General features: G+C 46.8%; 40 protein-coding genes and 1 pseudogene (1 of these 41 cut by a window edge). 30 read left to right on the forward strand and 11 right to left on the reverse strand.

Annotated features, from left to right (window positions below; genetic code table 11):
- Positions 1-49: 49 nt before the first annotated feature.
- Positions 50-1,228 (reverse strand): FecR family protein, encoded by a 1,179-nt coding sequence (locus ESB13_RS00915; protein ID WP_129001170.1) that lies wholly within the window; start codon positions 1,226-1,228, stop codon positions 50-52.
- 48 nt (positions 1,229-1,276) lie between these two features.
- On the reverse strand, positions 1,277-1,879 hold the full coding sequence (locus ESB13_RS00920; RefSeq protein ID WP_129001171.1) for an RNA polymerase sigma factor: 603 nt from the start codon (positions 1,877-1,879) through the stop codon (positions 1,277-1,279).
- A gap of 140 nt (positions 1,880-2,019) precedes the next feature.
- Between ESB13_RS00920 and ESB13_RS00925 the strand changes: the two genes are divergently transcribed.
- A complete protein-coding gene (locus ESB13_RS00925) occupies positions 2,020-4,377 on the forward strand; it encodes a phosphocholine-specific phospholipase C (protein WP_129001172.1) in 2,358 nt (785 codons plus the stop codon).
- Positions 4,378-4,437: 60 nt separating this feature from the next.
- Entirely contained in the window at positions 4,438-6,588 is a 2,151-nt protein-coding gene (locus ESB13_RS00930) for a S46 family peptidase (protein ID WP_129001173.1), read from the forward strand.
- Positions 6,589-6,876: 288 nt separating this feature from the next.
- Here the strand turns inward: ESB13_RS00930 and ESB13_RS00935 are convergent, their stop codons facing one another.
- Positions 6,877-7,293 carry a response regulator gene (locus ESB13_RS00935; protein ID WP_246022381.1) on the reverse strand — a complete coding sequence of 139 codons (417 nt, stop codon included), beginning with the start codon at positions 7,291-7,293 and terminating at the stop codon, positions 6,877-6,879.
- A 129-nt stretch (positions 7,294-7,422) separates the two neighbouring features.
- Between ESB13_RS00935 and hppD the strand changes: the two genes are divergently transcribed.
- Both hppD and ESB13_RS00945 read left to right on the forward strand, forming a co-directional pair.
- Positions 7,423-8,556 (forward strand): 4-hydroxyphenylpyruvate dioxygenase, encoded by a 1,134-nt coding sequence (hppD, locus tag ESB13_RS00940; protein WP_129001174.1) that lies wholly within the window; start codon positions 7,423-7,425, stop codon positions 8,554-8,556.
- 71 nt (positions 8,557-8,627) lie between these two features.
- Entirely contained in the window at positions 8,628-9,383 is a 756-nt protein-coding gene (locus tag ESB13_RS00945; protein WP_129001175.1) for a L,D-transpeptidase family protein, read from the forward strand.
- A 460-nt stretch (positions 9,384-9,843) separates the two neighbouring features.
- Here ESB13_RS00945 and ESB13_RS00950 read toward each other — a convergent pair whose 3' ends face one another.
- The 3 genes from ESB13_RS00950 to ESB13_RS00960 all read right to left on the reverse strand — a co-directional run bounded on the left by ESB13_RS00950 (position 9,844) and on the right by ESB13_RS00960 (position 14,222).
- Positions 9,844-11,097 carry an aspartate kinase gene (locus ESB13_RS00950; RefSeq protein WP_129001176.1) on the reverse strand — a complete coding sequence of 418 codons (1,254 nt, stop codon included), beginning with the start codon at positions 11,095-11,097 and terminating at the stop codon, positions 9,844-9,846.
- 32 nt (positions 11,098-11,129) lie between these two features.
- Positions 11,130-12,485, reverse strand: coding sequence for a pyridoxal-phosphate dependent enzyme (locus ESB13_RS00955; RefSeq protein WP_129001177.1), 1,356 nt, complete (start codon positions 12,483-12,485; stop codon positions 11,130-11,132).
- Positions 12,486-12,635: 150 nt separating this feature from the next.
- Complete coding sequence (locus ESB13_RS00960) at positions 12,636-14,222, reverse strand: S41 family peptidase (protein WP_129001178.1); 1,587 nt, start codon at positions 14,220-14,222, stop codon at positions 12,636-12,638.
- A 211-nt stretch (positions 14,223-14,433) separates the two neighbouring features.
- Between ESB13_RS00960 and ESB13_RS00965 the strand changes: the two genes are divergently transcribed.
- The 9 genes from ESB13_RS00965 (at position 14,434) to ESB13_RS01005 (ending at position 27,050) form a co-directional block, all read left to right on the forward strand.
- Positions 14,434-15,276, forward strand: a complete 843-nt coding sequence (locus ESB13_RS00965; protein ID WP_129001179.1) for an N-acetylglucosamine kinase — start codon at positions 14,434-14,436, stop codon at positions 15,274-15,276.
- Positions 15,277-15,304: 28 nt separating this feature from the next.
- Positions 15,305-16,132 carry an N-acetylmuramic acid 6-phosphate etherase gene (gene murQ, locus ESB13_RS00970; protein WP_129001180.1) on the forward strand — a complete coding sequence of 276 codons (828 nt, stop codon included), beginning with the start codon at positions 15,305-15,307 and terminating at the stop codon, positions 16,130-16,132.
- Positions 16,133-16,153: 21 nt separating this feature from the next.
- A complete protein-coding gene (locus tag ESB13_RS00975; RefSeq protein WP_220399521.1) occupies positions 16,154-18,064 on the forward strand; it encodes a 7TM diverse intracellular signaling domain-containing protein in 1,911 nt (636 codons plus the stop codon).
- 326 nt (positions 18,065-18,390) lie between these two features.
- Positions 18,391-21,369: a SusC/RagA family TonB-linked outer membrane protein gene (locus tag ESB13_RS00980; protein ID WP_129001181.1), complete on the forward strand. Its 2,979-nt coding sequence runs from the start codon at positions 18,391-18,393 to the stop codon at positions 21,367-21,369.
- A 32-nt stretch (positions 21,370-21,401) separates the two neighbouring features.
- Positions 21,402-22,892 carry a RagB/SusD family nutrient uptake outer membrane protein gene (locus ESB13_RS00985; protein ID WP_129001182.1) on the forward strand — a complete coding sequence of 497 codons (1,491 nt, stop codon included), beginning with the start codon at positions 21,402-21,404 and terminating at the stop codon, positions 22,890-22,892.
- 11 nt (positions 22,893-22,903) lie between these two features.
- Positions 22,904-24,325 (forward strand): glycoside hydrolase family 30 protein, encoded by a 1,422-nt coding sequence (locus ESB13_RS00990; protein ID WP_220399522.1) that lies wholly within the window; start codon positions 22,904-22,906, stop codon positions 24,323-24,325.
- 71 nt (positions 24,326-24,396) lie between these two features.
- Positions 24,397-25,149 (forward strand): 23S rRNA (guanosine(2251)-2'-O)-methyltransferase RlmB, encoded by a 753-nt coding sequence (gene rlmB / locus ESB13_RS00995; RefSeq protein WP_129001183.1) that lies wholly within the window; start codon positions 24,397-24,399, stop codon positions 25,147-25,149.
- On the forward strand, positions 25,146-26,015 hold the full coding sequence (locus ESB13_RS01000) for a hydroxymethylglutaryl-CoA lyase (RefSeq protein ID WP_129001184.1): 870 nt from the start codon (positions 25,146-25,148) through the stop codon (positions 26,013-26,015). The genes rlmB and ESB13_RS01000 overlap by 4 nt, the downstream gene beginning before the upstream one ends.
- 18 nt (positions 26,016-26,033) lie before the next feature.
- The gene (locus tag ESB13_RS01005) at positions 26,034-27,050 is read left to right on the forward strand and encodes a GSCFA domain-containing protein (RefSeq protein ID WP_129001185.1); all 1,017 of its coding nucleotides are present in this window, start codon (positions 26,034-26,036) and stop codon (positions 27,048-27,050) included.
- Here ESB13_RS01005 and ESB13_RS01010 read toward each other — a convergent pair.
- Together ESB13_RS01010 and miaE are read right to left on the reverse strand one after the other, a co-directional pair.
- Positions 26,993-28,075: a tetratricopeptide repeat protein gene (locus tag ESB13_RS01010; RefSeq protein ID WP_129001186.1), complete on the reverse strand. Its 1,083-nt coding sequence runs from the start codon at positions 28,073-28,075 to the stop codon at positions 26,993-26,995. The genes ESB13_RS01005 and ESB13_RS01010 overlap by 58 nt on opposite strands.
- A 32-nt stretch (positions 28,076-28,107) precedes the next feature.
- Positions 28,108-28,707, reverse strand: coding sequence for a tRNA-(ms[2]io[6]A)-hydroxylase (gene miaE / locus ESB13_RS01015; protein ID WP_129001187.1), 600 nt, complete (start codon positions 28,705-28,707; stop codon positions 28,108-28,110).
- A 226-nt stretch (positions 28,708-28,933) separates the two neighbouring features.
- On the opposite strand from miaE, the pseudogene ESB13_RS24255 reads away from it, so the two are divergent.
- From ESB13_RS24255 to ESB13_RS01070, 12 genes and pseudogenes are all read left to right on the forward strand, one after another.
- Positions 28,934-29,131, forward strand: a pseudogene (locus tag ESB13_RS24255) (DUF6934 family protein); the annotation flags it as partial.
- Between the two features lie 66 nt (positions 29,132-29,197).
- Entirely contained in the window at positions 29,198-29,770 is a 573-nt protein-coding gene (locus ESB13_RS01020; protein ID WP_129001188.1) for an RNA polymerase sigma-70 factor, read from the forward strand.
- Positions 29,771-29,858: 88 nt separating this feature from the next.
- Complete coding sequence (locus tag ESB13_RS01025) at positions 29,859-30,314, forward strand: hypothetical protein (RefSeq protein ID WP_129001189.1); 456 nt, start codon at positions 29,859-29,861, stop codon at positions 30,312-30,314.
- Positions 30,315-30,579: 265 nt separating this feature from the next.
- Positions 30,580-32,928 (forward strand): TonB-dependent receptor, encoded by a 2,349-nt coding sequence (locus tag ESB13_RS01030; RefSeq protein ID WP_129001190.1) that lies wholly within the window; start codon positions 30,580-30,582, stop codon positions 32,926-32,928.
- 24 nt (positions 32,929-32,952) lie between these two features.
- Entirely contained in the window at positions 32,953-33,510 is a 558-nt protein-coding gene (locus ESB13_RS01035) for a hypothetical protein (protein ID WP_129001191.1), read from the forward strand.
- A gap of 24 nt (positions 33,511-33,534) precedes the next feature.
- Positions 33,535-34,239: an outer membrane beta-barrel protein gene (locus ESB13_RS01040; protein ID WP_129001192.1), complete on the forward strand. Its 705-nt coding sequence runs from the start codon at positions 33,535-33,537 to the stop codon at positions 34,237-34,239.
- 149 nt (positions 34,240-34,388) lie between these two features.
- Positions 34,389-35,489, forward strand: a complete 1,101-nt coding sequence (locus ESB13_RS01045; protein WP_129001193.1) for a FecR family protein — start codon at positions 34,389-34,391, stop codon at positions 35,487-35,489.
- 201 nt (positions 35,490-35,690) lie between these two features.
- The gene (locus tag ESB13_RS01050; RefSeq protein ID WP_129001194.1) at positions 35,691-39,089 is read left to right on the forward strand and encodes a TonB-dependent receptor; all 3,399 of its coding nucleotides are present in this window, start codon (positions 35,691-35,693) and stop codon (positions 39,087-39,089) included.
- Positions 39,090-39,109: 20 nt separating this feature from the next.
- The gene (locus ESB13_RS01055; protein WP_129001195.1) at positions 39,110-40,636 is read left to right on the forward strand and encodes a RagB/SusD family nutrient uptake outer membrane protein; all 1,527 of its coding nucleotides are present in this window, start codon (positions 39,110-39,112) and stop codon (positions 40,634-40,636) included.
- Between the two features lie 182 nt (positions 40,637-40,818).
- Complete coding sequence (locus tag ESB13_RS01060; RefSeq protein ID WP_129001196.1) at positions 40,819-43,320, forward strand: penicillin acylase family protein; 2,502 nt, start codon at positions 40,819-40,821, stop codon at positions 43,318-43,320.
- 10 nt (positions 43,321-43,330) lie between these two features.
- Positions 43,331-43,669, forward strand: a complete 339-nt coding sequence (locus ESB13_RS01065) for a hypothetical protein (protein ID WP_129001197.1) — start codon at positions 43,331-43,333, stop codon at positions 43,667-43,669.
- A 58-nt stretch (positions 43,670-43,727) separates the two neighbouring features.
- Complete coding sequence (locus tag ESB13_RS01070; protein WP_129001198.1) at positions 43,728-45,896, forward strand: DUF5686 family protein; 2,169 nt, start codon at positions 43,728-43,730, stop codon at positions 45,894-45,896.
- On the opposite strand, the gene ESB13_RS01075 is transcribed toward ESB13_RS01070, so the two are convergent.
- The gene (locus tag ESB13_RS01075) at positions 45,893-46,300 is read right to left on the reverse strand and encodes a DUF6508 domain-containing protein (RefSeq protein WP_129001199.1); all 408 of its coding nucleotides are present in this window, start codon (positions 46,298-46,300) and stop codon (positions 45,893-45,895) included. The genes ESB13_RS01070 and ESB13_RS01075 overlap by 4 nt on opposite strands.
- Positions 46,301-46,580: 280 nt before the next feature.
- Here ESB13_RS01075 and trhO point away from each other — a divergent pair, with 280 nt between their 5' ends.
- Positions 46,581-47,621, forward strand: coding sequence for an oxygen-dependent tRNA uridine(34) hydroxylase TrhO (trhO, locus tag ESB13_RS01080; protein ID WP_129001200.1), 1,041 nt, complete (start codon positions 46,581-46,583; stop codon positions 47,619-47,621).
- 78 nt (positions 47,622-47,699) lie between these two features.
- Here the strand turns inward: trhO and ESB13_RS01085 are convergent, their stop codons facing one another.
- Entirely contained in the window at positions 47,700-49,619 is a 1,920-nt protein-coding gene (locus ESB13_RS01085; RefSeq protein ID WP_129001201.1) for a TonB-dependent receptor plug domain-containing protein, read from the reverse strand.
- 208 nt (positions 49,620-49,827) lie between these two features.
- Here ESB13_RS01085 and ESB13_RS01090 point away from each other — a divergent pair, with 208 nt between their 5' ends.
- From ESB13_RS01090 to ESB13_RS01100, 3 genes are read left to right on the forward strand one after another with little or no spacing between them, the layout of a single operon-like run.
- On the forward strand, positions 49,828-51,795 hold the full coding sequence (locus ESB13_RS01090; RefSeq protein WP_129001202.1) for a glycoside hydrolase family 97 protein: 1,968 nt from the start codon (positions 49,828-49,830) through the stop codon (positions 51,793-51,795).
- A 56-nt stretch (positions 51,796-51,851) separates the two neighbouring features.
- On the forward strand, positions 51,852-52,694 hold the full coding sequence (locus tag ESB13_RS01095; protein WP_129001203.1) for a DUF2911 domain-containing protein: 843 nt from the start codon (positions 51,852-51,854) through the stop codon (positions 52,692-52,694).
- Positions 52,695-52,741: 47 nt separating this feature from the next.
- A complete protein-coding gene (locus ESB13_RS01100; RefSeq protein ID WP_246022383.1) occupies positions 52,742-54,250 on the forward strand; it encodes a malate:quinone oxidoreductase in 1,509 nt (502 codons plus the stop codon).
- 1 nt (position 54,251) lies between these two features.
- Here the strand turns inward: ESB13_RS01100 and ESB13_RS01105 are convergent, their stop codons facing one another.
- Entirely contained in the window at positions 54,252-55,190 is a 939-nt protein-coding gene (locus tag ESB13_RS01105; RefSeq protein WP_129001204.1) for a phosphoribosylaminoimidazolesuccinocarboxamide synthase, read from the reverse strand.
- A 149-nt stretch (positions 55,191-55,339) separates the two neighbouring features.
- Between ESB13_RS01105 and ESB13_RS01110 the strand changes: the two genes are divergently transcribed.
- Positions 55,340-57,671: the 5' portion of a TonB-dependent receptor gene (locus ESB13_RS01110; RefSeq protein WP_129001205.1), read on the forward strand. 605 nt of this gene lie beyond the right edge of the window; 2,332 of the gene's 2,937 nt are visible here — the first part of the coding sequence; the start codon lies at positions 55,340-55,342; its stop codon lies beyond the right edge, outside the window.

Genomic DNA, 57,671 nt, shown 5'->3' on the forward strand with positions numbered 1-57,671 from the left:
GAAATTTGTCTAGCTTTTCATCATATGCAATTGTATTGGTATTGGTGAATTATCTCGTTCCGGGTATTACAACTATTCTTTTTTCTTCCACTTTAAAATGAACTGCGTGTGTTGCTTCAAGTACTTCCAACAGGTCGCCAACATCACTCTTGCGTGAAACAACACCATCAAAATAGACTTCAGGCACAGCCGACTGGTAAACGATAGCTACATCATACCAGCGGGCAACCTGGCGCAGTATCGATGACAGGCTGCCATGATTAAACCTGAACTCGCCGTTTTTCCAGGCCAGTACTTCCTCCAGATCTGGTGTAGATACCTGCAGGTTTGCGGTTCCGTTTGTTAAAGATGCTTGTTCTTTGGGCTTCAGTAATTTTTGTGCTCCGGCAGCTTTTACAAGCACCTTTCCTTCGACAAGGGTAGCTGCAATTTTACCTTCATCTTTATAAGCCATGATATTAAAGGCGGTACCTAATACCTGTACATCGAGGTTACCCGTTTTTACAATAAATGCAGCGCTTTTGGGGGCCACTTCAAAATAGGCTTCCCCATCCAGCTCTACGCTGCGTTCTTTGCCTGAAAAGGATGCCGGGTATTTGAGCGAAGAAGCGCTGTTTAACCAAACATTGGTGCCGTCTGGCAGTAATACGCTGAACTTGCCGCCGCGTGGTACTTTAAGTGTGTTATAGGCTACCGCAGATGTGTTGCTGTTACCTGCCTGGTATTGCAGCCTTCCGCCGGAAAGATTAATGATCTGTATGCCGCCATCATTGGTGAGCTTGCCGTTGCCGGCAGTATCCAATAGAATGGTGCGTCCGTCGGAGAGCGTAAGGGTTGCCTTGTCTGAAGCCGGTTTTATTTTAGCCATAGCTCCCGGTTGTAACGGTACTGGCTTGTGCTGCCGCAAAATAAATACGCCGGCGCCCGCTATCAGAAGTAAGACCGCCGCTGCCCACCAGCGCAACATAGGAATGCGTGGAGCAACCTTGCCGGCATCTTTTGGGTCTTCCCCGCGGCTGATGCAAACCTGTTGCAGTATTGCACGGATCCGTGTATCGGGTATATCGGCCTTTGGCTCCGGACCTTCATAGAGCTCATCGAACATCAACCGGAGATCATTGTCATGATGCCCTGTTTTTATAAGGGCTTCCAGCTCCCTCCAATCCTGCACTTTGCCCTCGTTGGCGAGGAATTGCCGCAGCAAAATATGAAATCTGGTTTCGGTCATATATACTTAGACGTATGAAGAAATTGCAGGTATTAGTGCCGGTAAAAATTATTTTTCCAGCACCTGCAGCAATAACTGTATTACGGGTACTGTTACCAAAGCATCCGGGTAATAACTGCTTAAATAAGTACGGATAGATTGCAGGGCTGCGGACATGTGTACCTTTACCGTATGTTTGGAAATAGACAGTTCGGCTGCAATTTCTTCCTGTGAAAGCCCTTTGATCCGGGCAAGCTCATATACTGCCCGTTGCCGTTCAGGTAACGATTCAATGGCCCTTGCCAGCAGTTGGGTAGATTCATTGTCCCTTACTTTGAAATCTGCATCGTTAACCGGCGCAGCCGCAGCGGATACTTTTTTATAGGCTTCTTCAAAATCCATTTTCCGTACCTGGTCAATCACCAGGTTGCGGGTCATGGCATTGATATAACTGTTCAGGTATTGGATGGGCTGTAACGCTTTTCGTTTCTGCCAAAGGCGTAAAAATACTTCCTGTACAATTTCTTCTGCTGCTTCGGGGTTTTTTAGAAATAATAAGGCTGTGCCGTACACTCTTTTACGGTATTTGTCGAATAGTACCGCAAAGGCATACTCGCTGTCGCGGGAGAGTAATTGCAACAATTCTTTTTCTTCAGGAACATGTTCAGGCATCAGGTAAACAGTCAGTTCTATCTCCTAAAGATAAGCAGTTTGCTGGTTATGCCCTTAAGTGCTTAACGAAAGCTTATTCAATGACGCGGCAGTAATGCCGGCAATCTGTTGTATGTTTAAGTACAATCAACAGACGAGCAATGGATACATCCAGAAGAGACTTTCTCAGGAAGGCGGCGTTGTTATCAGGCGCAGCCGGGCTTTCAGGTATTTTGCCCGAATCTATTCAAAAAGCGCTTGCTATAACGCCCCCAAAAAACAGTACTTATCTCGATGCGGAACATATCGTTTTCCTGATGCAGGAAAACCGCTCCTTCGATCATTGTTTTGGCAGCCTCCGCGGCGTGCGTGGCTTCGATGATCCAAGGGCTATCAGTTTGCCCAGCCAATATCCTGTCTGGCTGCAAACAAATAAAGAAGGGCAGACCTTTGCGCCCTGGCGCCTGAACATGAAAGAATCCAAAGCCACCTGGATGAGCGGCTTGCCACATTCCTGGGAAGACCAGGTAGATGCGCTGAATAATGGCAAGCACGATCAGTGGCTCAATGTCAAGCGGTCCGGCAATAAAGCTTATGCCGCCATGCCACTTACATTAGGTTATTACAACAGGCAGGATATTCCCTTTTACTATGCCATGGCCGACGCGTTTACGGTATGCGACCAGTATTTCTGTTCAGCACTTACCGGTACCACGCCCAACAGGCTCTTTTTCTGGACGGGGAAACTAAGAGAAAACGAAAATGATCAGGCCCGCGTAAGGAATGGGGAAGTAGACTATAATAAGAAACTGAAATGGACAACGTTTCCCGAACGCCTGGAACAGGCAGGTATCTCCTGGAGGATCTATCAGAACGAACTAAGCCTGCCTTCCGGTTTTAAAGGCGAGCAGGATTCCTGGCTCAGCAACTTTACCGATAACCCGTTAGAGTGGTTCCAGCAGTACAAGGTAGAGAAAAAAAACCAGGACCTTTCAGGCATTGAAAAGAACCTGCACGAAAAAGCCTTTACCACAAACAAGAATGATCCCAACTATAGAGAATTAACCAGTATGCAGTATAACGACGGCGATACTGTTCATTCCCTCCAGGTACCCAAAGGCGATATCCTGCACCAGTTCAGGCAGGATGTGACAGATAACAAGCTTCCCACCGTATCCTGGCTTGTGGCGCCTGAAAAGTTTTCAGACCATCCAGGTGCACCATGGTATGGCGCCTGGTATGTATCCGAAGTGCTCGATATTTTAACACAAAACCCCGAGGTATGGAAGAAAACCATCTTCATCGTAAACTATGATGAAAACGATGGCATCTTCGATCATGTGCCGCCATTTACCGCGCCGCAGCCGGGCAATCCTGCTACAGGTTTTGTTTCTAAAGGCATTGATGCCGCTATCGAGTACGTGTCGCTTGATAGTGAGTTGAAATATAATACCTCAAGACATGCCCGTCAAAGTCCGGTAGGGCTGGGGTTCAGGGTGCCTATGATCATAGCTTCACCCTGGAGCCGCGGCGGATGGGTAAACTCCCAGGTTTTTGACCATACCTCCTGCCTGCAGTTCCTGGAGCATTTTCTGGCACATAAGGGGTTTGCGGTAACGGAAGATAATATCAGCAGCTGGCGCAGGGCGGTTTGTGGCGATCTTAGTTCGGTCTTCCGGCCCTATAAAGGCGAAAAGATCCACCTGCCGGAGTTTCTGCCCAAAGAAGAACTGCTGCAAACGATCCACCAGGCGCAGTTTCGCGATATTCCCGGCGGCTTTCATGCCTTTACGCCGGAAGAAATAAATGCGGTGCAGCAATCCGGCATTCGTTCCGGCCTCCTGCCACGGCAGGAAAAAGGTGCCAGGCCATCCTGTGCCTTGCCTTACGAATTGTATGCCGATGCGCAGTATACTGCCGCTTCCGGCACTGTTGCCATTCGCCTGGAGGCTGCCAATACTGTCTTTGGATCGAAGAGCGCAGGCGCTCCCTTCCTGGTATATGCGCCGGGAAACTATAAAACAGACGACGGCAGTTCGTTCGAAACTGCCCGCAACTGGTCTTTTGCCGTAAAAGCCGGTGAAGCCATTACCCCGCAATGGCCCCTGGCTGCCTTTGAACTGGGACGTTATCATTTAAGCGTTTATGGCCCCAATGGCTTCTACCGCGCATACAGGGGCGATGCCGGCGATCCTTCCCTGGAATGCTCCGGCTCCTACGACCTTCATGGCAATAATGCAGGTGATATAATGGTTTTACTGCATAATACCGCCGATATACCCTATACCATACACCTTAAACAGTACGCCTATGCCGGGAAGCGGTTTTCCAGGCAGTTGCAGCCCGGTGAATCACATACGGTACGCATTGCTTCGCATAAAACCGCCGGCTGGTACGACTTTGCCATTGTGGCCGATGGTTTCCCATTCTTCGAAAAACGCTTTGCCGGAAGGGTCGAAACAGGCCGCCCTTCCACCAGTGACCCGCTGATAGGAGGGGAACCCGACGGCCGGCAATAGCGTTTTGGTGCTTCCCGTGCAGAAAATGCTGTACGTTTGCGCCACAAAATGATTAACGATATGAAGAAATTCCTGGTAACGGTTGCCTTGATCCTGGCTATAGGCCGTTCCTATGCCGATGAAGGTATGTGGCTGCCGCACCTCCTGGGCCAGCAGGTGTATAACGACATGGTGAAGAGAGGCCTCAAACTCTCTAAAGAACAACTGTATAGCATCAATAAATCATCCATCAAAGATGCTATCATCATCTTCGGCGGCGGCTGTACCGGTGAAATTGTGAGTAAAGAAGGGCTCATCTTTACCAACCACCACTGCGGTTATGGCGCTATTGCTGCTGCCAGTACCGTTGAACATAACTACCTGCAGAACGGCTTCTACGCCCGTTCCAAAAACGAAGAGATCCCTGCCGCAGGCTTATCGGTTCAGTTCCTGTTAAAGATCGAAGACGTTACCAAAGAAGTGGAAGACCAACTGAAAGGCCTCTCCGGCGATGCACGTCTTCAAAAGCAAACGGAAGTGCTCAATGCAGTGAATGCCCGCCTTGCCGATCCTTCAAAAAGCATAGAGGCACGTACCTATAGCATGTTCAAAGGCAACCAGTTCATTGCCTACATCTATCAGCGTTTTAAAGACGTTCGCCTGGTAGGTAATCCGCCTGAAAGCATTGGCAAATATGGTGGCGATACCGATAACTGGGAATGGCCCCGTCATACCGGCGACTTCTCTATCTTCCGCGTTTACACTGCTCCCGGGGGCGCTCCTGCCGACTATAGCGTGAACAACGTGCCCATGACGCCTAAATATTCCCTCCCTGTTTCTATCAAGGGACTGAATGATGGCGACTACTCCATGATCTATGGTTATCCCGGCGGCACCAACAGGTACGAAACCTCTTATGGTGTTAAACTGTCTACCGATATCAATAACCCCTCACTGGTTGCGCTGCGCGACGTACGCCTGAAAGCCATGTTCGAGGATATGAAAAAAGATCCTGCCATTAAACTGAAGCTGGCATCCAGCTATGCAAGTATCGCCAACTACTGGAAGTTCTTCGACGGCGAAACCAAACAACTGCTGAAGCACGACGTGTTTGGTCAGAAACAAAAAGCCGAAGCTGCTTTTACAGCCTGGGCACAGGGTAAACCTGAGTTTCAGAATGTATTCGCAGACTATGCCAGGATCTATGATAAATGGCGTCCTTACGCCAAACAAAGGCAATACCTGACCGAAGGTATTCTGGGCTCTCCGCTGGCAAATACGGCTTCTGCTTTTGCGCAGTTCGAAATGGCTTTGAACAATCCCAACGTCGACAAACAAAAGGTGACAGATGCTGCTCAAAAAGCAAGAACTGCTTTCCTGGATGCTGAGAACCAAAACAGCGACCGTAAGATCCTGGCGGCAACGCTCATGATGTATTATCATGATATCGATAAGGCACAACATCCCGCCGGCTTCTTCGAAGACCTGCAAACCCGTTATGGAAGTCTTGATGAAGAACAGACCTACAAAAAATACGCGGCTTATGTGTTCGATAATACCTTCCTGCTCGATGACGCGAAATGGAAAGCATTTATAGCCAACCCTACAGCTGCCGCTTTACAGGCCGATCCGGCTTACCAGTACGCTGCTACTTTCGTTAGAAACTACTCTGCAAAATATCAGCCCTTATACGCCAGCTTCATGAACCAGAACAATGAACTGGGCCGCCTTTACCTGAAAGGTGTAATGGAAATGGAAAAAGCTAAAGTCCGTTATCCCGATGCAAACTTCAGCATGCGTGTAAGCTACGGTAATGTAAAATCGTACACGCCGCGCGACGCCCTGTTCTGTGATTACGTTTGTACCATGAACGGCGTGCTGGAGAAATATGTTCCCGGCGATTACGAATTCAACCTGCCTGCCAACCTGCTGGAACTGGCGCGTAAAAAAGACTATGGCCAGTATATCGACAAGAAAAGGAACGACCTGGTAGTATGTTTCATCACTACCAACGATATCACCGGCGGTAACTCCGGTTCTCCTGTGATCAACGGAAAAGGAGAACTCATTGGCCTGGCTTTCGATGGCAACTACGAAGCCCTCAGCCACAAAATGGCTTTCGACAAAGACCTCAACCGCACTATTTGCGTCGACGTTCGTTATGTGTTATGGTGTATCGATAAACTCGGTGGCGCTACCAATATCATCAACGAGTTGAATTTAGTGAAGTAATAAAAGTTGTGTCCGGTAATACCGGGTATAAAGTATGCTTACAGGGCTGATCAGCAATGGTCGGCCCTGTTGCTGCTTCATTGCCTTATCGCGATATGGGCATTGTAACACCTGTTACCTGGCAGGTAGGGTAATTAATACCAACATTGTAATCCTCGCGCCTTGCAGGTGTGGAGATATGGGTATTGTAGCCCTTGTTATCTCGCAGGTATGGTAATGCAGGTGTGAGTAATCCTGGTTGCTGGTATGGTGATGCCTGCTATTGCAGGCAATTGCCAATGGAAAGAATTAATGTTTTTTGGCAGGCGCATGTGCTGAAAAAAAGTCATTCAGCTTGCTGATCAGCTCATGAAACCGGGTTGGTTTCGATATGAAAGCAGTGGCGCCCAGTCCTAGGGCTTTGTTTTTGCTCAACTCGTCAGAGGAGGTGGAGTAAATGGCAACAGGAACCTCCTGCAGCCTTTCCTGTTTGCGTATTTCGCTCAGGCATTGTAAGCCGTTAAGCCGCGGCATATTCAGGTCCAGGAAAATGTAATCGGGTACAGGAGCGGTATTGAGCAGCGCAATGGCTTCGGCGCCGTCGCCGGCAAAAATACAGGTATAGTTATCCAGCATCGTTTTCTCCATCGCGGCGGAAAACAACTCCTGGTCATCTGCATCATCATCAACAATCAAGCACAGGATGGGGTGGACATCTGTAGTCAAGTAAAGCCTTTTAATAAAATTAACAAAATCAGGGCGATTGTCAAAATCGATTCAATTCCTTTATTTTTACCCCGTTGTCGGTACCTTTACCTTCAACAATTGCCATATTTAATATCAAATCTGTAAACAATGGAAACAACGATTGCTGCCAGGAACAGCGCAGTCCAGGATGTCGATTTCCTGCCGCTTGAAGGAACCGATTTTGTGGAATTCTATGTAGGAAACGCTAAACAATCAGCACATTATTACATGAGCGCTTTTGGATTCCAGGCCCTGGCATATGCCGGCCCCGAAACCGGTGTAAAAGATAAGGTCAGCTATGTAGTCCGCCAGAACAAACTCACTTTTGTTTTAACCACAGCATTAAGAGCCAATAACGAAATCGCCGATCATGTGTACAAACATGGCGATGGCGTGAAATTCCTTGCATTAAGGGTACAGGATGCTGCAGACGCCTGGGAACAAACCACCAGGAGAGGCGCCGAAAGTTATAAAACGCCGGAACTGATGCAGGACGACCATGGTAAAGTAATCATGAGCGGCATCCATCTTTATGGCGATACGGTTCACCTGTTCATCGAAAGAAAAGATTATAACGGGGTATTTATGCCGGGTTTTGTAAAATGGGAGAACAATAATTTCAAACCTGCTTCAACAGGCCTGCTGTATGTAGACCATTGCGTTGGTAATGTAGGCTGGAACCAGATGAACAAATGGGTGTCTTTTTACGAGAATGTCATGGGCTTCCGTAACATCCTTTCTTTCGATGACAAGGATATCTCTACCGAATACTCTGCACTTATGAGTAAGGTTATGAGCAGCGGTAACGGCTTTGTTAAATTCCCGATCAACGAACCTGCCGAGGGAAAGAAGAAGTCACAGGTAGAAGAATACCTCGAGTTCTATAACGGCGAAGGCGTGCAGCACGTGGCCATTGCCACACTCAATATCGTGGAAACCGTAACCGCCCTCATGGAGCGTGGTGTTGAATTCCTGAAGGTGCCTGCCACCTATTACGACGATCTGCTCGACAGGGTAGGACCTATCGATGAAGACCTGGAGCCGCTGAAAGAGCTGGGGATTCTGGTCGACCGCGATGACGAAGGTTACCTGCTGCAATTATTCAGCAAACCGGTACAGGACAGGCCAACCCTGTTTTTCGAGATCATCCAGCGCAAAGGCGCAAAAAGCTTTGGAAAAGGCAACTTCAAAGCCCTTTTTGAAGCTATCGAGCGCGAGCAGGCACTTCGCGGTAATCTCTAAACAGGCCATTCTAATAAATTTTTAACGCTTGCCATGCCCCCGGATTATGTTTATTGAATAATTTCGGGGGCATGAAGCGTGTTTGTGTCCTGATGTTGGCCCTCGTTATCGGTTTCTATTCCTATGGCCAAACCTCCTTTTTTGATGTTCAGCGTGCCCAGCCGCGTGTGGCGTATGCCATCCGCCTAAAAGAGGATACGTTGAAAAAACAGTTTGCAGCCGCAGGTTTGCAATGGCCGGCAAAACAGATCTATGTTCGCTCGTTTAAATACGACAGCCAGCTCGAAGTATGGGTACGCAACTCCTCCGCTGAACCCTATAAGCTTTTTAAAACCTACAAAGTATGCGCTATGGCCGGCAGCCTCGGCCCTAAACGTATCGCTGGCGACTACCAGGTGCCGGAAGGGTTTTATTATATCAATGAATTTAATCCCAGGAGTAACTACCATCTTTCCCTGGGTATCAACTATCCCAACGCATCGGACCGCATCCTCAGCGATTCGCTGAGACCCGGCGGCGATATTTATATCCATGGCAGTTGTGTAACAACAGGTTGTATCCCTATCCTGGATCCGCAGATCGAAGAATTGTATATCCTCGCCGCCAATGCAAAAAGCAATGGGCAGGATTTTATCCCGGTTCATATTTTCCCGGTTCGCTTTACCAACCCCAAAAGCATGGAATACCTGTCGAGGGTTACCAAAGACGATCAGGACCTGCAACGTTTTGCGGTAAAACTGAAAGAAGTTTTCGACTATTTCGAGAAAGCAAAGAAATTGCCGCTTATCTCCGTTAATCCCGAAGGAGAATATATAATGATGGACTAGCTTTTACGGCTGGTCTTTAGCATAAAAGAGGTCGCTGCATAGTATCACCCGGCTTGGTTGGTATTATACAGCGATTTTTATTGCTATTTATCTTCCGGTGGGTATAACCGGCCCGGAGGAGGCTTGCCCGGATGGGTGAACCAAGGGCAAAAAAAATCTTTTACGGAGAAAAATGCTGCCGGATGGGCGGGGGAAGTGGCGAGCAAGTGCGATACAAGTGCGATGCAAGTGCGATACAAGTGCGATGCATGAGCGATGTAAGTGCGGTTATAGTATACTTATGGCGGGATTGCCTACCGTAATCTGTGGTATAGTAATATGGAGTGTGAGGTGCCTGTATAGTACCACTGCCTGCGGCTGCTTTATAAAGCCTGCTGATGCAGTGTTTTTGACTACCCGGAACGGCGCTTTGCCGGCACGGGAGTTTCCGGTAAGGCGCAATTCCGGGGATAGGCTGTATTTACCTGAACAGCACCTGTACCGTTTCCTGTGTTTGCTGTATCAGTAACGGCGTTTTCCCGGCAGTCATTTCTGCCGCCTGGCCTGCCTTATAATGCCTGATCGTAAGCAGGGTAAGTCCTTTTTCCACGGAAACATCAAAAGTGGCTCCCGCAGCGGCTGCCAGCTGCTCTATCTTGTCGCTATGATCATCGAGGCATAGCTGCAGGCTTACCGCGCCGGTTTGTAGCAGGTTGGGCGTAATATTGAGTTGCGCAAAGATCTTATAGAGATTACTCATGGGCTGTTCGCCTACAAAAGAGAAATCCTGGCTGTGCAGGTGCATCAGCGCCTGGTTTTCCTTGAGCACTATTATCGGCGGCAGATTTTTCGCGTGTTTATTGCTGATAACGGTTCCCGCCAGTGAAGGATCGAGAAAGCATTTTACATATAATGGAATGCCTTTGTTCTGTAAAGGTTTGATGGTTTTGGGGTGAATCACCTGTGCGCCGTAATAAGCCATTTCTATCACCTCGGTGAATGATATGGATTGTAACAATTGTGCATCGGGAAACTGTTTGGGATCTGCATTCATCACACCTTCAACATCTTTCCAGATGGTAAGGCTTTCTGCATCCAGTATATTGGCGAAAACAGCAGCGGTATAATCGCTGCCTTCACGGCCCAGTGTGGTACTCTCATTTTCGTCTGTGCTGCCAATAAAGCCTTGTGTGATAACAGGCGCTCCCGCATCTTCTGTAGCCTGCAGTATCTTTTCCGTGGTGATAGCCCAGTCGATATTGGCATTGCGGAAATGATTGTCGGTACGGATAAGGTCCCGTACATCCAGCCATTCATTGGCGATACCTGCTTCCTGTAAATAATGACTGATAATGCTTGTGCTGAGTAATTCGCCTATACAAACCACCTGGTCGTAATAATAGTCGAAATTACGCACAGGTTTGTCGTGCAGCAGCCATTCTACCTCGGTGAAAAGGTCGGTCAGCTGCGACAGGCATTCATTGAAATGCGTAACTAGCAAGTACTTGGCAGTGGTAAGATGTTGGTTCTTGATAACGTTGAACAGGTCCAGCGCCTGTTGTTGTGCTCCCGCATAAAAAGCCTCCGCTACTTTCTCCAGCGCGTTGGTGGTTTTGCCCATCGCCGAAATAATGATCACCAGGGGGCTGTCTTTATGCTGATCAACTATATGTGCTACCTGCTTAATCCTGTCTACACTGTTAACGCTGGCTCCGCCGAACTTAAAAACTTTCATCCTTTCCTTTTCTGTTTATGAGTGATGCCCGGTTATTTCGCCAGGCTTTGGATCACGTCGTATTTGGTGACAATATGGTAATCGCCTTTTTCATCTTTGGCAAGTACCGCTCCGTTCTCTTTATGAATTAAATGGCTGAGGCGTTCTACAGGTGTGTCAAATGCCACTACCGGGAAAGCTGCTTCCATTACCGCCTGTACCTGGGCCTGTTTTATTTCAGGGTTGCTGAATAATTTCTGGAACAATCCTCCTTCGCTGATAGCGCCCAGTAAAGCCCCGTCTTTAACAACCGGTATATGCTCTATATCGTATCTTTTCATCAGTTCAACTGCTTCCAATACGGTATTTTCAGGAGCTACGGTTACCAGGCGCTTCGATTGCCTTGCATTCACGATATCCTTAAATGATTTTACATCCAGGAAGCCCCTTTCCATCATCCACTGATCGTTGTAGATCTTCGCAACATACCTGCTGCCGTGGTCATGGAAGATACATACTACCACGTCATCCTTTTTCAGCTTGTGTTTCAACTGCATTAGTCCTTGCAGGCAACTGCCGGCACTGTAACCGCAGAACAAACCTTCTTCTTTTGCAATACGACGGGCCATTACAGCGCCGTCTTTATCCGTTACCTGTTCAAAATGATCGATAACACTCATGTCGTAGTTAAGCGGCACAAAGTCTTCACCAAAACCTTCCGAGATATAAGGATGTACTTCCTTCATATCGATCTCTCCCGTACGGAAATACTTGGTGAGCAGGGAGCCATAAACATCCACTGCCCAGATCTGTATATGCGGATTCTTCTCTTTCAGGAACTGCGCAATACCGGTAACGGTGCCTCCGGTACCTGCCGTGCATACCACATGCGTGACTTTACCTTCGGTTTGCTCCCATATTTCAGGGCCGGTGGTTTCGTAATGCGCCAGCCTGTTGGCCAGATTATCGTATTGGTTGAAATGATAGCTGTTCGGGATTTCACGCGCCAGCCTCCTGGCCACAGAATAATAGCTTTGTGGATCATCAGGCTCTACGTTGGTAGGACATACGATCACCTCGGCGCCTACCGCTTTCAGAATATCAAATTTTTCCTTGGATTGTTTATCCGTAGTAGTGAAAATACATTTGTAGCCTTTTACCACCGCCGCCAGTGCAAGTCCCATTCCGGTATTGCCGCTGGTGCATTCAATGATCGTGCCTCCGGGTTTTATTTTGCCTTCCTGTTCTGCTACTTCCAGCATCTTCAGGGCCATCCGGTCTTTAATGGAGTTCCCCGGATTAAAATAGTCCACTTTGGCGAGTATGGTGCCAGGTACATCCTGGGTTAGCTTGTTTAGCTTAATCAATGGCGTATTGCCAATCGTCTCAAGTATATTATTTAACCACATGGCACAAAGATAATAGAATAGACGGTAGATGACCGAATGCCAGGGGGAGAATAGGAACAGATGTTCGTGTTTTTAATGGCTGCGGCAGGGGGCCGTACCTGTTTTTGATACGGCCCTGCTTACCGGGATAAATAGCCCGATGTTTTTTACCTACTTTTTCAGCGCCTTTTCCAGCATCGGGTCGCGGGCATTCATTACTTCATAGTAACCTTCGGTGCGCCAGATCTGGCGGGCCAGGAGTGCTTTGAGGGTAAGAAGTAGATCGGTTTTGCCGGTACCGTTCACGCTGTTGAGGTTAATGCTGTCTTTGGCTGCGGCAGCGGTAATGGCCGACCATTCCCTGGCGCCTGCGCTGTATTGTTTCGCAAAATCTGACGCATTCTTGAATGCTTTAAAGGAGGCGCGGTTTTCTACATAATAATTGTAAACAAACCGGTTGAGCGTGCCTTTCAGGTACAGCTGGTAAATTTCTTTTTGCAAGGTGGCCGTATCATAAGGTACAAATACGTCGGGTGTAATGCCGCCACCACCATATACCACCCTGCCGGCAGGTGTTTTGAAAGGGGTGCCTGTAGGTTTTGAGGTGTCGGCTTTTACCAGTTCGCCGTTATGTAAACGGTCGATCAGGTCCTCTTCATATTTCTCTTTGCCTTTGTTATACGGCTTTTGAATATTACGGCCCAGTGGCGTGTAATAACGGGCGATGGTTAAACGCAGGCCGGAACCATCGCTCAGTTGGAAGGGCTGTTGTACCAGGCCTTTACCAAAGCTGCGGCGACCAATGATGGTGGCACGGTCCCAGTCTTGCAGGGCGCCGGAAAGGATCTCGCTTGCAGATGCCGATGTTTCATCGATTAACACCGTAAGTTTTCCCGTTTCAAATAAACCGGGGCGTTTACAACGGTATTCCATACGCGGGGCTTTTGCTCCCTGGGTGTATACGATCAGTTTATCGTCGCTCAGGAACTCATCGGCAATGTCTACGGCTTCCGATAATAATCCGCCGCCATTGCCACGAAGATCCAGGATCAGTGATTTCATGCCTTTGGCCTTTAATTGCTCGAGGTTTGACATGAATTCTTCGTAGGTGGTTTCGGAAAACTTATTGATACGGAGAAACCCTGTTTCAGGTGTGATCATATATGCCACATCTACGGATAACAAAGGAATGGTGCCACGGGTGATGGCTACTTTTTTGGCAGCGCCATCCCTGATAAGGGTTACCTGTACCACCGAGCCGCCCGGTCCGCGCAACTGCTTGCGTACATCTTCGGCTTTAACAGCCTTGCCTGTAAGTGGTATGCTGTCGTTTACCTTGATGATCTTGTCGCCTACCTGTAAGCCTGCTTTAAAGGATGGGCCATTCTCTATTACGTTTAATACATTCACCGTATCGTTAAACATCTGGAATTCAACGCCAATACCCTGGAAATTACCCTGAAGCTCTTCATTGGCGGCATCCAGGTTCTTGGCAGGTATGTAGATGGAGTGCGGATCGAGGTGCGCCAGCAGATCGTCGATAACCGCATTGTTGAGGCTATCCTTGTTTAATTCGTCCACATATTTGTTATTGATAAGGTCTGTGATCTCCTGCAAAGAACTTTTCTTCGTATTCTGGAAAAAGCCGATTGCACTCCCTGAGGTTTTCTCTTTTAATTTGAACCCTAAGAACATTCCTATCGTCATTACCACCGCAAATAGTAACGGCAGCCAAACCTGCAACTTTTTACTTCCCATAAAATCGCTTCTTTGTATCTTGTTACATCAAAGCACGAATATCTTATAAATCATTTAAAGTTGGGGAAAAGGTTTGCGTGCAGGGACTTCAGCCGAACCTGAATGCAGGTTTTTGCTGCTGTTTTTGCGAAATTAAGTCGGCAAAACCCGCTAATAAACGCAAAAACCTGCTTATCTTGCAGCTTTAAATGCCAACGTTAAACAAAGAAACATGGCAGTAAAAATTATCGCCGACAGCGGATCCACAAAATGCGAGTGGCGTTTGTTGCCGGAGGGAGGAAGAGCGAAGAAGATCTTTACACAGGGTATGAGTCCTTATTTCCTGACACAGGAACAAATGGTGGCAGTAATGCAAAAGGAGCTTTTACCCAAATGCAAGGGAGTTGAAGTGGACGAACTGTTTTATTACGGTACAGGATTGGCTAACCCCGCTAATGCGAAACTGGTGAAATCGGCCCTGAAAAAGCTGTTCCCTTCGGCCCGCATTGAAGTGAACCACGATCTGCTGGGCGCCGCACGTGCGCTTTGTCAGAAGGAAAAAGGCATCGCCTGCATCCTGGGAACCGGTTCCAACTCCTGCTACTACAACGGCAGCAAGATTGTAAAGAACAGCCCGGGACTTGGATATGTATTGGGAGACGAGGGAAGTGGCGCTTACCTGGGCAAAAAAGTGATCCAGTATTTCTTATATAATACGTTCGACGAAGACCTGATGGCGCGTTTTGTTGCCCGCTTCGAAACAACGCAGATCGAGATCCTGGAAAATGTATATAAAAAACCGCTCCCTAACAGGTACCTGGCTTCATTTGCCATCTTCCTGGCTGAGAATCGCGGCCATTATATGATCGAAAATATTATTGAGGACGGCTTGAATGATTTCTTCTTTACCCATCTGTATAAATACCGGGAAAGCTGGACTTCTCCCATCCATTTTGCGGGAAGTATAGCCTTCGGTTTTAAAGATGTATTGAAAGAGCTCTGTGCTACTTATGAACTGGAGTTAGGTCGTGTCCTCAAAAATCCAATAGATGGATTAGTAACATATCATTCGTGACCCCGGGTTGCGATAAGAGGCATCGAATATGAACAAACTGAAAAGAGTTACCGAAGAACCTTCACCCTACAGGCACCTCGAGAAAATGAGTATCGGGGAATTACTGGCAAACATCAACCAGGAAGACCAGACTGTTCCGCATGCTGTCAGAAAAGCCATCCCCCAGATTGAACAACTCGTTACCGCTGTCAGCGATAAAATGCTCGCAGGCGGCAGAATGTTTTATATCGGCGCAGGCACCAGCGGGCGGCTGGCCATTGTTGATGCCAGTGAATGCCCGCCTACTTATGGTGTGCCGTACGGACTGGTGATTGGTATTATTGCCGGTGGCGATATTGCCATTACCCAGGCGGTTGAATTTGCGGAAGACAGTAAAGAACAGGGCTGGACAGACCTGCTCCAGTATAATGTAAGTGCCAATGATGTGGTAATAGGGCTCGCCGCAAGCGGAACTACTCCCTATGTGATTGGCGCGCTTGAAGAATGCCGTAAAAGAGGTATTACTACCGGTTGTATTGTTTGCAACCCAGGTAGTCCTATCGCCGATCTGTCCGACTTTCCCGTGGAAGTGATCGTAGGCCCCGAGTTCGTTACTGGCAGCACCCGTATGAAAAGCGGCACGGCCCAGAAACTGGTGCTGAATATGATCTCTACATCTGTTATGATCCAGTTGGGCAGGGTAGAAGATAACAGCATGGTGAACATGCAGCTTAGCAATGAAAAACTGATTGAAAGAGGCGCCAGGATGGTACAATCTCAATTACAGTACCTCGATTATGAGAGCGCCAGGTCGCTGCTGCTGCAATATGGCAGCGTTAAAAAAGCAGTTGACTCCAGGTTGTACTCTCTGCGCTGATAATAGCTTATTATTGCGTCCATGAAACGATTGGGTGCGCATATGGGAACAGCTGTTCTTAAGCTGGCAGTATTTGCTGCAACTTTGCTTTTAGCCGCACGGCTTCAGGCACAACAGGCAGTTGCCATTACGCCCCAACTGGAGGAACATATTTTTACATTTAAGGAAATTGAGGTCCTGCACGATGAAACGGGGATGCTGCAATGGCAGCAGATAACGGCGCCGGCAACATCTGCACGCTTTAAGCCTAATCGGGCCAGCACTCCCCAGAATACTAAACTCAATGAATACTATTGGTATCGCATTCGCATAAAGCGCGATAGTGCAGTCAATAAATCATTTCTGCTTGAATTCTTTGACCAGACGATCGATGAAATCACCGCCTATATGCCAACAGCTGCAGGCGGTTACGATAGCATTGCGCTGGGCGATCATCAGCCCTTCGGTAAAAGGCTTTTCAGACATAAGAACTTCGAATTACCTGTAACCAACAGCCATAACGGCGAAGCTGTTTATTATTTCCGTATCAGGTCGAGCCAGCTGGCCGATATTATTGTGGTATTACGCTCGGTGAACCGTTTTGTAGGATATGCGCTGGATGAATATTTTAGCTTTGGCATTTTCTATGGCATGATCCTCATTTTCAGTTTTTATAACCTGATCATGTTTATCGCTGTAAGGCAAAGACAGTATCTCTATTATGTATTGTATATATTGAGCGTAGGCCTTTATGAAATGTCTACCGATGGTATTGCCTTCCAATACCTGTGGCCGCATGCCATTCACTGGAATGAATATGCTTTTGCAGTGCCGTTGTTATGCATCAGTGTTTTTACCTTGCTCTTCACACGAAAGCTGCTGCATGTACGCACAAAGTTTCCGCTGCTCAGCACTTGTATCGAGATAGTGATCGTTGCGCGCATTTCGTTTTTCGTCATTTGCTGGTTCTTTCATCCGCAGTGGCTGAATTATAAGTTTATCGAATTTATTCCCCTGGCGCTGGCCTATTTTACAGGTGTATACATGCTGGCAAAAGGGTATCGCCCCGCCCGCTTCTTTGTATTGGGATATAGTTTCCTGCTGATAGGTTTTCTTTTAAAGTTCTTTATCATGCTGGGATATAGCTGGCTCAACTTTGGTGCTGTCAGCTATTATAGTCTGGGGTTTTGTTTTATCACGGAAATGTTCTTCCTGTCATTTGCTATCGGCGATAAGGTGCGGCTGCTGAAAAAGAAAAGAGAGCGCGCCCGGCAGGAAATGATCCGGCAGATGACGGTGAACGCACGCTTGAAGGATAACCTGAACCGCAAGCTCGAACAACAGGTAAGAGAAAGAACCAAAGAGCTGCTGGAGAAAACAGCGCTTATTGAACAGCAGAATAAGGAGCTCGCCGAGGTAAATGACCTGCTGCTGGAACAGGCGGAAGAAATTTCCCGTATGAATGCGCTGTTGGAACAGGACAATACACAGTTACGCTCCAATGTTGAAAAAGTTACCCAGGCACGTGCGTTATCTGCCCCGGTGAACTTTGAAGAATTCAGCAGTATTTACCCGGATGCCGAAAGCTGTTTCCGTTTCCTCGCTGGCTTAAAATGGAAAGAGGGCTATGCCTGCCGTAAGTGCGGGAATACGCAGCATTTTCCAGGTCATCAGCCTTTTAGCCGGCGTTGCTCCAAATGCGGCTACGAAGAATCTGTACTTGCCAATACCATCTTCCAGAATAGCAGGATCCCTATTAATAAGGCTTTTTACATGGTGTTCCTTATTTACTCCGCAAAAGGTAAGATCTCCTCTCACAAATTATCAGGGATCCTCGGAATCCGCCAAAGCACCTGCTGGACCTACCTGAATAAGGTACGTGCGCTGATGGAAGAGCGTAAAAAAGAACTCCGCCAGGCCGACGAGCACGGGTGGAGCAAACTGGTGTGCTAAATTTTTTTCCCGATAACCAACCGTATCAAAAACAAAAAATACCTAACGGCTGTTATCTTTCTGTTCACTGTATATCAGGCGTTTAGCCTTGTCGTTCTCCCGGTATTAAAGCGTATCAATAAATGCGTAAGTTATTAGTTTTCAGTATTTTATGTGAAATTTTATTTGTTTTCACCCTGAAAACCATGTTAACTTCGTATCCGAAACTTTAACAAATCTCACAGTTAAAACCGAGCGTAAAGATTGCTTGCCCCCTTCGCTGATTTTCCCTGCTTCTTTCCTTGATTTAGAACTGTGACTCAAGTACACGACAAAGCTTTCCAATTATGAAACAGAAAATTTCGCTGTTGACATCCTTCTTGCTGGCAGTTTGCTTCATGGCATTTGCGCAAACGCCTGCTTCAGTAAAAGGTGTCGTAAAAGATTCAACCGGAAATCCAATTTCCGGCGTTACCGTTCGCGTAGTAGGAACCGGTCAGGGTATAGTGACCAATACCCAGGGAGAGTACCAGCTGCGACCCGCTTCGGCGCAAGCCACCCTGGAATTCTCTTTTGTAGGTTATGAAACGCAACTGATCCCAATGAATGGGCGTACACAAATAGACCTCGTAATGCTCCAGTCCACTAGTTCTCTGGGTGAGGCTGTAGTGGTCATAGGTTATGGCGCTCAACGCAAAAAAGATCTTACCGGTTCCGTATCGGTAATATCGGCGGCAGATATTGCCAACAGGCCTATTGTAAATGCCGGTGAGGCATTGCAGGGTAAGGCTGCCGGTGTGCAGGTGACGTCCGTTTCAGGTAAACCGGGCGCCGTGCTTTCCATCCGTGTACGCGGCTCTTCCTCCATCAGCGCCGGTAATGAACCGCTTTATGTGGTGGATGGTATTCCTATGACAGATATTGCCGCTTTCTCTCCTAATGATATAGAATCGGTTTCTGTGCTGAAAGATGCGGCTTCCACCGCTATCTATGGTACAAGGGCCGCAAACGGGGTTGTGGTGATCACTACCAAAAAAGGTAAAAAAGGGCAGTCCAGGATTGATTTTACTTCCTACTTCGGCACCAGCACTCCTACCCGTAAACTGCACATGCTTAATGCCAAACAATACCAGGAATATGCCAATGAAACGCTGGGGGCCGGTACTGTTACCGATGCCATGGTGCAGGCAAACGATATCAACTGGCAGGACGAAGTCTTTAGAACAGGTACACAGCAGAACTATCAACTGGCATTGTCCGGCGGCAACGATAAAACACAGCATTATATTTCACTGGGATATACCAACCAGAAGGGTATGGTGAAGCCTGCTACCTACGAGCGCTTCAATGCCAGGGTGAACCTGAGTTCAAAAATTAAAGACTGGCTCACTGTTTCTACTTCCACATTAATGTCGCGCGAGCATATCAACGATGTTACCGATAACGCCGGTGTGGCCAGGGGAGGTGTTGTTTTATCTGCCCTTACCACACCGCCAACTGTACCCATGTACGATGCACAGGGCCGAATTGGACAGAACCCGCAAACAGGATGGGAAAACCCTTTGGGCGCTATCATTGGCAGGGATAACAAATTTCTTAACGACAGGATCGTCTCTAATGTAGGATTCGATTTCAACCTGTTAAAAGGGCTGGTCGTACAATCGCGCTTTGGGCTCGACTATAAGAATAATGACAACAAAGGTTCTACCGATCCTATTTACACACAGGCTGGCCGTAATGCCAGGGGCTCGCTAAGCGAACGTCTTTCCAAAGAACTGGTATGGCTGAGCGAACAAACCATCACCTTTACCCAAAACTGGAATAAACATAATTTCAGCGCGCTGGGTGGCTGGTCTGTTCAGGACTCACACTACGAAGAAACCTATCTTACCGCTTCTGTCATCGATTCACAATATCGCTTCAGCGACTGGAGCCGCCGTTATGCCCTGGCGCAAAATAAAACCACTGCGCCTGCCAGAACCATTAAGGAATGGGGGCTGATGTCGTATTTCGCAAGGTTCTCTTACGATTATGCCGGCAAATACCTGTTCCAGGCGAATATGCGTGTTGACCAGTCTTCTAAGTTCGCACCCGGTAACAGAACGGCTGCTTTCCCTTCTTTCTCTGCCGGATGGCGCATTTCGGACGAAGCCTTCATGAAGAATGTACGTGCTGTGAACGATCTGAAACTGCGTGCCAGCTGGGGCAAGAACGGTAACCAGGAAGGTATCGACAGCTACGACTATCTGTCATTGAACAAGATTGATCCTACCACAGGCGCCGTTGATATTAATACTATTGCACCGCAAACGCTTACCTGGGAAAAAACAACGCAAACCAATATCGGTATCGACGCAACCTTCCTCAACAGGCGCCTCACCTTTACCGCCGATTTCTATGTAAAAAATACGAAGGATGTACTGGTTAAAGTACCGGTAAGCGGCCAGATCGTATCCAGCCTGTTACTGAACAGTGGCTCTATGCGGAACATAGGCCAGGAGTTTATGCTTTCAAGCCGCAACATTGTTAAGAAGGATCTTACGTGGACAACAGATTTCAATATCGCGTTTAATCAGAATAAAGTATTGAAGATTGCCGATGGTATTGGTGAACTCACTGCCTTTGGTGAGATCTATGAAAAAGGAAATGCGATTGTACTGAAAGAAGGGTATGGCCTCGGACAGTTTATTGGTTATGTGGCTGCAGGTGTTGATCCTGCTACGGGTTTACAGTTGTATCAGGCCGGCGATGGTTCCAAGGTAACGGAGCCGAAGCCTTCAGACAGGCGATTGATAGGAAGCGCACAGCCTAAGTTTGTATACGGTATGACCAACGCCGTTTCTTATAAGAACTTTGATCTGTCCGTATTCATACAAGGTTCACAGGGAAATAAAATATACAATGGCGTGCGGGTGGAAACAGAAGGGATGAAAGATTCCCGGAACCAGAGTACAGCTATCTTAAGCAGGTGGAGGAAGCCGGGTGATGTTACCAATATGCCCGGTGTGCTTGCCGGAAGTGATAACAATGCACTCATCTCTACACGCTTCCTGGAAAACGGTTCTTATCTCCGTTTCAGAACCATTACATTGTCGTACAGGTTAGGGGAAAGCTTGATTGAAAGGATTGGCTTCAGAAGTGCATCGATATATGTATCGGCGCAAAACCTGTTCACCATTACCAAATACACCGGCTTTGATCCGGAAGTGAATTCATATGGCTCTTCCAATAATACACAGGATAACAGGAATGTTTCCTTAGGTATCGATTATGGTGCTTATCCTCAGGCTAAAATATTCCTGGTGGGTTTAAATATAGGTCTGTAAGAAAAACATGCTGAAACGCTAAATGAATTGCAATGAAAACAAATTATATTTTATATACGATCATGCTGGCGGTTGTTTTGGCTGCCGGCTCCGCCTGTTCTAAAGTGCTCGATAAAGAGCCGGTTACATGGCTGGTGCGTGAAAACGAAGATTCTACCATCACGGCAGCAGCAGCTGAAAACCTGGTGGCAGGTATTTACCTGTACTATAAAAGGGAAGCGCTTGAGTTCTCTGTTTTCGACCGGATCACTAATGGCGATGTATTGTCCGATAATAATTATGCGGGCGGCGATAACACTGCCAATATCACCCTTGATAACTTCCGGTTCAATTCGCTGAATGGCAACCTCAACCGCGACTGGCAAAGGGCTTATGAGCTGATAGGCAGAACGAATATTGCCCTGGCCCAGATCGTAGCCTGTAACGATCCGGCATTGACGGCCGCACGTAAGAGCCAGATGCTGGCTGAGCTGCGTTTCTTCAGGGCTTTCACTTATTTCGACCTGGTAAGGCTTTTTGGAAGAGTGCCGCTTATCCTGCAAAGGCCCGATGAGTCTACTTCCGAAACCCTGCTGAAGTCTACTATCGTTCCGCGTTCTTCAGTTGACTCGGTATATAATGCTATCCGTGCCGATCTTTGGTTTGCAAAAGCCAATGCCCGTGAGGTTGCTGCAGCACCCAACAAATACCTGGTATCAAAAGGTGCGGTGAATGCAACCCTGGCCAAAGTTCATGCAGCAATGCCTTCACCCAACTGGGATTCTGTAAGGTATTACTGTGATCAGACCATTCCATCATACAGCCTGGTGTCTGATTACAATTTCCTGTGGGACAACAATCATAAGAACAGTAGTGAAGCCATATGGGAGATCAACTTCTCAGGATATAATTCAGGTGATGGCGTTGGTAACTGGATTCCCTCCATTTTTGTAGGTGGCAGCATTGGCAACTATGAAGGTGGGGGATGGAAAAAATTCAGTACGCCTTCTAACGACCTGGTAGCGCTGTTTAATACAGAAAGCGATAACATCCGTCGCAACGCGTCTATTAAATTTCTGGATATCACAGGACAGTTTTCCGATGTCAACTGGCCTTCCAATAATTATCCTTTTATTGTCAAGTTCAATGATCCGCGCGATGGTACGAACGATTTTTATATGATACGCCTGCCTGACATTATGCTGCTGAAAGCAGAAGCATTGGTGAAAGCTAATGATGTTACGGGTGCTATGCTTATTGTTGCTGCTATCCGTGCCCGTGTGAGCCTGGGACCTAAAACGGCTGCCAATGCTGCTGCGGCCGAAACGGTGATTGCCAACGAAAGAAGGCTGGAGCTTGCGTTTGAAGGGCATCGCTGGTTCGATCTTGTTCGTACCGGTAAAGCAGTAGAAGTAATGAATGCACAAAAGGGATTGAACGGAACACCGCTGAATTATAATGTGCAGCCATATCGTACCATTATGCCTGTTCCGCAGCAACAGATCGATTTAAACCCTGCATTGGATCAAAATCCTGAGTATTAATAGCTTGTAATATGAAAAATACGTTGGTAACTAGTGGCCTTTTGTTGTTGTTGATGGGTGTATTCTACGGATGCAAATCGCATTCCGGTGGCAGCAAAGAAAATGGTGATGGGAAAACGGTGACCTGGCTTACGCATCCTGCAGGAAATATTCTTTTTAAAGAACAGGTGGCAGTGGCGCCGGTTGCTACAGACGGGCTGCCCGTAATTGAGCTGAATGAGGCAGAACAGTTCCAGGAAATGGATGGTTTCGGGTGTACGCTTACGGGTGGCAGCGCTTTGGCGTTAAGCCGCATGCAGCCCGCTGCCAGGGCAGCGTTGCTGAAGGAGTTGTTCGATACCTCAGGTGCCAATATAGGCATCAGTTATCTGCGTATTAGTGTGGGCGCATCGGACCTCGATGAAAAGCCTTTTAGCTATAACGATCTGCCCGCAGGACAAACCGATACGGCATTGGCCCGTTTTAGTCTCGACCCCGACAGGCGCTATCTGCTGCCTATGTTGAAAGAAATACTGGCGGTGAATCCGCATATCAAAATAATGGGCTCCCCCTGGTCGCCCCCCGCCTGGATGAAAACGACAGGCGATACCAGGGGCGGCAGCCTGTTGCCGCAATATGCCGGTGTTTATGCAAAATATTTAACGAGGTATATTCATGAGATGCAGCAGGAAGGGGTAACGCTGGACGCACTTACCGTTCAGAACGAACCCCTGCACCCGGGTAATAACCCGAGTATGCTGATGCTGGCCCCCGATCAGGCTGATTTTGTAAAAAATCACCTGGGGCCCGCATTCAGCAAAGCAGGACTGCGTACCAGGATCATTATCTACGATCATAATGCCGACAGACCCGACTATCCTATTTCCATTCTTAATGACCCCGAAGCAAAAAAATATATCGATGGCTCGGCTTTTCATTTGTATGGCGGTACCATCGATGCGTTGTCTAAAGTACATGAAGCGCATCCGGATAAGAACCTTTATTTCACGGAACAATGGCTGGGCGCGCCCGGCAATATGCAGGAAGATCTTGCTTTTCATATCCGGCAGCTTACCATCGGCGCTTCGCGTAACTGGTGTAAAAATGTGCTCGAATGGAATCTGGCCTCCGACCCGCAATACAAACCGCATACCGATAGGGGAGGATGCGACCGTTGCCTGGGAGCGGTAACGATCGATGGTGATAATGTTGTGCGTAATCCCGCCTACTATATTATGGCGCATGGTGCCAAATGGGTACGACCGGGTTCCAGACGCATTGGTTCTAACCTGCTGCCGGATTTGCCTAACGTGGCTTTCGTGACTCCTGCCGGCAAAAGGGTGCTGATCGCGTTTAACAGTAGTAGCAGGCCACAGTCTTTCTATGCCAAAATGGGCGATTTCAAATATGCCTTGTCGCTGCCTGCGGGTGCGGCGGCTACCTATCTTTGGTAGACCTGCCCGCAACAGGGCTAATTGCAGCTTTGGCAGAAGATGCGGGGGATTGATTACCTTCGCAGCCTATTATGTTCCATTCTAAGAAAAATATTATTACAGGCCGTAACCCCGTTGTTGAAGCGCTGCGTTCCGGTCAGACGATAGACAAGGTCCTGATGTTCAAAAATGCTTCAGGAGATGTGATTAACGAGATCAGGCAGCTTGCCAAGGATAACAATGTTCCGGTTCAATATGTTCCCAATGAAAAGCTGAATAGTCTTACCAATATCCAGCACCAGGGTGTTATTGCCTTTAAGGCTGCTGTATTTTATCACGATCTGCAGCAGGTGATCGACTGGGTAGTGGAAAAAGGGGAGACGCCGCTTTTTGTAATGCTCGATGGCGTTACCGATGTGCGTAACATTGGCGCCATTGCGCGCAGTGCCGTTTGTTGTGGCGCCCAGGCTTTGATCATTCCCGATAAAGGGGTTGGCGCACTCAACGAAGAGGCAATGAAAAGCAGTGCCGGTGCATTGGAACTGGTGCAGGTTTGCCGTGTAAACAGCCTGCTGAAAGCGGTTGATACGCTTCATCTGAATGGTATACAGGTGTTTACCAGTGAAATGAAAGCTGAAAAGCAATTGTTCGAACTGGATCTTACCATTCCCGGTTGTATTATCATGGGCAATGAAGAAAAGGGCGTACAGCCTTTTATGTCCAAAGCCGCCGATGCTCATTTTACCATACCTATGAAAGGAGACTTCGATTCATTTAATGTTTCTGTTGCTGCCGGTATCATTCTGTATGAGGCCGTGAGGCAACGTATCAAAACAACACCATGAACCACTCAGAACCTGTGATCATAACAGAATGCCCCCGCGACGCCATGCAGGGATGGCCACATTTCATTCCTACGGAAAAGAAACTGGCTTATCTCGCTCAGTTACTGAAAGTAGGTTTTGATATCATCGACTGCGGCAGTTTTGTTTCTCCCAAGGCCATACCCCAGATGTCCGATACCAGGCAGGTGCTGGATGCGCTGGATATGAGCGGTACCACATCAAAGCTGCTCACAATCGTTGCCAACCTGAGAGGGGCGGAAGAAGCAGTAACTTATGATAAGGTTTCGCTGCTGGGTTTTCCTTTTTCTATCTCGCCCACGTTTCAGCAACGGAATACAAACAGTTCCATAGAAGAAAGTGTTGCCAGGGTAGACGCCATCCAGGACTTATGTGTTCGCCATAATAAAACATTGGTAGTATACCTGAGTATGGGATTTGGTAATCCTTATGGCGATGTATATAACGAGGAGATCCTGCTGTATTGGGCCGATCAGATGGCTGCCAGACAGATAACTGTGATCTCTCTTGCCGATACAGTGGGGCTGGCTACTCCGGAGCAGATAAACACTGCTTTGCGAACAGTTATTCCGCGTTACCCGGCAGTAAGTTTTGGGGCGCATTTGCATAGTACGCCGGCCAATTGGCAGGAGAAACTGGAAGCCGCTGTAACAGCCGGCTGCCATAGGTTTGACGGAGCGCTTAAAGGTATTGGCGGTTGTCCTATGGCCCAGGATGAATTGGTGGGTAATATGGCCACCGAGCAAATGATCGATTACTTTCATTTTAAAGGAATACAATTGCCTTTGAATACACAGGCATTGTCCGATAGCCTCCAAATGGCGGCAGGTGTTTTTGTAAATCAATAATTATATCGCAAGTTTTATATGGATTTCCAGGTGCCTATTCGTATTAAACCATTAGATCCGCTGATCACACACCAGGATAAACTCCTGTTGATTGGTTCTTGTTTTACCGAGCATATTGGTCGTAACCTGGAAGAGGCAAAGTTTAATGTGCTGCAGAATCCCAGCGGTATTCTGTTCGATCCTATAGGTGTGTGCAATAGCCTTGTGGCTTATATGGAAAATAAGCAATACGCTGCCGGTGACTTATTTGAATTGAATGAGGCCTGGCATAGCTGGATGCACCATAGCCGCTTTTCACATCCTTCTGCAGGACAGGCGTTGGCAGCTATCAATGAATCGCAGCAGCAGGCGCACGATTTCCTGAAGCAGGCCGACTGGTTGCTTATTACACTGGGGTCTTCTTTTGTTTATAAGCTAAAAGAAAATGGGCAGCCCGTGGTGAACTGTCATAAGGCGCCGGCCCAGGAGTTTACAAAACACTTGTCAACAATAGAAGAGATCGTTACCATGCTTGATGGTACTATCTACCGGTTGTTCCAGTTTAATCCTAAGTTGAAAATTATTTTTACTATCAGTCCGGTGCGCCATATCCGTGATGGCGTAACAGAGAATAACCGCAGTAAGGCAAGGCTGATAGAGGCAGTTCATCATCTGGTGAATAAACTCGACAGGTTATATTATTTCCCCGCCTATGAGCTGGTAATAGATGTACTGCGCGATTACCGTTTTTATGATATTGACATGGTGCACCCCAACTACCAGGCCACGCAGTTTGTATTGGAGCACTTTAAAGCCTCCTGCACCGATGAAACTGCAAGGCTGATAATAGAAGAAGTGAAACGGATTGCGCTGGCAAGAAGGCATCGCCCTTTTAATCCGGCTTCACAGCAGCACAGGCAGTTTCTGCACAGTACCATGAACAAAGCACGCGAATTGATGGAACTATATCCTTGGATTGATTTTACTGAAGAGATGGCTTATTTTGAATCGGAATGGAGTGATTCAACAGGTTCTGGGTTTTCTTCCAAACAGTAGCGTTGCCGTAGTGTTTGAAAAGCAGCACGGCTAACGCCAAGCTGTACCGCTTCCTTGATGTCGTTACATAATAATAAACGCAGATCGTTTCTTTCTGTAGCCCCAGCTGGCAATGTGTCAAGTAGTATTGAACTAACTATAGCGCGTTCTTTTAATGCATTGGTATAAAGCGGCTCAATTTTGAGCGCTTCAGTAAAAGACTTTATCGCTTCCGGGAATTGCTGAAGGCCCTGATACGCTATCCCGGAGTAATAATACAGCTCTTCCATATCCGGCTTGGCTGTCTTGCATTCCCTGATATGGGTTAAAGCTTCTTTATAGTTGCCCGCATGCAGGAGCGTACGGATGGATTCTACCAGCCGGTAAAACACGCTTTCCCCTTCTTCTTCATAAAAAGGCTGCGAGTTCAGGTAACGGATTTCTTTTTTAAGACGCCCTGTTGAATGCCATTCCTGCCAGAATCCCTGCATATAACCGTTTGCTACATTGCCGCGGCGTTGTATAGAGCCATTGAGATAATACTCTTCACGGATTCCGTCTTCCGTATTACGGCTGAAATAACGTGACGACTTTAACGTGCCGTTTCGGTAATAATCGGTGACATAACCCGATATATAACCTTCCTGTATTTCTCCCCGCGTTTTTAACGCGCCGTTCAGGTAATATTCTCTGAATGGGCCGGAATAAGGGACCGCTGAGGTGTCGCTGTAATAAAGCAGCCCGTTTTTGTCTGCCATTGTATAAACCGTTGGAATGGCCCGTACTGAATCGGATAGTTCGAGATATGCCTTGGTGATAATATAAATGATGGTATCGCCGGCATCCATTCCCATGGTGCTAACAGAATCGGGGTGGGTTATCAGGCGTTGCTCCGCAATATCCTCTTTGTAAAGCACATTGTCTTCTGCCGATAAATGTTGTATGAAAATAGAATCAACATAATAGATCTTTTTATGTGCCGATTGAGCTGCAGCTTGCTGAAAAAGGCCCAGCATGATCACAAATAAAATGCCTGTGCGTACCATATGGCTTGTCCGTTTCGTAATAGAATATTGTGCTAATGTATCCTGTCTCCTCTTATTTCGAGGCTTTCCATGATGCCCGCTTCATAGTCGAGCCATTGTTGCCAGCGTGCTCTCACGGCTTCTTTAGGTGCATATGTTTCTGCCAGCTCAATGAACAAGGCATAGTGTCCGGCTTCGCTTTCCATGAAACGCCGGTAAAACTGGCGCATATATTCATCGGACAAGCCTTCACTGAGCCTTTTGAACCGCTCGCAGCTTCTGGCTTCAATCAGTGCAAAGCTTAACAGCTGATCGGTAAGCCTGCCTTCTTCTCCACCTCCTTTTTGCTCAAAGTCTTTTAGCTTGTTTACGTATACATCTTTGCGCTGGTTGCCCAGCGTTAATCCTCTTTTATAGATTTCCTGCAATACCAGGCGGAAATGCCCCCATTCTTCGGTAACGATAGGAGAGAGCTCTTTTACCAGCACTTCTCTGGTAGGGTAACGCTGGATTAACGTGATGCAGCTTGTTGCAGCCTTTTGCTCACAATAGGCATGATCTGTTAATATTTCCTGCAATTCCATTTCCGCCAGGTTTACCCATCTTGGGTCGGTGGGTAGTTGTAATCCCAGGATGTTTTTGAGCGCTTCCATATATTTCAAAAGTAAAGAAACTATTGTGAAGCGCCGCCCGTCGCGGCTCTAACTATTGGCCCCTTTTTGCTTTCCCGGTCAATAAGGCGTTTTTCGTTGCGCTGGATTTAGAACTGCTAATGCCTGGAGTTTAAACTGCCTGCTATGAAATATGAAAAATACAGCGCCGTAATGTCTTCGCCGGATTTTCCGGAATTTGAATTTGTGAGCTCCCGGACCCAAAGGTAAAATACTGAAATTGATACAGTTTCAATACCTTGAGGAGCTTGGTAGCTATCATCTTGGATTTGGGAATTTACGCCGGGATGGAGATTACGATGATTTATCTGTTGATGATAATCAGGACAGGAATAAGATTGTGACGACTCGAGAATTATATTTTAGTTTCATTCTTTTCAGGAATAATTTGAAAAATATTTCTTAATATTTTTTTTCTTTTCTAATTTGGTAGAGGGAATGAAACGATTGTTGCCGCTTCCCAGCCATATACATGTTATCTGAAAAACTAACAAAAGCATCTATTGCTGTAGCCGAAAATGACGACCAGACTGCATTTCAGGAGTTGTTCCGTCATTTCTTTCCGGGTATGCTTTCTTTTGCCGCATCTTATATGAAGAATAGGATGATGGCGGAAGAAGTTGTGGAAGATGTTTTCGTGAAGCTATGGGAAAACAGGAAGATGCTACCGGCTATACGGAATCTGAATTACTACCTATATGTTGCCACAAAGCACGCAGCTTTAAATGCGTTGAAGAAAGATAAGTCGCAGGATGTTATTGCCCCTATTGACGACCTGGAAGAGGAAACGCTGCGTTTCAACAGGACTCCTGAAGATGTTATGATCTCGGAGCAGACATTAAAAGAGATAGAGGCTATTGTCAACAGCCTTCCCGGACGGTGTCGTTTAATATTCCGGCTAGTTAAGGAGGAGGGGCTCCGTTACCGGGAGGTAGCCGAGTTGTTGAATATTTCTGAGAAGACAGTTGAAAATCAGATGACAATAGCGATCCGGAAGCTTACAGCCCGGACAGTACATCTTATCAGCTTGCGCAATGCGCGTTGATGCTGCCATAATACTGCTTGTCGCCTGCATGATATTTATTAATATTTTAATCTTGTTACGGGTTGGTTGGATGGTTTGAAAAGGCTTTATGCCCGGTGTGCAGCGAATATTAAAATTTACGTTAAAGGAAATAGTTTCGTTAGTTATATTTTGTAACGTTGTTGCATTGCTTATCTTTGTATCTGTAGGTCCATTTCATATCTTTTACATGCTTAAGAAAAATGTTCGCTTCATAGCGCTTATGCTGTTGCTGGTCTTTTTACAAAAGGCCGGTGCGGGTTTATGGGTGCATGAGCTGATGCATGTAAAGACGATTAAGGATAGTTCATCTTCAAAGGAGGCTGGCAAGTCATCGGAAAGCGAGGCTTGCAGTTGTATAGATGATTTTTTTGTTCCGATGGAAATGGGGCCTGCTTCGTTATTGTTTTTTGTTCCTTCTGCTTTTATTGTACTAAAGCGGGTTCAGGTAAATTTCCCCCCTCTTATATTGCCGTTTTTTTATACGCTCAGAGGTCCTCCCGTGTCTCTTCCTTCCTTTCTTTAAGATAAATTTTAGATTAATGTGCATGCCGGGGGCTTTGTGAGAGAAGTATCCCATCTACTGTTCTTTGTTGGCAGTAGGTACTGTTACCGCTATGTCCTAAAGCTATCAATTTCGCTGATTTAAACTTATTATGCAATGTCTGCTGCTTTTGTGCAGGTAGAAATGAGGCTGCGCGTATAAGGGCTTCTTTGTGAGGCGGTCTGCGATGATCAGTTACCGGGGAGGAGCTGTGTGCAAGTAAGGGCGCATGCTATAAAGAAGTTTTGTGAAGAACCGATATCATTACATTCCCGGATGTGCGTCATGGATCTTAGGAATTCTGCTGCTCACGGTGTCTTTTTGTGCTAATTCCCAGCGCTGTAATATCTCCATCCGGGGTTTTGTACGCGATACAAGCGTAAATAAGCCAGTGGAAAAGGCTACTATTAGAGTGGATAATATGCCTTTAACTGTTACTGATAGCCGGGGGGCGTTCAGTATTGGTGGTATATGTGCGGGCAAACATATCATAGTGATAAGTGAGGTCTCGCACAGCAATACCCTTTGTGAATTGTATGTTTCAACAGATACCACGATTGTGTTATTGTTATCTGAAAAAAGCAACGTGCTTGGCGCTGTGAGTGTTACCGGTTTTAATACCAGGAAGCCGGCGCTTACTACGCTAGCTAGCACCGTTATGAAGGGACAGGATCTTTTTAACACAAGGGGGGCTACACTTGGTGAGAGTTTAAAAGGCATTACCGGGTTGAATACCCTGCAAACGGGGCCTTCCGTTTCGAAGCCTGTTATTCACGGTTTGCATAGCAACAGGGTATTGATCTTAAACAACGGTGTGCGGCAGGAGGGGCAACAGTGGGGATCGGAGCATGCGCCGGAGATAGATCCTTTTATTGCTTCAGAAGTAAGCATTGTAAAAGGTGCTTCCAGTGTTCGTTATGGATCTGATGCTATAGCCGGTGTTGTTTTGCTTGAGCCGGAAGCATTGAATCCTGCCAGGCAATTGCAGGGACAGGTAAATGCAGTGGCTGCTACCAATGGCCGGATGGGGGTGATGAGCGGCATGCTGGAAGGAAAGTTGGATAAACGCCTCGACGGGTTAAACTGGCGGGTTCAGGGAACACTAAAGCGTGCAGGTAATTTCAGAACTCCCGGTTATTACCTGAAAAACACGGGCATCTCAGAAGCCGATTTTTCGGCGGCGGTAAGTTATAAGAAAAGCAATTATGGTATAGATCTCTACTACAGTGAATTCCATAACAAGCTGGGTGTTTTCGATGGATCTCATGTAGGTAATGTTTCTGATTTATATGCTGCTTTTGAAAGACCCAGGCCTATTACCGCTTCCTATTTTTCCTACAAGATAGACCGGTCTTACCAGGATGTTTCTCACCGGTTACTGAAGGCGGGCGGCTGGTACCGGTTTAACAATGGTTCCCGACTGGAAGTTGTTTTTGCAAGGCAAGGGAACCGCAGGGATGAGTATGATATAGACCTGCCTTATAGTACGGATCCTGATATATTAAAGATGCCGCAGATCAGTTTTAAGATCAAGACGCATACGCTCGATGTTAATTATGATTGGGCCAGCGGAAAGTATTTCTCCGGCAGTATAGGCGTAAGCGGGGGTACACAGGGTAATGTGTTTAACGGTATCCGCTACCTGGTTCCCAATTTCAGGAATTATTCGGGTGGCGTGTATGCCATAGAGAAATACACTTATAATAAGTTGACGCTGGAAGCGGGTGCCCGGTATGATTACAGGTGGCTTAGGGTCTACCGTTTAAATAATAATACGCTTCAGACATATTATACCACACATGACTACAGGAATGTTACCGGAACAGCGGGAGCCGGTTATAAGTTTACGGATCATTTTTCCATCAATGCCAATGTTGGGAGTGCATGGCGTGCCCCGAGCGTGAATGAATTGTATATCGATGGGATTCATTTAAGTGCAGCTTCCTATGAAAAGGGTGATTCGCTGTTGAAAAGTGAGCGCTCTTATAATTTTACATTTGGAATAAAATATGAGCGTTCGAGGTTCAGGGCAGAAGCTGTAGCATATTATAATGTTATCAATGATTTTATTTATGCGAAGCCGGCATTGAAACCGGTCACACTTATCAGCGGAACCTATCCGCTCTTCAGTTATACACAGGATGATGTGACGCTTAAAGGTGTTGATGTCGATCTTTCCTATAAGCCGGTCAGGCAGGTTGAGCTTGTTTCCAAAACTTCTATCGTAAGGGCCTGGAACCGGACGATTCATGATTATCTCGTGTTCATGCCTGCGGATCGTTTTGATAATAAGATACAATACAATATAGGCAGTTTGGGGCGGGTGCGGGATTGTTACCTGAGTTTACAGAATATAAGTGTAAGAAGGCAGGACCGGGTGCCGCCGAACAGCGACTACGTGGCTCCTCCTCCGGGTTATTCGTTATTTAATATCAGTACGGGCTTTACTATACATATATCCGGCAATTCATTGAACATTAACCTGGGGGTGGATAATGTTGCCAATGTTGCCTATCGCGACTATCTCAACCGTTTCCGGTATTACGCAAACGATCTGGGAATGAATGTTATGCTAAGGGCAAAGTATGTCTTTTAATTTTTATAAAATTTAAAACAGATTATGAAAAAGCTATCGTTGTTTTTATCAGCATTCCTAATAACGGTGATGCTATTTAATGGGTGTAAGAAAGATGAAACGGCTGTTGCACCTCCCGTGCCGGGGAATGAATTTCTGACAACAGTGCAGTTGGTTGTGGTAAATGCAGCCGACCCTACAGATAGAGATACTGTAGCTGTTAAGCAACTTCCTGATCAGCCTATCGATTATACCAACGCTTCGTTGCATCTGAAGGCCAATTCAACTTACAACGTTTCGGTACGGTTCCTGGATGAAACGCAAACACCTGCCGGGAATGTAACGGACGATATTTACGCCCGGCGTAATTATCACCTCATCTGCTTTACAACGGATGCCAGTCTTGCATTAACAGTTACACGGACAGACCTGGATACCAATACGCCTGCTTTGCCGGTTGGTTTGCAGGACCGTTTTTCTACTGGCAGCGCTGGTTCCGGTAAGATGAATGTTCGATTAAGGCATCAGCCTAATGCTAAAAATGGTGACTGTGATCCAGGGTCTTCCGATGCTGATGTGAATTTTTCTGTAACGATTCAATAATTCTCCAGGAGTAAAAAAAGAAAGATGAAAAAAATAATAGCTTTTGTTTTATTCGTTGCGGCAGCAAATTCCATGAACGCACAAAAAATGACAGTTGCATTAAACGGCGGGATCGCCGGTCCTATGGGGGCTTTTTCCAGGTCGGATTACTATAACGAAAAGTCCGGGTTTGCGAAAGCAGGGTATCATTTTAATTTGTCGGCGACTTATAAGTTAAACAAGTCTTTAGGTATTAATATGTTGCTGGGATATTCACAGTTTGGTCACAAAGGATTGCGGAGCCTGGCGGAAGGTTATAAAGAGGATTCCGGTACTGACAGTACGACGGTGTACAGCAGGGGAACCAATCATTCATTCAGTGTGTTGATCGGGCCTGCTTATTTTCTTCCGGTCAGCAAAAAGCTGACGTTAAGTGCGAGGGTATTAGGCGGATATGTTCGTACTTCTTTGTCCGGGTTCCAGGTTTTTTATGAAGATTACACAGATAACGCCATGACCCAGAAGAAAGCCTCTGCCGGTGCTTTCGGTGGGCAGGCTGGTTTGGGGTTGGCCTATCAGCTTAGTAACAGGGTCTCGATAAGGGCCAATGCGGATCAGTTTTTATCCAGCCCGGCATTCAAGATCTCCTATGAACATTACATCGTTAATTCTGGCAGAAGGCTATCGGATTACCATCAGACGCTTAGTGGCATTAATGCTACGGTAGGTGTTGGGATAACTTTGTTTTAGTTTAGATGTCGTGTTTAGTTTTCGGCGAGGGTGAATTCAGCAGGATTCACCCTTCCGTATTTGGAGAAAAGAATATTTTAATTTTTTTCCTGTCTTTGGGGGTATGGTGCTAAAAAAGTTGCCTTTATACCTATATAGGTATTTATAACATGATACAAAGCAGATTAGTAGAATTAATTGCCAGGAAAAAGGCCGGGGAAATCTCTCCCCCTGAATCTGTGGAGTTGAATGCTTTGCTAAAGGATGACGAAGAGGCGCAGTTGATGCTGCACAAAGCCGATCTGATATGGAATGCGTTGCTGGAGCCGGGTGGAACTGAGGTTGACTATGTTGACGAGCGGTGGGATAAGCTGAGTCGTCGTTTGCAGGAGAATAGTACAAAAGAGATAAAGATGCAACCTGTTTCCAGTAGGAGGTTGCTGCGTTATTCTATTGCCGCTTCTGTTGCGGCTGCTGTTTTAACCGGCGCCGTTATTCTATTTAATGCCGGACGTTCGGGGATGAAGCCGAAACAGAATATTGTGTCTACCAAAAACGGTTCGAGAACTAAAATTGAATTACCTGACGGGTCGGCGGTATGGCTTAATACGGGCAGTAAGCTTATTTACAGTGATGCTTTTGGGGAGGACCTGCGTGAAGTGCATTTGTCGGGAGAGGCATTCTTTGACGTTGCCAAAGATGCGGCGCACCCGTTTATTATACATGCGAATGAAATAGATATAAAGGTGCTGGGTACGGCTTTTAATGTACGTGCTTACCCCGATGATAAAAGAACGGAAGCGACGCTTATACGCGGGTTAATCGAGGTCTCGTTTAAGGACCGGCCTGCTGACAGGTTATATCTTAAGCCTAATGAGAAGATCTCTGTAATGAACGGAGAGATACGAAGCCAGGTACGGGACGATTTACCAGGGGCTGCTATTGCTTCTTCTCCGGGTAAAAGTGCTGACGAGCCTGTTATTTCTTTTTCCCGTGTAACTTATCAGTCGCCACGCGATAGCACAATATTGGAGACCGCCTGGATAAAGAACAGGTTTGTTTTCAGGAATAAATCGTTTGAAGAATTAATAAAGGATATGGAGCGCTGGTACAACGTATGCATTGAATGTAAAAATCCTGAGCTGTTGCTGCAACACTTTACAGGTTCTTTTTATCATGAGTCTGTGGCGGAAGCCTTGGATATATTAAAGCTTTCCTATCCTTTCCATTATACTATTGATAAGAATCAGAATTCAGTTGTGATTCAATAATACTTGCCCAATACGCCATATGATTGTAAAAAAACCAATAAACGATTGCCTATGAGTACTTGCACATAAATACAAAATCACGCAAACAAAAACGGGAAATGCGCTAACATCTCCCGTGCAAAAACAGTTTATAAAAGGCCACGCTCTTTTTGGAAGGAGGGATGTGACCTCTATTGTCTAAACCGAATTCAAAACTAAATTATGAAAAAAATGGAACTGGAATATGCTTTTCCACGGAAAAGCATATTGTGGAAAACAATTGTGCTTATGAAATTAACCTTGATTTTAACACTTGTTTTTTGCCTTCATGCCTCTGCCAGCGTTCTCTCTCAGCAAACCATTAGCATTAAGGTGAAAAAGAAACCGCTCACCAAAGTATTGCTGGAAATAGAACAAAAGACCGACTACCGTTTCCTTTTTAACAACGAGTCGATGCCCTCCGATAAAATGGTGGACCTGGATGTAAAGGATGAGCAGATCTCGAAAGTAATGGACCAGGTATTGGCCAATACTCCGCTCACTTACAAGATCATTGATGAACATGTGATCGTAATTATGATGGCCGCCGCCAGGAAAGATAAGGTCCGGGGAAGAGTGGTTGACGCAAAAGGACAGCCTGTTCAGGGGGTGTCGGTTGTTGAAAAAGGCACTGCCAATGGCGCACTTACCGATGCCGAAGGATGGGTCACCTTGAATGTTAATGATCCCGCTACCGCGGTACTGGAATTCAAAGCCCTTAATTACGAGTTGACGGAATATACGCTCTCTGGTAAATCGGAATTTTCAATCGTGCTTAAAGATGCCGTCGCCGGGTTGGATGAGATTGTCGTGATCGGTTATGGCTCTCAGAAAAGAAGTAGCGTAACGGCAGCTGTATCCTCTGTTAAGGCCGACGTTATTGCAACCACTTCTGCCGGCCGTATCGACCAGGCCTTGCAGGGCAGGACGCCCGGCGTTTCTGTACTGCCGGTTTCAGGCTCGCCCGGAAGCCCCATTAAAATAAATATCAGGGGCGTTGGCACAAACGGATCAGGCGATCCCCTGTATATTATTGATGGCGTAAGGGCGGGTGGTATCGAATACCTCGATCCCTCCGAAATAGCAACCGTAGACGTGCTGAAAGATGCCTCTGCGGCTATCTATGGTATGGATGGCGCCAATGGTGTAATTATCATTACCACAAAAACCGGTAAAAAGAACTCATCGGAGATCAGCTACAATATGCAATATGCCCGCCAGTCGGTAGGTAAGAAAATGAAGATGATGAATGCGCAACAATACCAGGAATACCTTACCGCTGCAGGCACCCCGGGAGGCCCTACGCCCCAGGCCGCAGCTGCCGTGGGTGAAGGTACCCGCTGGATGGATGAAGTGTTTAAAGAAGCGCCGCTGATGCGCCATACACTGGTGTTTAGCGGTGGAACTGATAAAAGTTCGTACCTGATCGATGGTACTTATTTTACACAGAATGGTATCATAGGTGGTGATAAGGCAAGGTTCGACAGGTACACCGTAAGAATAAATACGGAAAACAAAGTGAAGCCCTGGCTCACTATCGGCGAAAGGTTCTCTTATGCCAATTTCAAAAGACAGGGCATTTCGGAAGATGATGAGTTTGGTTCGGTATTAAGCAGCGCTATAGTAATGGATCCGCTGACACCGGTGGTGTTCCCCGGCGCTTTGTCTGCCAAGGCGCAGGATGCACTTAACGCAGGTTACACTTTGGTAAAGGATGAGAATGGAAGCTACTATGGTATATCCGATTATGTGTTCGGTGAATACGGCAACCCTTTGGCCATGCTGCGTTCTACCCATAGCAGCACTATTCAGAATAAAGTGGTGGGTAGCTTGTATCTGAACCTGGAACCGGTAAAAGATCTGGTACTTACTTCTCGCTACGGTATTGATGCCGCCTTCCAGAAACAACACGGCTGGTCGCCTACCTTCTGGTATTCTTCCGAAAAACTCAACACGCTTGCCGGGGGTAATGATAAACAGGACAACTGGTTTAACTGGCAATGGGAAAACTTTGCCACCTATACCCGCAGGTTCTCCGGTCATAATATGAGTTTCCTCGCAGGTACTTCTATGCGTAAAGTAGGCTGGAACTATGTCGGTGGTTCTTATTCAGGCTTGTTCCGCGAAAACGACCCTTTCTCCTATGGCGATAATGTGCCGGATGTACAGGATAGGATTGGCAGCAGCGCCACCATTACAACCCAGGCTTCTTTTTACGGAAGGGTGACCTATGACTATAATGGTACCTACCTGCTGCAGGCGCTCGTAAGAAGAGATGGCTCTTCCGACTTTGCCGCCGGACATAAATGGGCCACTTTCCCTTTCTTCTCCGCTGGTTGGGTAATGTCTAATGAAAAATTCTTCGGCGGCCTGATGGGAGTAGTGAACTACGCAAAACTACGCGCCAGCTGGGGTAAAAACGGTAGCAGTCTTAACGTTGGACCTGGTAAATGGCAGAACTCCGTTTCTCCTGCCCCTCCCGGCTATCCCAATGCCGGAGGTACCTACCTCATCGGCGCTGCCCCTACTAACCTGCCAAATCCTGATCTTACCTGGGAGATCAGTCAGCAGGCCGATTTCGGCATCGACCTGGCCTTCCTGAATAGCAAACTGAATGTAACTGTCGATTATTATAACAAGAAAACAAAGAACCTTATTACACCCGGGGCGGGTATCACACCGCTTTTTGCCGGAAATACCCTTAGCCTCGTGAACAGTGGTGATGTATTGAACAGGGGATGGGAGTTTGATGTTTCTTTCAAAGGCGGACGTAACAATGGCTTCCGTTACGAAATAGGAGGTAACCTGTCTACCATTCACAACGAAGTACTTTCTATCAACAGGTTCGTGAATCAGATCAATGGAGCCGGCGTTGGTACCGGTTGGACCGCCTCCATCTTCCAGCCTGGTTACCCTGTCTGGTATTTTATCGGCTATAAAACAGACGGTATTTTCCAGAATCAGCAACAAATCAATGAATATATCTCCAAATCAGGGATCACAGGGTATACACCCAAGCCCGGTGATCCTATTGTGTTGGACTGGAATGGCGACAAACAGATCAGCCCCGCCGATCAAACTTATATGGGAAGTCCTCATCCCAAGTTCGTGTATGGCTTCCGCGTGAACATGTCCTATAAAGGATTTGATATCATTGCCTTCTTACAGGGACAATATGGTAATGATATCCTGATGGGCTTTAACCGTACCGACCGCCCAACAGCCAATAAACCCGCCTTCTTTTACGACAGGCGCTGGACCGGCGACGGAAGTACCAACTCCTGGTTTGCACCCAATACCAACAGCATTTACGTGTACAACAGTGACAGGATGATCTTTAAAGGCTCTTATGCCCGCCTGCGTCAGCTGCAGTTAGGATATACTTTACCCAAAACCGTTGCTGACAAAGCGCACCTGCATAACGTAAGGATCTATATTTCTCTCGACGACTTCTTCACTTTCACCCATTATCCCGGGCTTGATCCTGAAGCAGGCAGTAATGATAATAATAGCCTTGGTATTGACAGAGGGGTGTATCCTATTCCCAGAAAAGCCATGGTAGGCCTTTCCTTAAGTTTTTAATCACATTAAAACACGACGCAATGAATCAACTACTAAGAAATATAATGGCTGCGGCGGGAATAACATTCCTTATAGGTGCAGCAGGCTGCAGTAAATTCCTGGATCAGCCGGTGAATGGCATTCTGCCGGAAGATGAGTTTTATAAAACCGATAACGATGCCGTACAGGCTACTACCGCCGTATATGACATGATGCAAACCGATTATAACACCGTTTGGGGTAGCTTGTATATGGTAAAGCTCATGTTGTCCGATGAAAGTAATGCCGGTGGCAGTGGCCCGGGCGATCAGCCGGGTTACCAGGATCTTGACCTGTTCCGTCACGATAGCCAGAACGATAAAGTGTATTGGACCTGGCGTATGTGTTACTACACTATCTACAGGGCCAATAAGGTGATTGCCAAAGTAACGCCCGATAACGACCTTCGCAAAAGATTGATAGCAGAAGCTAAAGCTTTACGCGCTTACAATTATCTCGACCTGGTAACATTATGGGGCGACGTTCCCATGGTGCTGGGTGATATCGCTCCCGCCGATTATACAAAAACGCCTCGTGCAGCAAAGGCCGATGTATATGCCCAGATAGTAAAAGACTTGCAGGAGGCCATTCCATTATTGCCTGTGAAAAGCGCTTATTCAGCCGGCGACCGTTTCCGGGCTTCGAAAGGTATGGCCCAGGCGACGCTGGGGAAAGCTTATCTCTACCAGCAAAAATGGGCCGATGCCGTTACCCAGTTCGAACTGGTGATCAACTCTCATGAATACGGCCTCGAGTCTTCTGTTGCCAAAGTATTCTCCAGGAGCGGTGAGTTTGGATTGGAGTCTATCTTCGAGCTCTCTTACGATAGCGGCCAGAGTTACGACTGGGGAAACTTCCCATGGGATAAAAGACCCGAAAGTAATATTCATATCCAGCTGATGGGCCCCAGATCAGATTATTATACCAAAGCACCGGGCGACTCTTTAGTGGCAGGTTGGGGATTTAACCGTCCTAAAAAGAAACTCTTTGATGTTTATATAGCAGCAAATGATGTCGACAGGAGAAAAAGCACCATTATGTCGGAGACAGAACTGAAAGCGGCAGGCGGCAACTGGAGCGCACCCAATGACTACGAGTATGAAGGTTACTTTCAGCGCAAGTATGGCTCCTTTAGTACACAAACCAATTCATCGGGAAGTGCTATTGCCGAATTGAACTACGGCACCAACTGGCGCCTTATCAGGTATGCCGACGTTTTGCTGATGGCGGCAGAGGCACAGTACAGAGCGGGTGGCGAAGGACAGAGCCGTACCTATCTGAATCTTGTAAGAAACAGGTCTAACCTGGTTTCCATTCAGCCCGCAGGAACAGCCCTGTTCAATGCTATTGTCACAGAACGGCAGATGGAACTGGCTTTTGAAGGCTTCCGCTTTATTGATCTTGTTCGCTGGGGACTGGCTGAACAGGAGTTGGGAAGTCTGGGCTTTAAAAAAGGCAAAAATGAACTATTGCCTATTCCGGATCAGGATGTGAAAACAGCAGGATTGCCGCAGAATAGTATGTATTAAGCGTTTACTGACCATTAAATTCCTCCCCCTGGCAGGGCTAATCCGTTTATTGCTACATGGATGGCCCGCGCCAGGGTTTTATCTTTTTAAACCTGTCCTTCGTTTTGGTTTGTATAACCGGGAAAACATAATTATATTGCCGCTTGTATTTATCCTTGATTGTAAATGTTTAACGGGCTCCCATGAGAGTAATACCCTCTATCCTTTGCGCTGCAATAACGACAGGGCTGGTACTGGTACTGAATGTACAGTTACCTGTTGGTGGAACTAAAACGCCACGGTTGGGGGCGTTTTTGTCGCCGCAAAAAGGATTCTGGCAAAATGCAGAAGATACTTCCATAAAATACCAGCTGCAATTGGCTTCCGATAAGTTACAAGGGAAAGTGGAAGTGTACTTCGACGATCGCCTTGTCCCTCACGTTTATGCCAGTCAGGAAAACGATGCCTATTTTGTTCAGGGATACCTGCATGCTAAGTTCAGGTTATGGCAAATGGAATTCCAGACCTATGCTGCTGCCGGAAGATTAAGTGAGATCATGGGAGAAGAATCCGGTGGCACCAATTTCGTTAAAATAGATAAGATGTTCCGCAGGCTCGGAATGGTATATGCAGCAGAAAGAAGCCTGGAACAAATGGAAGCAGACAGCACCACAAAAAGTCAGTGCGATGCTTATACCGCAGGTGTAAATACCTATATCAGCTCTTTGTCGGAAGAAGACTACCCGGTTGAATACAAACTGCTCGACTATAAGCCCGAACTATGGACCAACCTCAAAACCGCGCTCTTCCTGAAATTCATGTCGTACGACCTTGCCGGCTTTGAAGAAGACTTCGAACATACCAATGCTCGTTCTGTTTTTACAAAGCAGGAGTTTGAAGCGTTGTATCCTTATGGTGGAGCGCTTACCGATCCTATTATCCCTAAAGGGGCAGTATACTATGATCCTGAAGATCGTATGCCAATACCGGCGCTGGCCGATTCCTTGTATTTTTTATACAAACCCGCAGCAGTAGCTGCTGTGCCCGATACCACAAAGCCGGCAGCTGTGCCCGATACTACTGTGAAGCCCGATAAAGCCAATGGTAGTAACAACTGGGCTTTGAGCGGCAGTAAAACACTTAGCGGAAGACCTATCCTTTGTAACGACCCGCATTTGGGATTGGGATTACCTTCTTTATGGTACGAAATGCAGATCTCTACGCCAAGATATAACGCCTATGGCGTTTCTTTTCCCGGCGCTCCTGCTATCATTATCGGTTTTAACGACCAATGTGCTTTTGGATTTACCAATTCATCACGTGATGTAAGAGACTACTACGAGATCCGCTTTAAAGATAAATCGATGAAAGAATACTGGTATAACGGCGGCTGGCAACGTACCACTTTCAGAGACGAAGTGATTAAGGTGAAAGGTGGTAGCGATCGTGTTGAACATATTGCGATGACGGTATGGGGCCCTGTTATGTACGACGCCAGCTATCCCGATCCCCTGGGAACAGGTAAAGCCTACGCCTGTAAATGGAAAGCGCATGAACCCAGCAACGAACTGCGTACTTTTACATTACTTGACGGCGCAAAAGGATATATCGATTATCTGGATGCCTTGTCTACTTATAAAACTCCCGGTCAAAACATGCTCTTTGCTGCCAAATCAGGCGATATCGCCATTCGCCAGCAAGGCGAATTCCCCGCAAAATGGAGACGCCAGGGCGATTTTGTAATGCCGGGCGACGACAGCACTTTTGCCTGGAGAAGAGATATTGATGCAGAAGAGAACCTTACCTTCTTTAACCCTTCGCGCGGCTTCCTTAGCAGTGCCAACCAATACGCTTACGATACCATTTATCCATACTATCTCGGCGGATCCTACGAGGTGTTCAGGGGCATGATCATCAACCGCTACCTGCAAAGCATGGAACAGGCTACTGTTGCCGATATGGAACGTATGCAAACAGATAATTATAATGTGTTTGCAGAGCTGGCGCGCCCAGTATTACTAAACTATCTCAACGAGTCGATGCTGAATGCCGACGAAAAGAAATATGTCGATATTGTTCGCGCATGGAACCTGCGTAACGATGCCAGGGAAAAAGGCCCTACCGTGTTTAAAATATGGTGGGATAGCCTTGCCGTTTGCATCTATGGCGATGAATTGGCGCAGTCCCGTAAACCTATGCCATGGCCCGAAAAAGTAACATTGCTCGAAGGAATGCTCCAGGGACCGGCTTACCAGTTTGCCGATGATATCACAACCCCCGATGTAAAAGAATCTGTTGCCGAAATGGTAATGAAAGCTTACAAGCAGGTGGTGCCGGTATTAAAAGAAACAGAAAGCAGGCAAAAGCTGGAATGGGGTACCTATCTCGATGCGGGTGTGCGCCACCTGTTGAAACTACCCGCGTTAAGCCGTTTGCACCTGAACAGCGGGGGAGGAGAAGGTATTATCAATGCCATGAAACAACACCATGGCCCCAGCTGGCGCATGATAGTAGAACTTACAGATAGAACGAACGCCTATGGTGTCTATCCCGGAGGACAGCAGGGGAACCCTGGTAGCAAATATTATGATAGCTTTGTCGATACCTGGAACACAGGTAGATATTATAAACTCCAGATCCTGGACAAGGAAACCATTAAAAAATATAAAGGACTGTCAGGCATAATGACATTCAGTAAATCTTAAACAGCACTCCATGAAATTTGCAGTGGCAACTGTTCTAACAGCATTATTAGGCTTTACAGCTCCCTTGTTTTTACCTTGGTGGTGTTTTGCTGTTACTTCACTCGTGATTGCCTACACTATTCACCAGAAGCCATTATGGGCTTTTGTCTCCGGATTTACAGGCCTTTTCCTGGTATGGGGTGTTTACGCCTGGTTTATCGACAGGCAAAATGGGCATATTCTGTCCCAGAAAATAGGCCCTATCCTGAAACTGGGTTCTTCCTCGCTGCTCCTGGTCATTGTTACCGGCCTGGTGGCAGGACTTGTTTCCGGAATGGGAGCCCTGACAGGAAGTTTTGCAAGGAAATAGGCTTTTAGGCTATATTGTTCCCCATATTGGCAGGTAATTTGGTTGTCATTAAGCTAATATGAAAGGTATTTTCCTGTTTTGCCTGCTTATTCTTCCATTGCCCTTATTGTTCGCCCAGGAGGTGGACAGCATCATTCATAACGCCATACAGAAAAGAGCGGTCTACGAAAACGAACTCAACCACTATACCTGCGATATCGCTGTTAACGGGCAGCTGATGCTCAGAAGCTATCCTGAAAAATTGCTCGGACGCTCTCTGGAACTTAGCACAAGTGCAGGCCAGCTACGCTTCTACGCTGCCATGACAAAAGCAACTTATGCCAGAGACAATGATCGTTTTAAAACCCAGATCCTCTCATCCGATGTCGACGGCAGCAGCAGCGCATGGGGATTTAGTTACCCGCAGACTTTTTCGTTTTACCAGGAAGTAGTACGCATTGGCGATAATCTTAATGCGAGAGGTTTTGTTTCTCCCATTGCAGGTAATGCAAAAGACTATTATCATTACACGCTCGATAGTACCTATACCGAAAACGGCCATCTCATCTACGGCATTACAGTAACACCCCGCAGAAAATACGATCCGGCATTCAGCGGGCAGCTCTTTCTGATGGAAGATGGCCGTATTCATCATGTGAAATTTCAACTGCTGAAGCAGCAGCAGATGCAGATCCTTGATACCTTGATCGTAGAGCAGTCTTACCAGCCTTTTAATGGCAAATGGGCCATTAGTCAAACCCGGCTGCTACCGTCAACGGAATTATTGGGCTTTAACGCCTATGGCAGCTTTATTCAGTTACATACTAACTACAACTTTAATCCTAAAATAAGAGAAGGTTATTTTAATAACGTAGTGATGATCTTTGATACCACTATCAATAGGCAGTCTCTTCCTTATTGGGATACTACCCGTTCGCTGCTGTTACGTAATAATGCCCTGGTACAATACCATACCGCCGATACGCTTGAAGAAAAGCGCGCAAGGTCGGGTTATCTCGATTCTATAGACAGGGCCCGTAATAAACCCAATTGGTTTAAATTAACTTTTATGGGACAAACTTTCAGTAGGGCCGCCCATAAACGATATATCTCTGTCCCGCCCGCTATTGATTTGCTAAACTATAATACAGTAGAGGGACTCGTAGCCAATTTTGCTCCGGAAATGCGCAAATACTGGAATTCGGGACGTTATATCAGTGTGCTGGCCAACCTGCGTTACGGTTTTAGTAACCAGCATTTTAATGCGCATGTTACAGGTGTATACCGCTTTTACAGGAGCCTGAATAGCCTTAGGTTGTCTGTTGGACAACGGGTATTCCAGTTTAACAACGACCAGCCTATCACGCCAAGGGTGAATACCATCAATACCGTCTTGTATCGTAGTAATTTTATGAAGTTGTATGAAGCAAAATTCCTGGAACTGGGATACGACTACGATCCTGCGGCAGATTTTGTGTTGCGTTCATCCATTTCTTATCAGAACCGGTCGCCATTGGAAAACACCGCTTTTGGCTCTTGGGGGCATCCCAAAGGCAAGGAGTTTACACCTAACTATCCCGTTGAAATAACAGATGCCAACATTGTGAAACATTCGGCTTTGTCTGCTTCTCTTACCCTTCGCTGGCAGCCCGGATCACGTTATATTCAATTGCCCGACAGGAAAGCCAATATAGGCAGCGAGTATCCTGTCTTTGATCTTTCTTATACCCAGGGCTTACACGGTATTGCAGGAAGTGACGTAGATTATAGCAAATGGTCACTCTCGATGATGCACCAGGTAGACCTGAAGATGAAAGGCAAACTGCAGTATAAACTGCACACAGGTGGTTTCCTGAATAAAAACAAAGTGTTTATACCCGACTATCAGCATTTTGCCGGTAACGATGGATTGTTTAATTCCAACTATCTCGGAACGCTGCTCATGAGTTCTTTCTATAAGTACAGCACCACGGCATCCATATATGGAGGAGCGTATGTGGAATACCATTTGAATGGTTTCCTGAGTAATAAGATCCCGGTTTTCAGAAAGTATAATTGGTTTTTTATAGTGGGAAGTAATAGTCTTGTGCTGGAAGGAGGAAACCACTATGTCGATGTGTTCTTCTCTATAGAAAATATCTTTAAAGTAGCCAGGATAGACTTCGTTCAATCGTTCAGAAGTAAAAGCTTTAATCGTTCCGGCATTAAACTGAATATTCCACTGGTATCGGGTAAGGTAGACCCTTAAAAGCGTAACTGCAAGAAAACCGACTCCAGTCTGGATAATAAGTAAAACAAGGTTTTATCATGCATTTTTGCATAGAAATACCCCTCTACACTCCTGTCGGTCCAAATGATGAAAGTGATGGTTTTTAAAATGCTATCCAGCGGCATTTTTTCGATGTCCTGCTGTAATGAATGGTATTGTATCGGGTTTTGTTGAAGGGCGTCGTAATCGGTATCTGCCAGCAGGTGTTCACAAAAAATATTGATAAAAGATTGCGCTTGTTTCTTTTTAAATGCACCTGGTATTTTTCTTAATGCAGCTTTAAAGGGCAGCCGGTTTTCGTCTGCTTCAGGCGTGAGGCTGTTCTTGTATGTCAACAGCTTCGCAATGCCACTTATCTGGTATGGTGTAAAATGTTGGTTCAAACGGGCGAGGTTTGTTGTAAAAACAGCAACGAATTTACAGGTAGCAGCGCCGCTATCAGGAAAGGGGTACCTATTTTATGCCGATTTTATGTTTATTTTAATCTAATCTTAAACATCTGCCTGCAACATTTTATGGATTAGGCAAATATGCCATCCTCTATGGCCAAAGCAGGATATTTTGTACTTTTGCGCTGAAATTTTGCTCACAACGCAAGTGAGTCCATACTTAATCATGGAATATTGGGCGTTTTTAGCCTGATGTCTGAAATTGAAAATAATAATGGCCGTACTACACAACCGCATTTCCCAGGAGGAATTGAAACAGCGCCTGTATGCTGAAACAGAGGCGCGAACTACTATCAGCTTTTACCAGTATTTCACTATCGCCAATCCGCAGGAATTCAGGGATTCGCTTTACAAACAGCTTTTTGCTTTAAAGGTGTTTGGGCGTATTTATATAGCGAAGGAGGGAATCAATGCACAGATCAGCGTTCCACAGTCCGGTTTTGAAGAACTACGGGCCTGTCTCTATGCTATCCCTGCGCTGAATGGTCTGCGCCTTAACATCGCCGTTGACGATGACGGCAAATCTTTCTGGGTACTGAAAATTAAGGTCCGGGATAAGATTGTTGCCGATGGTATCAACGACCCTTCGTTCAGCATGGAGCAGCGTGGCAAATATCTCGATGCCAGTGGAGTGAATGAGTTGATAGACGATAAAAATACCGTATTCGTAGATATGCGAAATCATTACGAATACGAGGTAGGCCATTTCGTTAACGCAATAGAAGTTCCCTCCGATACCTTCAGAGACCAGTTGCCCATGGCCGTGGATATGCTGCGCGGACAGGAAGATAAGAATATCGTCATGTACTGTACAGGTGGTATCCGGTGCGAAAAGGCCAGCGCCTATATGTTACACCATGGATTCAAAAATGTATTTCACCTGGAGGGAGGTATTATAAATTATGCCAAACAGGTGAAAGACAATGGAATGGATAGCAAGTTCATAGGAAAGAATTTTGTGTTCGATGACCGTTTGGGTGAGCGTATCACCAATGATGTAATAGCCAGTTGTCACCAATGCGGAAAGCCTTGCGATGCACATACAAACTGTAAGAATGATGGCTGCCATCTGCTGTTTATTCAATGCGAAGAATGCGCTGAGAAGTATGCCGGTTGTTGCAGTGAGGAGTGTAAGGAAACGATTCATATGCCTGTAGCGCGCCAGAAAGAGCTGCGTAAGGGCGTAGAGAACGGACAGAATATATTTAATAAGTCGAAAGCAAGACTCCGGCCGAGCCCCAGGTTAAAGTCTTAAAAACAATATCGCCTGGCAAACGGAATGGCACCGTTGCCAGGCGATATTGTTTTAGCTGTATAATGTAAAAGCCCTTTGTTATAATCTGAAACTCAAACCGCCCATCAGCCAGCGCCCGGGCATTTGCGCACCCAGCAGATCAGCGTACGATTTATCGAATACATTATCTGCCTGTGCAAATACATTCAGTTTGTTGGCTATGATGAAATAACCTGCCTTGGCATTTAATACAAAATATTCTTTGCTGACAACGCCTTTTAACCCGGCTGCCGCCTGCGCATCTCTTACTTTGTAAATGCCGTTGAGGCTGATGTTGAACCGGCCCACATTATAACGTATCATACCATTCGTAAGATACTTGGCGTGCGATGAAGTATAGAATGAAGTGAATCCATCACTGGTAACGGAATTCAGCCACACGAAACCTGCTGTAACGGATAAATGGCGTTTGCTGTTGAAAGAATGCTGCCATATGATATCGGCTTCAACTCCCGTAGTGTTTACTTTGGAGATATTCCTGGCTAATGCATAGGTGCCGGTACGAGAGAGATTGTCTTTCCGGGGCATGTCGGCATAAGAGGTTGTCGTCCAGTCCACCAGGTCGGTATGTCTGCGCTGAAAGAAGGTGGTTGCTATCTTTAGTTGCTTGCTGGCAAAGAAATCAAGTCCGGCTTCATAGCTGAATGATCTTTCAGCGCTCAGATTAGGGTTGCCGATACGGCCGCTGGTTACCAGCGATTTGTTATAGTTGTTGTAGCGTTCTGTGAAATCGGCATTTCTGATGGTTTTGCCGGCACTGGCCCTTACCAGTAGCTTGCCATAACGGTACGATGTATTGATTTGCGGAACCAGTTCGTAACCACTGCGTTCATTCCAGTCCAATCGTAAGGCGGGACTTATCGTAAATGCTTCGCTGGCTTCCAGGTTCAGAGCTGCAAAGGCAGCAGCCTGTTGTACGGTATGGTTACCCCGGTCGTTGGAGCGGATGCCTTTCCGCTGGTACTGCGCGCCACCTGTAAAAATGACTGCATCGTTAAAACGATGTTCATAGGTGGCTAATGCCTGCCATAAAGTAGAACGGTTGTTGTTGGCGGTGGATATTTTATTGTAAGCATAATGATCGTCTACCATTTTCTGACCGGCCTGCAATGAAAAATTATTGTTGTTTTTATGATAGTTCACGCTTAACTGGTTCCAAAGGGTGTTTACCTTCTCTGTTGCGGTATCCGATGCAAAACTGGTATAGAAATTCTGTGCGGCAAACCGGCGGCTATCGTAACTGCTGCGATAAGCTACCCGCCAGTTATCATTGATTTTGTATCCTGCAGAAGCAGAAAAGCTATGCAGGTGAAAAAAGCCATTGATGCCACGTTGTTCCTGCCCATCGGCATTGTTGCTCATGGCGCCGGCGCTGAAGGTCCATTTGTCGCCGCTGTAATAACCGCCGGCATTGGCGTTCAGCAACCCATAAGCGCCGCTGGTAACGCCGGCCTGTATCTGCTGCCCCTTGGTCTGTTGCCTGGCAAAGGCCTTGGTAATGATATGTATAACACCACCTACCGCATCCGATCCGTAAATGGCGGATGACGCACCCTTCAATACTTCTATTCTTTCTATTTCAGAAGGAATAATAGGCATATAACTGTTGAAATGGCCTGTATTTGGATCATTCACCCTCAGTCCGTCTATGATTACTAATACCTGCTGAAAAGTGCCACCCCTTACCACAAAATCACTTTGCGCACCCATAGGGCCGCGCGCCTGTACCTCCATGCCGGGTAAATAACGTAACATCTCATCCAGTGAATGCACCGGGTATTTGCTGATTTCTTCTCCCTTGATAACAAATAAATTCCTTCCTGTTTTGGAGCTGGCTACCGGGTTCAGCGTCGCAGTAATGGTAACTGGATCCAGGTCTTTTTCCGTAGTGACTTCCTGGGCTTGTAATGCAACCGGCAGATAACTGCCGGCTATGAAAGCAATATGTTTTAGCTTCATATGTCAATAGTCAATTTTGAGCGTTGTGCGCGCAAAATTGCAGACTTATTACTATACTATTTTACTTTTTTGGGAAATGAATGCATTTCTGCCAATGTTAATTTATGCCGACAAACAGCTAAAATAGATGATCCTCAGCCTGCTTATTGCGTTTATCTTTACTACTTATGCTATTTCCTTTTAATAAATAAACCAATCAACGATTGATATGAAATGCATATCCTTGAAAAAATATGGCGCCTTGTTTGCCGCTTTCACGCTGGCAGCGCCGGCACTTGCAAAAGACTATGAATTAAAGTCCCCGGATAAAAAAATCACCGTTAATGTTGCTGTAGGTAAAAGTCTCGAATGGTCGGTTCGTTACGGTAATGAAACGATTCTGTTGCCTTCTGTAATTGCGCTTCAGTTGCATAATAATAAATTGGGACAGAATGCTCTGGTGAACAAAGAAGACAGGCAATCGGTGAATCATACTATTATCGCCGATGTTCCTGTGAAATCTAAATATATTGCAGATCGCTACAACGAATTGAAGCTTTTCATGAAAGGCAATTATGCTGTTGTTTTCAGGGCGTATGATAATGGAGTGGCTTATCGTTTTGAAATGGCGCTGGGCGATTCGGTGGCTGTAGTAAATGAAATTTCTGAATTTAACTTTCCGCAGAATAATAGGGTAATGTGGTCTGGCGAAACGAATAAGGAATTTCAATCTCATTTTGAATCTTTATTCAAAGACTCTGTTATAAATGCGTTTAATACTACCGAGCATGCTGCCTTGCCGCTTTACATGGCAACGCCGGCAGGTTCCAGTTTACTGCTAAGCGAATCGGATGTTTATGATTATCCCAATCTTTTCGTTTTTGGAACCGGAGGCAACGCATTCACCGCAGGTTTTCCTAAAGTAATCCTGGATAGAAAACATACAGGCGACCGTACGGCACGAATTACCCGCCTGGCGGATTATATCGCTAAAACAAGTGGCTCCCGTAGCCTGCCCTGGCGTTATCTGGTAATAGGAAATAATGATAAAACGATATTCGAATCTAATCTCACCTTCCAGTTGGCTTCCCCCAATGTTTTAGCAAATACCGCATGGATCAAACCGGGTAAGGTGGCGTGGGACTGGTGGAATGCAAACAACATCTATGGCGTGGATTTTAAAGCAGGATTGAATACGGAAACGTATAAGTATTATATCGACTTCGCTTCTACGTATGGCCTGGAATATATTGTATTGGACGAAGGCTGGTCTCGTACCACAACAGACATTATGACGCCTGCCAAAGAGATCGATATAAAGGAACTGGTTGCCTATGCTGCTTCTAAAAACGTAGGTGTTATTCTGTGGGCGCTTTGGGAACCGCTTGATAAAGACCTCGACGCCATCCTCGACCGTTATGTGCAATGGGGGGTAAAAGGTATTAAAGTAGACTTTATGGCCCGTGCCGATCAGTATATGGTGAACTACTATGAACGTGTGGCCGCAGCCGCAGCTAAACGGCAACTACTGGTCGACTTGCATGGTGCTTATAAGCCGGTAGGACTGAACCGTAAATATCCTAACGTCCTTTCCTATGAAGGCGTAAGAGGATTGGAAAACTGTAAATGGAGCGAGGATATTACTCCGGGGCACGATGTTACACTCCCCTTTACGCGTATGGTGGCAGGCCCCATGGATTTTACACCCGGCGCTATGATCAATGCCACTAAAAAGAATTTTCATATAACGTTTACGGAACCCATGAGCCAGGGTACACGTGCCCATCAGGTAGCCATGTATGTCATGTATGAAAGCCCGCTGCAAATGCTGGCCGACAATCCTTCCAATTATAGGAAAGATCCTGAGTGCACCCGTTTTATAGCGCAGATTCCTACTGTTTGGGATACCACTATTGCCTTACACGGCAAAGTAGGGGAGTACGTAGCTGTCGCCCGTAAAAATGGTGACAAATGGTATGTATCGGCTATGACCAACTGGGAGGCGAGAGAACTGGATATCCCGCTGGATTTCCTGCCGGAGGGCTCCTGGAAAGCACAGGTGCTTGCCGATGGTATCAATGCAGCAGAGCATGCTGCAGACTACAGGATAACAACACTACAGGTATCACGGAATTCCAGGCTGAAAGCAAACATGAGCAATGGCGGTGGCTGGTGTGCTGTCATCGGTAAAGAATAAATAAGGATGGTGTAACATAGTTCCCACCTATTTTTGCTGCAAAAATCAACACAACCATGAAAAGAATGTACGCTCTGGCTATTGGCGTTATGATGGCATGCGCCGCTAACGTTGCCGTAGCACAGGTAAAGATCCCTGCTCCAAGTCCCGCTCAAACAGTAAAACAGGCTTTTGGCCTGGGCGATATTACCGTAGAATATTCCCGCCCTGCGCTGAAAGGAAGGAAATTGCTGACCGACCTGGCGCCTGCAGGTAAAGTATGGCGCACCGGTGCCAATGCTACCACTAAAATCACTTTTACGGAAGATGTGAAACTGGAAGGAAAAACGGTTGCTGCAGGTACATACGGACTGTACAGCGTGCCCAATGCCGGTAGCTGGGATATCATGCTTTACAAAGACCTGAAACTGGCTGGAAACGTAGCTGATTACAAAACAGAAGACGAAGTGCTGCGTCTTAAAGTAAAAACCGTGAAGGGCCAGTTTACGGAGTCTTTTACCATCGCCTTCGACAATGTACTGCCAACATCTGCTACCATGCTCCTTTCCTGGGGCACGATAGCTGTACCGGTAAAAATTACCTGCGACATCGATAGCCGTATCATGGCCAGCATCGAAAAGTCTGTAGCTTCCGAAAAACCCGCCTATTTCCCCGCAGCTACTTACTACTACGAGAATGGTAAAGACCTTTCCAAAGCGCTTCTGTGGGTGAACAAAGCATTAGAGCAAAATCCCCAGGCTTTCTATATGATGCTGCTGAAAGCACGTATCGAACTCAAAATGGGCGACAAGAAAGCAGCACTGCAAAGCGCTCAGAAAACTGTGGCGCTTTCCGAAGCCGCAAAGAACGACGACTACGTGAGAATGGCTAAAGCCCTTATTACAGAGGCAAAAAAATAGAATTTATACTATCCGTCTTCGTTTTAGGTGTAATTTTGCGCCCAGGAATGGAATCAAGCATGGGCAAAAGCAAAATTACTCCTGGAACGGAGCCGGACGTAGTATTGATTGGCGCGGGTATCATGAGCGCCACCTTGGGTGTACTCTTGAAAGAACTGCAACCCAATTTGTCTATAGAAGTTTATGAAAGGCTCGAGGTTGCTGCCGCAGAAAGTTCCGATGCCTGGAACAATGCCGGCACAGGCCATACAGCCTATTGTGAACTCAACTACACGCCTGAAAAGGATGGTGTTATAGAAACTTCTAAAGCCGTCAAAATCGCTGAATCATTTGAGGTGACCAAGCAATTCTGGGCTTACCTGGTACAGCAAAAACACATTAGTCTCTCTGAACCCTTTGTATCCAGCATTCCGCATATCAGCTTCGTTTGGGGACAAAAAAATGTGGAATACCTGAAAAAGCGCTACGAAGCGCTGCAATCCTGCCATTTGTTCGATGGTATGGAATACTCCGAAAATCCCGCCCAACTGGCTGCTTGGATGCCTTTGGTGATGGAAGGCCGCGATCCCGGCCAGCCCGTAGCTGCTACCCGCATGAAAGCAGGTACCGATGTCAACTTCGGAGCCCTCACCCGCAGCCTCTTTAACCAGCTTACTTCCCTGCCCGATGTGCACATGCACTTTAATCACGATGTGCGTAACCTGAAACGCGCTAAGTCCGGCGGATGGGAACTGAAAATAAAAGATAAAATAGGGGGAGACACCAAAACGGTTAAAGCAAAGTTTGTTTTCATAGGTGCCGGAGGCGGATCGTTACCACTGCTCGAAAAAGCAGATATCCCTGAAGGAAGAGGTTTCGGCGGATTCCCCGTTAGCGGTCAATGGCTGAAATGCACCAACCCTGCCATCATAGAACAGCATCAGGCTAAGGTTTACGGAAAAGCTTCTGTAGGCGCACCGCCTATGTCGGTACCACACCTCGATACACGCATGATCGATGGTAAAAAAGCTTTGCTTTTCGGACCCTACGCAGGCTTCTCTACCAAATTCCTGAAAAATGGCTCCTTCTGGGATCTGCCGCTTTCTATTAAAACCGGTAACGTGGCCGTGATGATCTCCGCAGGCCTGCGTAATATCCCGCTCACCAAATACCTCATAGAACAGGTAATGCAGTCCTCGGAAGACAGGCTCAAAGCGCTGAAAGAATACTATCCCGAAGCAACAATGGCCGATTGGAAACTAGAAATCGCAGGCCAGCGCGTTCAGGTGATCAAAAAAGATACAAAGAACGGTGGAGGGGTATTGGAATTTGGTACCGAAGTGGTATCGGCTGCCGATGGCAGCATTGCCGCATTACTGGGCGCATCACCCGGGGCTTCTACCGCAGTATCTATCATGCTCGACCTGCTGCAGCGTTGTTTTAAAGATAAGATCAATACACCTGAATGGCAGCATAAACTGAAACAAATGATCCCCTCTTACGGACAATCACTTGCTTCAGATAAACAATTGGCACAACAGGTCAATGCCTGGAGCAGCGAGGTGCTGGGTGTATAAACTACACCCAACTGCCTGCAATCTCCTCTAATGCTTTTACTGTAGCTTCAAATACCTGCTCGTCACTCACATCCTGTGGCTGAAAAGCAGTACCTGTTACCTGCTCGTATAACTCTATATAACGCTGGCTGATGGTTTGTATCCATTCATCGCTCATCTCGGGAACGGTTTGCCCTTCTTTTCCCATGAAATTATTCGCGATCAGCCACTCCCTTACAAACTCCTTGCTCAGCTGTTTTTGCCTTTCGCCTGTTGCCTGGCGTTCCTCAAAACCTTCAGCATAAAAATAACGGGAAGAATCAGGCGTATGTATCTCGTCCATCAGTACGATCTCGCCGTTTAACTTGCCAAACTCATACTTGGTATCAACCAGTATCAGCCCACGCTTGGCAGCTATCTCCTTGCCACGCTCAAACAACGCCAGCGTATAACGTGAAAGCACTTCCCACTCTTCGGCAGTGGCAAGCCCTTGCGCTACGATCTCCTCTTTCGATATATCTTCATCGTGCCCCTCAGCTGCTTTCGTTGAAGGTGTGATGATCGGGGTAGGGAAGAAGTCATTTTCCTTTAATCCCTCAGGCATCTCAACACCACACAACACCCGCTTTCCGCTGCTGTAGGTCCTCCAGGCATGACCCGTAAGGTTGCCACGTACTACCATCTCAATCTTGAATGGTTCACACTTCTTCCCAATAGCTGTATTGGGGGCCGGGGTGCTCACTAGCCAGTTCGGACAGATATCCTTTGTTGCCTGCAGCATATAAGCCGCTACCTGGTTTAATACTTGACCTTTATAAGGAATGGGCCGGGGAAGTATAACGTCAAAAGCCGAGATGCGATCGCTGGCTACCATTACCAGCCAGTCATTCTGGATCGTATAAACATCTCTGACCTTGCCCTTGTAAAATGCGGTTTGCTGTGGGAATTGAAAATTTGCCATGCGCAAAATTAATCCTCCTGGTTAAATTACCATTACCATGCCCGCAACTTTCGAGATTTAATTCGCACACATGTGAACAATATCTATTTTCGCCGCTTATTCCCGATAAATAGGTAATTTACTAAATTAAACGCCCAAGTTACTGCTATATGAGAATACATATACGTACTTTCTTCGTATCCCTATTCATGCTTGCTTATACCGCTGGCCCGCTTTTCGCCCAGCAACGTACCACCGTTTCAGGCACTGTGAATAACAGTAAGTCAGGTGAACCCATCCCAGCCGTATCCATTGCCGTGATCGGCGCCGAAGAAGTTTCTTACACCGATGCCAGGGGATTCTTCCGCTTCCAGGTATCCCATGTATTGCCAATGACATTGGTGTTCAGCTCCGTTGGATTTGCCTCAAAGGAAGTAATGGTGTCATCCATAACACAGCCGCTTTCCGTAAGCCTTGAACCGGGCTATGTACTCGGTGAAGAAATTGTAGTGGCGGCTACACGAACTTCCGAAAGGCTTCTTGAATCTCCCGTATCTGTCGAAAGGATCAGCACAGCCAACATCCTTAACGCACCGGCGCCATCTTATTACGATGGCCTCGCCAACCTGAAAGGTGTCGACGTTATCACCTCCAGCCTCATGTTTAAAAGCATCAGTACACGCGGCTTTAACGGCAGCGGTAACCTCCGCCTTAACCAACTGGTCGATGGTATGGATAACCAGGCCCCAGGCCTTAACTTCCCGGTAGGCAGCGTTATCGGCCTTACCGAACTCGACGTAGATAATATGGAACTCCTGCCCGGCGCCTCTTCAGCCCTCTACGGCCCCGGCGGTATGAGCGGCACGCTGCTCATCAATAGCAAGAACCCTTTCAAATACCAGGGCGTCAGCGCGCAGGTGAAAACAGGTATGATGCACCTGGGCAACCCCGCTAAAAAACCTACAGCCTATCACGATATCAGCTTCCGCTGGGCGCAGAAAGTGTCCGATAAACTGGCATTTAAAATAGGGGGACAGTATATCAGGGCCGACGATTGGCAGGCCAATGACAGAAGTAACCTGCAGCGTAATAATATCCTGAGCAATCCCAAACCAGGCGACAGGCAAACCGATAATAACTACGATGGCGTAAACGTCTTCGGCGATGAAGCCAGCACTACCATGCAGGCTTTTGCCCAGGCGGCAAAAGCTCAGGCGCAAACCAGGCCCACTGGCCCCGCCACCATTGCCACCATCGACGCCATGGTGGCTGCTGGCGCTACACCCCAGCAAATAGCGGCAACCTTTGCCAATAATGCCGAAATGAGCCAGTACGTCCCGTTTCTCATCCCTTTAAGTTCCGCACCCAATAATCCCTATGCAGGCACCTTCGGCTCTCAGAGCGTAAGCCGTACAGGATACGATGAAAAAGACCTGGTCGACTATAACGCCTATAACCTCAAACTCTCTGCCGCACTGCATTATAAATTGACGCCAGGTATTGAAGCCGCTCTCTCCGGCTATTGGGGAATGGGAACAACTGTTTACACTGGCGCCGACAGGTTTTCCTTGAAAAATCTTCAGATGGGACAGTATAAACTGGAACTGAAAGCCAACAACTGGTTCTTCAGAGCTTATACCACCCAGGAAAACTCCGGCGATTCCTATACCGCCAATACCGCAGCAGTGGCAGTAAACAACGCATGGAAAAACAACGCCACCTGGTTCCAGCAGTACACCGGCGTATATGGCGCAGGACGTTTGGGTATCCTGCCTACTGCTTTCGGTACTGCTTTGCCCGATGCCCAGGCGCATGCCGCTGCAAGAGGCACCGCAGAGCAAGGTCGCTACCTGCCCGGAACGCCTGAATTCAGAAAAGCATTCGATAGTGTGATCAATATTCCTATCAGTAAAAACGGAGCCCGTTTCTCCGATCGTTCTGCATTGTACCAGGCCGAAGCGCAATACAATCTTTCCGAACAGGTCAGGTTTATGGAAGTACTGGTAGGCGCCAGCTTCAAACAATATGCACTCAATTCCAAAGGCACCATCTTTGCCGATACCGCAGGTATCATTCATATCAAAGAATATGGCGCTTATTTGCAATTGCAGAAACAATTACTGAACGATGTCCTGAAACTGTCCGGCTCCGTGCGTTACGATAAGAACGAAAATTTTAAAGCCAGGTTTACCCCACGCTTTACTGCCCTGGTGAAAGTGGCACGCGATAATAATATCAGGCTTTCTTACCAAACGGCTTACCGTTTCCCTTCCACACAGGATCAATACATCAACCTCAATACACCCGCAGCCCGTTTAATTGGCGGATTACCACAGTTCAACACTTTCTTCCGCTTCAATACGAGTCCGGCATATACCATCGAAAGTATCATTGCCTACAGGGCATCTATCGCAGCAGGTGCCACAAACCCCGCTCTGCTGAAAGTAGGACAGTTTGAACCTGTTCGCCCCGAAAGCATGCAGTCTTTTGAATTGGGCTACC

It is taken from the genome of Filimonas effusa (genome assembly GCF_004118675.1).
Taxonomy (GTDB): domain Bacteria; phylum Bacteroidota; class Bacteroidia; order Chitinophagales; family Chitinophagaceae; genus Filimonas; species Filimonas effusa.

What these genes read in the sequence shown, in the direction of transcription:
- ESB13_RS00985 (WP_129001182.1), top strand. Translation starts at nt 21,402, where the DNA reads ATGAAAACAAATTATATTTTATATACGATCATGCTGGCGGTTGTTTTG.
- murQ (WP_129001180.1), top strand. Translation starts at nt 15,305, where the DNA reads ATGAACAAACTGAAAAGAGTTACCGAAGAACCTTCACCCTACAGGCAC.
- ESB13_RS01085 (WP_129001201.1), bottom strand. Translation starts at nt 49,619, where the DNA reads ATGAAGCTAAAACATATTGCTTTCATAGCCGGCAGTTATCTGCCGGTT.
- ESB13_RS01105 (WP_129001204.1), bottom strand. Translation starts at nt 55,190, where the DNA reads ATGGCAAATTTTCAATTCCCACAGCAAACCGCATTTTACAAGGGCAAG.
- ESB13_RS01060 (WP_129001196.1), top strand. Translation starts at nt 40,819, where the DNA reads ATGAGAGTAATACCCTCTATCCTTTGCGCTGCAATAACGACAGGGCTG.
- ESB13_RS01095 (WP_129001203.1), top strand. Translation starts at nt 51,852, where the DNA reads ATGAAAAGAATGTACGCTCTGGCTATTGGCGTTATGATGGCATGCGCC.
- ESB13_RS00930 (WP_129001173.1), top strand. Translation starts at nt 4,438, where the DNA reads ATGAAGAAATTCCTGGTAACGGTTGCCTTGATCCTGGCTATAGGCCGT.
- ESB13_RS01000 (WP_129001184.1), top strand. Translation starts at nt 25,146, where the DNA reads ATGAACCACTCAGAACCTGTGATCATAACAGAATGCCCCCGCGACGCC.
- ESB13_RS00920 (WP_129001171.1), bottom strand. Translation starts at nt 1,879, where the DNA reads ATGCCTGAACATGTTCCTGAAGAAAAAGAATTGTTGCAATTACTCTCC.
- ESB13_RS00980 (WP_129001181.1), top strand. Translation starts at nt 18,391, where the DNA reads ATGAAACAGAAAATTTCGCTGTTGACATCCTTCTTGCTGGCAGTTTGC.
- ESB13_RS00915 (WP_129001170.1), bottom strand. Translation starts at nt 1,228, where the DNA reads ATGACCGAAACCAGATTTCATATTTTGCTGCGGCAATTCCTCGCCAAC.
- ESB13_RS00960 (WP_129001178.1), bottom strand. Translation starts at nt 14,222, where the DNA reads ATGGGAAGTAAAAAGTTGCAGGTTTGGCTGCCGTTACTATTTGCGGTG.
- ESB13_RS01020 (WP_129001188.1), top strand. Translation starts at nt 29,198, where the DNA reads ATGTTATCTGAAAAACTAACAAAAGCATCTATTGCTGTAGCCGAAAAT.
- hppD (WP_129001174.1), top strand. Translation starts at nt 7,423, where the DNA reads ATGGAAACAACGATTGCTGCCAGGAACAGCGCAGTCCAGGATGTCGAT.
- ESB13_RS01050 (WP_129001194.1), top strand. Translation starts at nt 35,691, where the DNA reads ATGAAAAAAATGGAACTGGAATATGCTTTTCCACGGAAAAGCATATTG.
- ESB13_RS01010 (WP_129001186.1), bottom strand. Translation starts at nt 28,075, where the DNA reads ATGGTACGCACAGGCATTTTATTTGTGATCATGCTGGGCCTTTTTCAG.
- ESB13_RS00945 (WP_129001175.1), top strand. Translation starts at nt 8,628, where the DNA reads ATGAAGCGTGTTTGTGTCCTGATGTTGGCCCTCGTTATCGGTTTCTAT.
- miaE (WP_129001187.1), bottom strand. Translation starts at nt 28,707, where the DNA reads ATGGAAGCGCTCAAAAACATCCTGGGATTACAACTACCCACCGACCCA.
- ESB13_RS00950 (WP_129001176.1), bottom strand. Translation starts at nt 11,097, where the DNA reads ATGAAAGTTTTTAAGTTCGGCGGAGCCAGCGTTAACAGTGTAGACAGG.
- ESB13_RS01090 (WP_129001202.1), top strand. Translation starts at nt 49,828, where the DNA reads ATGAAATGCATATCCTTGAAAAAATATGGCGCCTTGTTTGCCGCTTTC.
- ESB13_RS00955 (WP_129001177.1), bottom strand. Translation starts at nt 12,485, where the DNA reads ATGTGGTTAAATAATATACTTGAGACGATTGGCAATACGCCATTGATT.
- ESB13_RS01035 (WP_129001191.1), top strand. Translation starts at nt 32,953, where the DNA reads ATGAAAAAGCTATCGTTGTTTTTATCAGCATTCCTAATAACGGTGATG.
- ESB13_RS00965 (WP_129001179.1), top strand. Translation starts at nt 14,434, where the DNA reads ATGGCAGTAAAAATTATCGCCGACAGCGGATCCACAAAATGCGAGTGG.
- ESB13_RS01005 (WP_129001185.1), top strand. Translation starts at nt 26,034, where the DNA reads ATGGATTTCCAGGTGCCTATTCGTATTAAACCATTAGATCCGCTGATC.
- ESB13_RS00975 (WP_220399521.1), top strand. Translation starts at nt 16,154, where the DNA reads ATGAAACGATTGGGTGCGCATATGGGAACAGCTGTTCTTAAGCTGGCA.
- ESB13_RS01100 (WP_246022383.1), top strand. Translation starts at nt 52,742, where the DNA reads ATGGAATCAAGCATGGGCAAAAGCAAAATTACTCCTGGAACGGAGCCG.
- trhO (WP_129001200.1), top strand. Translation starts at nt 46,581, where the DNA reads ATGGCCGTACTACACAACCGCATTTCCCAGGAGGAATTGAAACAGCGC.
- ESB13_RS01070 (WP_129001198.1), top strand. Translation starts at nt 43,728, where the DNA reads ATGAAAGGTATTTTCCTGTTTTGCCTGCTTATTCTTCCATTGCCCTTA.
- ESB13_RS00925 (WP_129001172.1), top strand. Translation starts at nt 2,020, where the DNA reads ATGGATACATCCAGAAGAGACTTTCTCAGGAAGGCGGCGTTGTTATCA.
- ESB13_RS01025 (WP_129001189.1), top strand. Translation starts at nt 29,859, where the DNA reads ATGCCCGGTGTGCAGCGAATATTAAAATTTACGTTAAAGGAAATAGTT.
- rlmB (WP_129001183.1), top strand. Translation starts at nt 24,397, where the DNA reads ATGTTCCATTCTAAGAAAAATATTATTACAGGCCGTAACCCCGTTGTT.
- ESB13_RS00990 (WP_220399522.1), top strand. Translation starts at nt 22,904, where the DNA reads ATGAAAAATACGTTGGTAACTAGTGGCCTTTTGTTGTTGTTGATGGGT.
- ESB13_RS01045 (WP_129001193.1), top strand. Translation starts at nt 34,389, where the DNA reads ATGATACAAAGCAGATTAGTAGAATTAATTGCCAGGAAAAAGGCCGGG.
- ESB13_RS01040 (WP_129001192.1), top strand. Translation starts at nt 33,535, where the DNA reads ATGAAAAAAATAATAGCTTTTGTTTTATTCGTTGCGGCAGCAAATTCC.
- ESB13_RS01055 (WP_129001195.1), top strand. Translation starts at nt 39,110, where the DNA reads ATGAATCAACTACTAAGAAATATAATGGCTGCGGCGGGAATAACATTC.
- ESB13_RS01065 (WP_129001197.1), top strand. Translation starts at nt 43,331, where the DNA reads ATGAAATTTGCAGTGGCAACTGTTCTAACAGCATTATTAGGCTTTACA.